This is a genomic window from Serratia sp. 4542, from assembly GCF_016805595.1.
Lineage (GTDB): Bacteria > Pseudomonadota > Gammaproteobacteria > Enterobacterales > Enterobacteriaceae > Serratia > Serratia nevei.
The window spans coordinates 1-57,070 of the sequence record NZ_RXKV01000003.1 but is presented as its reverse complement, the minus strand read 5'-3'; the positions used below and the strand labels follow the sequence as shown (position 1 = coordinate 57,070).

56 protein-coding genes and 3 pseudogenes (1 of these 59 cut by a window edge) are annotated in these 57,070 nt (G+C 58.6%); 26 read left to right on the top strand and 33 right to left on the bottom strand.

The window, feature by feature from the left end; translation table 11 throughout:
- Positions 1-1,130 carry the 5' portion of a macrolide ABC transporter ATP-binding protein/permease MacB gene (macB, locus tag EKL15_RS02695; RefSeq protein WP_047727959.1) on the bottom strand. It extends 817 nt beyond the left edge of the window, so only the first 1,130 of its 1,947 coding nucleotides appear in the window; its start codon is at positions 1,128-1,130; its stop codon lies off the left edge, out of view.
- Positions 1,130-2,245, bottom strand: a complete 1,116-nt coding sequence (gene macA / locus EKL15_RS02690; protein ID WP_060440293.1) for a macrolide transporter subunit MacA — start codon at positions 2,243-2,245, stop codon at positions 1,130-1,132. The genes macB and macA overlap by 1 nt, the downstream gene beginning before the upstream one ends.
- A 194-nt stretch (positions 2,246-2,439) precedes the next feature.
- On the opposite strand from macA, the gene EKL15_RS02685 reads away from it, so the two are divergent.
- Complete coding sequence (locus EKL15_RS02685) at positions 2,440-3,393, top strand: VirK/YbjX family protein (protein WP_060421702.1); 954 nt, start codon at positions 2,440-2,442, stop codon at positions 3,391-3,393.
- Positions 3,394-3,407: 14 nt separating this feature from the next.
- Here the strand turns inward: EKL15_RS02685 and EKL15_RS02680 are convergent, their stop codons facing one another.
- On the bottom strand, positions 3,408-5,066 hold the full coding sequence (locus EKL15_RS02680) for an ATP-dependent endonuclease (RefSeq protein ID WP_038880734.1): 1,659 nt from the start codon (positions 5,064-5,066) through the stop codon (positions 3,408-3,410).
- Positions 5,067-5,253: 187 nt separating this feature from the next.
- Between EKL15_RS02680 and EKL15_RS02675 the strand changes: the two genes are divergently transcribed.
- The 5 genes from EKL15_RS02675 (at position 5,254) to ltaE (ending at position 12,051) form a co-directional block, all read left to right on the top strand.
- On the top strand, positions 5,254-6,150 hold the full coding sequence (locus tag EKL15_RS02675) for a lysine exporter LysO family protein (protein WP_004928363.1): 897 nt from the start codon (positions 5,254-5,256) through the stop codon (positions 6,148-6,150).
- A gap of 180 nt (positions 6,151-6,330) precedes the next feature.
- The gene (gene hcp, locus EKL15_RS02670; protein WP_060421649.1) at positions 6,331-7,980 is read left to right on the top strand and encodes a hydroxylamine reductase; all 1,650 of its coding nucleotides are present in this window, start codon (positions 6,331-6,333) and stop codon (positions 7,978-7,980) included.
- Between the two features lie 56 nt (positions 7,981-8,036).
- Entirely contained in the window at positions 8,037-9,038 is a 1,002-nt protein-coding gene (gene hcr / locus EKL15_RS02665; protein ID WP_087762264.1) for an NADH oxidoreductase, read from the top strand.
- Between the two features lie 199 nt (positions 9,039-9,237).
- Positions 9,238-10,959: a ubiquinone-dependent pyruvate dehydrogenase gene (poxB, locus tag EKL15_RS02660; RefSeq protein ID WP_203088739.1), complete on the top strand. Its 1,722-nt coding sequence runs from the start codon at positions 9,238-9,240 to the stop codon at positions 10,957-10,959.
- Between the two features lie 75 nt (positions 10,960-11,034).
- Complete coding sequence (gene ltaE, locus EKL15_RS02655) at positions 11,035-12,051, top strand: low-specificity L-threonine aldolase (RefSeq protein ID WP_159317859.1); 1,017 nt, start codon at positions 11,035-11,037, stop codon at positions 12,049-12,051.
- A gap of 30 nt (positions 12,052-12,081) precedes the next feature.
- On the opposite strand, the gene EKL15_RS02650 is transcribed toward ltaE, so the two are convergent.
- Positions 12,082-12,777: an N-acetylmannosamine-6-phosphate 2-epimerase gene (locus EKL15_RS02650; protein WP_049202202.1), complete on the bottom strand. Its 696-nt coding sequence runs from the start codon at positions 12,775-12,777 to the stop codon at positions 12,082-12,084.
- A pseudogene (locus tag EKL15_RS02645) lies at positions 12,774-14,330 on the bottom strand (PTS transporter subunit EIIC). Before EKL15_RS02645 ends, EKL15_RS02650 begins: the two are co-directional and overlap by 4 nt.
- Positions 14,331-14,497: 167 nt before the next feature.
- Between EKL15_RS02645 and EKL15_RS02640 the strand changes: the two are divergent.
- Positions 14,498-15,325, top strand: coding sequence for a MurR/RpiR family transcriptional regulator (locus EKL15_RS02640; RefSeq protein ID WP_060421676.1), 828 nt, complete (start codon positions 14,498-14,500; stop codon positions 15,323-15,325).
- On the opposite strand, the gene EKL15_RS02635 is transcribed toward EKL15_RS02640, so the two are convergent.
- Positions 15,326-15,673, bottom strand: coding sequence for a DUF1294 domain-containing protein (locus tag EKL15_RS02635; protein ID WP_033654657.1), 348 nt, complete (start codon positions 15,671-15,673; stop codon positions 15,326-15,328).
- Positions 15,674-15,824: 151 nt separating this feature from the next.
- On the opposite strand from EKL15_RS02635, the gene EKL15_RS02630 reads away from it, so the two are divergent.
- Both EKL15_RS02630 and EKL15_RS02625 read left to right on the top strand, forming a co-directional pair.
- A complete protein-coding gene (locus EKL15_RS02630) occupies positions 15,825-17,264 on the top strand; it encodes a DUF2867 domain-containing protein (protein ID WP_060440300.1) in 1,440 nt (479 codons plus the stop codon).
- Between the two features lie 158 nt (positions 17,265-17,422).
- Entirely contained in the window at positions 17,423-18,433 is a 1,011-nt protein-coding gene (locus EKL15_RS02625; RefSeq protein ID WP_004928393.1) for an NAD(P)-dependent oxidoreductase, read from the top strand.
- On the opposite strand, the gene EKL15_RS02620 is transcribed toward EKL15_RS02625, so the two are convergent.
- Positions 18,434-19,270, bottom strand: coding sequence for an N-acetylmuramoyl-L-alanine amidase (locus tag EKL15_RS02620; protein WP_100396489.1), 837 nt, complete (start codon positions 19,268-19,270; stop codon positions 18,434-18,436).
- A gap of 187 nt (positions 19,271-19,457) precedes the next feature.
- Here EKL15_RS02620 and EKL15_RS02615 point away from each other — a divergent pair, with 187 nt between their 5' ends.
- Entirely contained in the window at positions 19,458-20,984 is a 1,527-nt protein-coding gene (locus EKL15_RS02615) for a DUF3300 domain-containing protein (RefSeq protein WP_203088731.1), read from the top strand.
- 48 nt (positions 20,985-21,032) lie between these two features.
- Here EKL15_RS02615 and EKL15_RS02610 read toward each other — a convergent pair whose 3' ends face one another.
- Positions 21,033-21,356: a heavy metal-binding domain-containing protein gene (locus tag EKL15_RS02610; protein WP_004928400.1), complete on the bottom strand. Its 324-nt coding sequence runs from the start codon at positions 21,354-21,356 to the stop codon at positions 21,033-21,035.
- Between the two features lie 159 nt (positions 21,357-21,515).
- Between EKL15_RS02610 and EKL15_RS02605 the strand changes: the two genes are divergently transcribed.
- The 6 genes from EKL15_RS02605 to artJ (EKL15_RS02580) all read left to right on the top strand — a co-directional run bounded on the left by EKL15_RS02605 (position 21,516) and on the right by artJ (EKL15_RS02580) (position 26,143).
- Positions 21,516-22,058 carry a lipoprotein gene (locus EKL15_RS02605; protein WP_049202208.1) on the top strand — a complete coding sequence of 181 codons (543 nt, stop codon included), beginning with the start codon at positions 21,516-21,518 and terminating at the stop codon, positions 22,056-22,058.
- 264 nt (positions 22,059-22,322) lie between these two features.
- Positions 22,323-23,051: an arginine ABC transporter ATP-binding protein ArtP gene (artP, locus tag EKL15_RS02600; protein ID WP_038884338.1), complete on the top strand. Its 729-nt coding sequence runs from the start codon at positions 22,323-22,325 to the stop codon at positions 23,049-23,051.
- Positions 23,052-23,083: 32 nt separating this feature from the next.
- Positions 23,084-23,815, top strand: coding sequence for an arginine ABC transporter substrate-binding protein (gene artJ / locus EKL15_RS02595; protein WP_203088729.1), 732 nt, complete (start codon positions 23,084-23,086; stop codon positions 23,813-23,815).
- A 9-nt stretch (positions 23,816-23,824) separates the two neighbouring features.
- Positions 23,825-24,541, top strand: coding sequence for an arginine ABC transporter permease ArtQ (artQ, locus tag EKL15_RS02590; RefSeq protein WP_025159684.1), 717 nt, complete (start codon positions 23,825-23,827; stop codon positions 24,539-24,541).
- Positions 24,541-25,209: an arginine ABC transporter permease ArtM gene (gene artM, locus EKL15_RS02585; RefSeq protein WP_033637817.1), complete on the top strand. Its 669-nt coding sequence runs from the start codon at positions 24,541-24,543 to the stop codon at positions 25,207-25,209. Before artQ ends, artM begins: the two co-directional genes overlap by 1 nt.
- Before the next feature lie 199 nt (positions 25,210-25,408).
- The gene (gene artJ / locus EKL15_RS02580; RefSeq protein ID WP_033637816.1) at positions 25,409-26,143 is read left to right on the top strand and encodes an arginine ABC transporter substrate-binding protein; all 735 of its coding nucleotides are present in this window, start codon (positions 25,409-25,411) and stop codon (positions 26,141-26,143) included.
- Between the two features lie 32 nt (positions 26,144-26,175).
- On the opposite strand, the gene rlmC is transcribed toward artJ (EKL15_RS02580), so the two are convergent.
- From rlmC to EKL15_RS02535, 9 genes are all read right to left on the bottom strand, one after another.
- Positions 26,176-27,306, bottom strand: coding sequence for a 23S rRNA (uracil(747)-C(5))-methyltransferase RlmC (rlmC, locus tag EKL15_RS02575; protein ID WP_141958672.1), 1,131 nt, complete (start codon positions 27,304-27,306; stop codon positions 26,176-26,178).
- Between the two features lie 69 nt (positions 27,307-27,375).
- A complete protein-coding gene (locus tag EKL15_RS02570; RefSeq protein WP_047727995.1) occupies positions 27,376-27,855 on the bottom strand; it encodes a YbjO family protein in 480 nt (159 codons plus the stop codon).
- Between the two features lie 104 nt (positions 27,856-27,959).
- A complete protein-coding gene (gene potI, locus EKL15_RS02565; RefSeq protein ID WP_203088727.1) occupies positions 27,960-28,805 on the bottom strand; it encodes a putrescine ABC transporter permease PotI in 846 nt (281 codons plus the stop codon).
- Positions 28,802-29,764 carry a putrescine ABC transporter permease PotH gene (potH, locus tag EKL15_RS02560; protein WP_203088725.1) on the bottom strand — a complete coding sequence of 321 codons (963 nt, stop codon included), beginning with the start codon at positions 29,762-29,764 and terminating at the stop codon, positions 28,802-28,804. Before potH ends, potI begins: the two co-directional genes overlap by 4 nt.
- Before the next feature lie 24 nt (positions 29,765-29,788).
- The gene (gene potG, locus EKL15_RS02555) at positions 29,789-30,922 is read right to left on the bottom strand and encodes a putrescine ABC transporter ATP-binding subunit PotG (RefSeq protein WP_049202214.1); all 1,134 of its coding nucleotides are present in this window, start codon (positions 30,920-30,922) and stop codon (positions 29,789-29,791) included.
- A gap of 122 nt (positions 30,923-31,044) precedes the next feature.
- Positions 31,045-32,154, bottom strand: a complete 1,110-nt coding sequence (gene potF, locus EKL15_RS02550; protein ID WP_048233230.1) for a spermidine/putrescine ABC transporter substrate-binding protein PotF — start codon at positions 32,152-32,154, stop codon at positions 31,045-31,047.
- 406 nt (positions 32,155-32,560) lie between these two features.
- On the bottom strand, positions 32,561-33,040 hold the full coding sequence (locus EKL15_RS02545) for a YbjN domain-containing protein (protein WP_060421651.1): 480 nt from the start codon (positions 33,038-33,040) through the stop codon (positions 32,561-32,563).
- A gap of 136 nt (positions 33,041-33,176) precedes the next feature.
- A complete protein-coding gene (gene rimK / locus EKL15_RS02540; RefSeq protein WP_038880682.1) occupies positions 33,177-34,079 on the bottom strand; it encodes a 30S ribosomal protein S6--L-glutamate ligase in 903 nt (300 codons plus the stop codon).
- 56 nt (positions 34,080-34,135) lie between these two features.
- Positions 34,136-34,438 carry a YbjC family protein gene (locus EKL15_RS02535; protein ID WP_033646672.1) on the bottom strand — a complete coding sequence of 101 codons (303 nt, stop codon included), beginning with the start codon at positions 34,436-34,438 and terminating at the stop codon, positions 34,136-34,138.
- 230 nt (positions 34,439-34,668) lie between these two features.
- Between EKL15_RS02535 and EKL15_RS02530 the strand changes: the two genes are divergently transcribed.
- Positions 34,669-34,932 (top strand): GrxA family glutaredoxin, encoded by a 264-nt coding sequence (locus EKL15_RS02530; protein WP_203088723.1) that lies wholly within the window; start codon positions 34,669-34,671, stop codon positions 34,930-34,932.
- 45 nt (positions 34,933-34,977) lie between these two features.
- Here the strand turns inward: EKL15_RS02530 and EKL15_RS02525 are convergent, their stop codons facing one another.
- The gene (locus EKL15_RS02525) at positions 34,978-35,367 is read right to left on the bottom strand and encodes an inner membrane protein YbjM (RefSeq protein ID WP_033637808.1); all 390 of its coding nucleotides are present in this window, start codon (positions 35,365-35,367) and stop codon (positions 34,978-34,980) included.
- 293 nt (positions 35,368-35,660) lie between these two features.
- On the opposite strand from EKL15_RS02525, the gene EKL15_RS02520 reads away from it, so the two are divergent.
- On the top strand, positions 35,661-37,349 hold the full coding sequence (locus EKL15_RS02520) for an aspartate:alanine antiporter (protein ID WP_047728000.1): 1,689 nt from the start codon (positions 35,661-35,663) through the stop codon (positions 37,347-37,349).
- 861 nt (positions 37,350-38,210) lie between these two features.
- Positions 38,211-39,002, top strand: a complete 792-nt coding sequence (locus tag EKL15_RS02515) for a hypothetical protein (protein ID WP_157800483.1) — start codon at positions 38,211-38,213, stop codon at positions 39,000-39,002.
- Between the two features lie 651 nt (positions 39,003-39,653).
- On the opposite strand, the pseudogene EKL15_RS02510 reads toward EKL15_RS02515, so the two are convergent.
- The 4 genes and pseudogenes from EKL15_RS02510 to EKL15_RS02495 form a co-directional block, all read right to left on the bottom strand.
- A pseudogene (locus tag EKL15_RS02510) lies at positions 39,654-39,869 on the bottom strand (hypothetical protein); the annotation flags it as partial.
- Positions 39,860-40,054, bottom strand: a complete 195-nt coding sequence (locus EKL15_RS02505) for a phage filamentation protein Fil family protein (protein ID WP_100396484.1) — start codon at positions 40,052-40,054, stop codon at positions 39,860-39,862. The pseudogene EKL15_RS02510 and the gene EKL15_RS02505, both read right to left, overlap by 10 nt.
- Before the next feature lie 9 nt (positions 40,055-40,063).
- Positions 40,064-40,573: a phage regulatory CII family protein gene (locus tag EKL15_RS02500; RefSeq protein WP_100396483.1), complete on the bottom strand. Its 510-nt coding sequence runs from the start codon at positions 40,571-40,573 to the stop codon at positions 40,064-40,066.
- Between the two features lie 32 nt (positions 40,574-40,605).
- A complete protein-coding gene (locus EKL15_RS02495) occupies positions 40,606-40,827 on the bottom strand; it encodes a regulator (RefSeq protein WP_100396482.1) in 222 nt (73 codons plus the stop codon).
- 126 nt (positions 40,828-40,953) lie between these two features.
- Between EKL15_RS02495 and EKL15_RS02490 the strand changes: the two genes are divergently transcribed.
- The 4 genes from EKL15_RS02490 (at position 40,954) to EKL15_RS02475 (ending at position 44,504) form a co-directional block, all read left to right on the top strand.
- Complete coding sequence (locus EKL15_RS02490) at positions 40,954-41,517, top strand: phage repressor protein CI (protein ID WP_100396559.1); 564 nt, start codon at positions 40,954-40,956, stop codon at positions 41,515-41,517.
- Between the two features lie 12 nt (positions 41,518-41,529).
- Entirely contained in the window at positions 41,530-42,684 is a 1,155-nt protein-coding gene (locus tag EKL15_RS02485; protein ID WP_100396481.1) for a DUF262 domain-containing protein, read from the top strand.
- A complete protein-coding gene (locus tag EKL15_RS02480; RefSeq protein ID WP_157800482.1) occupies positions 42,665-43,351 on the top strand; it encodes a HEPN domain-containing protein in 687 nt (228 codons plus the stop codon). The genes EKL15_RS02485 and EKL15_RS02480 overlap by 20 nt, the downstream gene beginning before the upstream one ends.
- A gap of 118 nt (positions 43,352-43,469) precedes the next feature.
- Entirely contained in the window at positions 43,470-44,504 is a 1,035-nt protein-coding gene (locus EKL15_RS02475; protein WP_100396480.1) for a tyrosine-type recombinase/integrase, read from the top strand.
- 395 nt (positions 44,505-44,899) lie between these two features.
- Here the strand turns inward: EKL15_RS02475 and EKL15_RS02470 are convergent, their stop codons facing one another.
- The 8 genes from EKL15_RS02470 to EKL15_RS02435 all read right to left on the bottom strand — a co-directional run bounded on the left by EKL15_RS02470 (position 44,900) and on the right by EKL15_RS02435 (position 52,542).
- Complete coding sequence (locus tag EKL15_RS02470; RefSeq protein WP_100396479.1) at positions 44,900-45,643, bottom strand: ankyrin repeat domain-containing protein; 744 nt, start codon at positions 45,641-45,643, stop codon at positions 44,900-44,902.
- Positions 45,640-47,115 carry a phospholipase gene (locus EKL15_RS02465; protein ID WP_100396478.1) on the bottom strand — a complete coding sequence of 492 codons (1,476 nt, stop codon included), beginning with the start codon at positions 47,113-47,115 and terminating at the stop codon, positions 45,640-45,642. The genes EKL15_RS02470 and EKL15_RS02465 overlap by 4 nt, the downstream gene beginning before the upstream one ends.
- 433 nt (positions 47,116-47,548) lie before the next feature.
- Complete coding sequence (locus EKL15_RS02460; protein ID WP_157800481.1) at positions 47,549-47,941, bottom strand: hypothetical protein; 393 nt, start codon at positions 47,939-47,941, stop codon at positions 47,549-47,551.
- Between the two features lie 14 nt (positions 47,942-47,955).
- The gene (locus EKL15_RS02455; RefSeq protein ID WP_100396476.1) at positions 47,956-48,972 is read right to left on the bottom strand and encodes a hypothetical protein; all 1,017 of its coding nucleotides are present in this window, start codon (positions 48,970-48,972) and stop codon (positions 47,956-47,958) included.
- Positions 48,973-49,115: 143 nt separating this feature from the next.
- Positions 49,116-49,466 (bottom strand): hypothetical protein, encoded by a 351-nt coding sequence (locus EKL15_RS02450; protein ID WP_148045834.1) that lies wholly within the window; start codon positions 49,464-49,466, stop codon positions 49,116-49,118.
- 183 nt (positions 49,467-49,649) lie between these two features.
- On the bottom strand, positions 49,650-50,342 hold the full coding sequence (locus tag EKL15_RS02445) for a 4-hydroxythreonine-4-phosphate dehydrogenase (RefSeq protein ID WP_049202222.1): 693 nt from the start codon (positions 50,340-50,342) through the stop codon (positions 49,650-49,652).
- A 32-nt stretch (positions 50,343-50,374) separates the two neighbouring features.
- Positions 50,375-51,376, bottom strand: coding sequence for a 4-hydroxythreonine-4-phosphate dehydrogenase PdxA (pdxA, locus tag EKL15_RS02440; RefSeq protein WP_193158913.1), 1,002 nt, complete (start codon positions 51,374-51,376; stop codon positions 50,375-50,377).
- The gene (locus tag EKL15_RS02435) at positions 51,373-52,542 is read right to left on the bottom strand and encodes a four-carbon acid sugar kinase family protein (protein ID WP_127554737.1); all 1,170 of its coding nucleotides are present in this window, start codon (positions 52,540-52,542) and stop codon (positions 51,373-51,375) included. Before EKL15_RS02435 ends, pdxA begins: the two co-directional genes overlap by 4 nt.
- A 58-nt stretch (positions 52,543-52,600) precedes the next feature.
- Here EKL15_RS02435 and EKL15_RS02430 point away from each other — a divergent pair, with 58 nt between their 5' ends.
- Positions 52,601-53,506: a LysR family transcriptional regulator gene (locus EKL15_RS02430; protein WP_203088722.1), complete on the top strand. Its 906-nt coding sequence runs from the start codon at positions 52,601-52,603 to the stop codon at positions 53,504-53,506.
- 55 nt (positions 53,507-53,561) lie between these two features.
- On the opposite strand, the gene eco is transcribed toward EKL15_RS02430, so the two are convergent.
- Together eco and EKL15_RS02420 are read right to left on the bottom strand one after the other, a co-directional pair.
- Positions 53,562-54,074 (bottom strand): serine protease inhibitor ecotin, encoded by a 513-nt coding sequence (gene eco / locus EKL15_RS02425; RefSeq protein ID WP_049202226.1) that lies wholly within the window; start codon positions 54,072-54,074, stop codon positions 53,562-53,564.
- Between the two features lie 140 nt (positions 54,075-54,214).
- Positions 54,215-55,060 carry a 5'-methylthioadenosine/S-adenosylhomocysteine nucleosidase gene (locus tag EKL15_RS02420; RefSeq protein WP_060429826.1) on the bottom strand — a complete coding sequence of 282 codons (846 nt, stop codon included), beginning with the start codon at positions 55,058-55,060 and terminating at the stop codon, positions 54,215-54,217.
- Between the two features lie 147 nt (positions 55,061-55,207).
- Here EKL15_RS02420 and EKL15_RS02415 point away from each other — a divergent pair, with 147 nt between their 5' ends.
- Entirely contained in the window at positions 55,208-55,942 is a 735-nt protein-coding gene (locus EKL15_RS02415; RefSeq protein WP_070913975.1) for a phosphatase PAP2 family protein, read from the top strand.
- Between the two features lie 5 nt (positions 55,943-55,947).
- On the top strand, positions 55,948-56,553 hold the full coding sequence (gene ybjG, locus EKL15_RS02410; protein ID WP_060440718.1) for an undecaprenyl-diphosphate phosphatase: 606 nt from the start codon (positions 55,948-55,950) through the stop codon (positions 56,551-56,553).
- Positions 56,554-56,590: 37 nt separating this feature from the next.
- Here the strand turns inward: ybjG and EKL15_RS02405 are convergent.
- Positions 56,591-57,070, bottom strand: a pseudogene (locus tag EKL15_RS02405) (hypothetical protein); the annotation flags it as partial.

Genomic DNA, 57,070 nt, shown 5'->3' with positions numbered 1-57,070 from the left:
AAGAACTGCTCGCTGACGCCGTTGACGTTGGCCGCCGCGTCGACGTTGCCCAAGCGCAGCCGCATGCTGCTGCTGATGCTCGGCGACAGCGCGCTGATGTAAGGCTGTTCGCGCAGCGCATCGAGATCGCCGTATTTCAACGATTGCCGGTAGGTCGGATCGTCATCGCCGAAGTCCTTGCCGGGGTATATGTCGACGGTGTTGGTGCCGATGGATTTGATGTCCGCCAGCACCATCTGCTTGGCGGCGTCGCCGATCACCAGGATCGACACCACCGAGGCAATGCCAATAATGATGCCAAGCATGGTCAGCGCGGTGCGCATCTTGTTGGCCGCCATCGCACGCCAGGCCATCACCAGCGCCTCGCGGAAACGGCCGCCCACCTGCCGCCAGGAAGCCGCCGCCGCGGCCAGCGCCAGCGGCTTGGCCTGCGCATTCTCCTGCGGTGCAGGACGTGAATCGGCGATAATCTCGCCGTCGCGGATCTCGATGATCCTCTCCGCCTGGCGCGCTACCGCCGGATCGTGGGTCACCAGGATCACGGTGTGGCCCTGGGCGCACAGCTGTTTGAGGATCGCCATCACCTCTTCGCCGGAGTGGCTGTCGAGCGCGCCGGTCGGTTCATCCGCCAGGATCACCTGCCCGCCGTTCATCAGCGCGCGAGCGATGCTGACGCGTTGCTGCTGACCACCGGAAAGCTGGCTCGGCCGGTAGTTGACGCGCTCCCCCAGCCCCAGACGCCGCAACAGCGCCACCGCCCGTTCGCGCCGCGCCGCTTTGCCCAGCCCCGCATACACCGCCGGCACTTCGACGTTGTGCGCCGCGCTCAGGTGCGGCAGCAGATGATAGCGCTGAAAGATAAAGCCGAAATGCTCGCGCCGCAGCTGCGCCAGCGCATCGTCGCTCAGGGTGGCCACATCCTGCCCGGCCACCCGATACACGCCGGCGCTCGGCTTGTCCAGACAGCCGAGAATGTTCATCAGCGTCGATTTGCCGGAGCCGGAGGCCCCCATGATCGCCACCATTTCACCGGCTTCAATGCTCAGGCTGATCCCCTTCAGCACCTCCACCGTCTGCTCGCCGGAACGGTAACTGCGGCGGATGCCGCTCAGCTGCAACAGCGCCGCCATCAGCCGGCCTCCACGCCGCCGCGGCTGACGATCACCTCATCGCCCGCCTCGAGGCCGCTGAGGATCTGCACGTCGATATTGTTGCGCAGGCCGATAGCCACCTCGCGCTTCTCTTCCTTGCCCTGTTTCAGCACCGAGACGTGGTAGCGATTGTCGGCGATCTGATCGCCCAGCGCCGCCAGCGGGATCACCAGCGCCTGCTCGACGCCGGCCAGCTGAATATGCACCTGCGCCGTCATTTGCAAGCGCAGCAACCTTTCCGGGTTGGGCACTTCGAAACGCGCATAATAGAAGATGGCGTTGTTGACCTTTTCCGGCGTCGGCTGAATGTCTTTCAGCACGCCGTCGAAGCGCCGGGTCGGATCGCCCAGCACCGTGAACCAGGCCTTCTGACCCGGCTTGAGATTAATGACGTCGGCCTCCGATACCTGCGCCTTCACCAGCATGGTGCCGAGATCCGCCAGCGTCAGAATGTTCGGTGCCTGCTGCGCCGCGATCACCGTCTGGCCCTGCAGCGTGGTGATCTGCACCACGTCGCCATCCATCGGCGCCTCGATGCGGGTATAGGCCAGGTTGATCTTGGCGGTATCCAGGCTGGCCTGGTTCCGCGCGATCTGCGCATTGATGGTGCCCACCTGCGCCTTCTTCACCGCCAGCTGCGTCGCCGCCTGATCCAGATCCTGGCGCGACACCGCCTGCAGCTTGGCCAGCGCCTGGTTGCGCTGCAGCGTGACCGCCGCCAGCTGCTGTTCGGCCTGCGCCTGCAGCAGTTGCGCATGCAGTTCACGCAGCGTCGCCTCGCCTTCGCGGATGCTGTTCTGCGCCTGTTGCGGATCGATAACCCCCAGCAACTGGCCTTTCTTCACCTTGTCGCCGATCTCGACATACAGTTTTTCCAGCTGCCCGCTGACCTGCGCGCCGACGTCGACCTTGCGCACCGCGTCCAGTTGGCCGGTCGCCAACACGTTCTGCTGCAGATCGCGCTGGGTGGCCTTTACCGTTTTGAAATCGGTTGGCGCCGGATGGCGAAAGTGCCAAACGGCCGCCGCGGCAAGCGCCGCAATGACCGCCAGAACGAGTATCCAGCGGCGTTTATGTCCTTTAAACCCTGTCAAAATTGACCTGCCTGTGCTTGTGAATATCAACCGCCCATTGCGGCGGCGGAGCTAAATTAGCATGCAACGTAGGGAATAACTAAACCTTAGCTCAACACAATGTGGAGACACGCCTGGTTACAGTTCAGCATTGAACTCCCGTTTAGTGAAGCCTTGATGAAATAGCGCCATTCAATACAGCCAAGGATTTCATCATGTCACAGCTCAGCTACCCACTCGCCTCCGCCCGGCCGCTTAACGGCTGGCAACTGATGACGGCGCTGATCAATGGCGAAAAGGCACCGAGCAACGCCTGGAAAAAAACCTCGTTTCGCCTGAAGTTTCTCGGCCGTTCGCTGCTCAACTGGCGCACTACCAGCGGCCTGCTCAGCACCCTGGCCAGCAACCCGCTGCTGGAAGAGATCCTGAGCGCGCAGCCGAACCTGCCGTGCAAACTGCATCGCCCGTACCTGGCGGCCAACATGAGCAAGATCGAATGCCTGTTCGCCCTGCGCGATCATTACGATCTCATCGCGCAGCGCATGCCGCTGAAGATGCGCCTCGGCCACCTCGGCCCGCAGTCTTTCGTGCTAGCCAGCGCGATGGGCAAAAACGAAGCGCCGATCGCGCTGGAACTGGCGGCGATCGACAAGCTGAATAAGGAAGGGGAAGCCACGCTGCTGCTGCGCAACGCCAACGGCGTGATGCTGGCGGAGATCACCTTTGCGCTGATGCATTATCAGCAGCAACCCACGCTGTTCATCGGCGGCCTGCAGGGCGCCAACCATGAGGTGCCGCACGCCGAGATCCAGCACACCACCAAAGAGTGTCACGGCCTGTTCCCCAAACGCCTGGTGCTGGAAGGCATCTGCACGCTGGCGCGGCACCTCGGTATCCGCCAGATCGTGGCGGTCGGCAACGCCACCCATATCTATCAAAACTGGCGTTACCAGAGTAAGAAGAAGGACAAACTGCACGCCGATTACGATCAGTTCTGGCTGTCGATGGGCGCCAAACCGCTCGACAGCGGCTATTTCCTGCTGCCCGAACGCATCGCTCGCAAGCCGATCGAAGAGATTGCCAGCAAGAAGCGCGCCGAGTATCGCCGCCGCTATCAGCTGCTGGACGAGCTGGAACAAGGATTGGCGGCGCATTTCTGCGCCCGATAACGCCCGGCTGGCCGTCAGTCCGCCCGGCCGCGCGCCAGCCAGATCACCCGTGAGAACATTTTCTTCAGCAGCGGCGGCACCGAGTCCGTGCCCCATTCGCCGGCCTGCATCGCGACCTCGATCGCCAGATCCGGCTTCGACGAGTGGTGGACCGCTTTCAGGATCACCTTGCGCACCGGCATCTGCGCGTTGAGCGGCACCGACGCCATCCGGTGATAAACCGGGCCGAACCCTTCGCGGAACATGAAGTGCTCCATGTCCGGCGCCGGCAGCGCGGTCAGCCGATCGCGCTCGTTGTCTTCATGATTGTCCAGCAGGCTGCGCACGGTATTGGCGTACTTTTTTCCCGCCTCGTCGCCGTCCACCAGCGCATGCCACTCGATGCCCATGCGGCGGGCAAAGCGCAGCAGCGGCTTCAGGCCGCACTGGGCGAATTCGATGACCCTCACCCCTTCCGCCTCGAAATGGTAGCCGCACTGGCGCGCCAGCTCGTTCAGCAGCCACACTTCGGTCTCGCCTTCCACCAGCAGCCAGCAGCGGGCGAACAGCGACGACGGCCGGTTGAAACGGATGTGAAACGCGATGCGCCGCCCGTCTTCGGCGCTCAGCCCGCGCGGCCCGAGACGGTAGGTCGCGACCCGCCCCGACTCGCGCACCAGCCGGCAGACGTGCTCCACCGGCACCAGCGACACCAGTTCGCTGGAGTTGGTGGTGGTGATGCGCTGCAGCGGCAGCTGATTGAGCAGCCCCCAGGCCACCGACAGCATGATCGGGTGCAGGCGAGTTTCCGGGTCTTCCACCAGCAGCAGCGGCCGGGCATGCGGATCCAGCTTGACGTCGCCCTTGGCCTGCAGCAGGGTGGAAAACATCCCGAGCAGGATCAGGCGCATGCTGCGGCTGTTCGGTTCGGCCACCATGCGGTTGATGCCATCCAGCGCACGCCAGGCATCCTGCTCCGGTTCGCCGCCGCGGCGGCGCGGCCGCGCCACCTGCGAACTCTGCTCGGCAAAATAGTGCTCCAGCAGCTGCTGCATGGCCGCCAGGCCCTGGCGCAGCTCGCCGTTGGTCAGCTTCTGCGGATTGCGCACCAGCTCGCGCGTCAGCTGATCCAGCTGCTGCGCCAGCGCCTGGGTATCGGGTTTGCGTTCATCGCCGAGGCTGCTGGGGCGCAGGCGGCGAATAAAGCGCGCGTCGCGCAGGCGCAATACCGGGTGGATGCGGATGATGGCGTGGGCCAGCTGTTCGATATGGTGCAGTTGAAAGGCGTTGCCGTCGGCGTCGAGAAAACCGCGCCAGGTGCACACCGTGCCGTCGTCGGCCAGCTCGCCCTCGCAGCGATAATGAATGCGGCTCAGGCCATCTTCCCCCTTGACCCACAGCGGCGTCAGGTGGCGATAGCGCGGCAGGTGCGCATGGCCGATGTCTTTTTCGCAGAAGGTGAACACCACCTGCAGGTGGCGCTCTTTAGCCGACTCTTCACCGGGGGGAAAATGAAAGTCGTGCGCTTCAAACCGATACAGCTTCTGCTCCGGCGCCAGCAGCAGCGTCAGCGCATCCAGCAGGCTGGATTTACCCCAGGCGTTTTCGCCGAGCAACAGCGTGTTGTCGTCCAGCATCAGGGACAGCCGATTAATGCCGCGAAAACCTACAATTTCGATACGCTCCAAGAACATCCGCCGCCTCCCGTGCGCGCCGTCGCCTCTTCAATGAGGTGACCTTCACAGAGCATGGTCAAAAAACCCCTTGCAGGTCAAGCGGCCAACGTCAAATCTGCCGCTTTACTCCGGCCGGGCTTTTGGTTAGCGTGTGCTCCTCGCCGCCGTTCGGCGCGCTTCAAAACTCAAGGACACAAGCTGCACCATGTACTCAGGACTGTTGATTATTCTGTTACCGCTGATTGTCGGTTACCTCATTCCCTTACGCCATCGCCCGCTGCTGGTGCTGATCAACCGGCTGCTGAGCTGGATGGTGTACGTGATCCTGTTTTTCATGGGTATCAGCCTGGCGTTCATGGAAGATCTCAGCAGTAACCTGGTGCTGATCTTCCAGTACAGCGCGGTGTTCTTCTTCTGCATTCTCTGCGCCAATCTGCTGTTGCTGGCGCTGCTGGAGCGGCGCATGCCGTGGCGCAGCAGCCATAAACAGGAAAAGCTGCCTTCGCGCGTGCACATGGCGCTGGAGTCGCTCAAGCTGTGCGGCGTGGTGCTCGGCGGCTTCCTGCTCGGCCTGACGCAGTGGCAATGGCTGCAGTTCGCCCATAAAGGCAGCGAATATGCGTTGATCTTCCTGCTGTTGCTGGTCGGTATTCAGTTGCGCAACAGCGGCATGACGCTGCGCCAGATCGTGCTCAACCGCCGCGGCACGCTGGTGGCGTTGGTGGTGACCGTCGCGTCGCTGGCCGGCGGCGCGCTGGCGGCGCAGCTGCTGGGGCTGCCGGTCAAGGCCGGGCTGGCGATGGCCTCCGGCTTCGGCTGGTATTCGCTGTCGGGCATTCTGATCACCGACGCCTACGGCCCGGTGATGGGCAGCGCCGCGTTCTTCAACGATCTGGCGCGCGAGCTGGTGGCGATCATGCTGATCCCGACGCTGGTGCGCCGCAGCCGCTCCACCGCCCTTGGCCTGTGCGGCGCCACCTCGATGGACTTCACCCTGCCGGTGCTGCAGCGCAGCGGCGGGCTGGACATGGTGCCCCCCGCCATCGTGCACGGCTTCCTGCTCAGCCTGCTGGCGCCGGTGCTGATCGCCCTGTTCTCCTGATCCTTTCCCCTGGGGGCCGCCCGGCCCCCAAAGCGTAATAATTCCCATCCGCACGGCAAAATTGCGCTAAATCAAACTTGCCCGCAGTAGTCGCACAAAAGCCTTTTGCAACCCCGATCGCCGATCTATGCTTTTAAACAAGCATTACAAATGCAACTTTAAAAATAAAAGGAAGCGACTATGTTCTGTGTGCAATGTGAACAAACCATCCGTACCCCGGCAGGCAACGGCTGCGCGTATGCTCAGGGCATGTGCGGCAAGACGGCGGAAACCTCCGATCTGCAGGATCTGCTGGTGGCGGCGCTGCAGGGGCTTTCCGCCTGGGCGCTGCAGGCGCGTTCGCTGGGCATCGTCGACCACGAGATCGACAGCTTCGCCCCGCGCGCCTTCTTCTCCACCCTGACCAACGTTAACTTCGACTCTCAGCGCATCATCGGCTACGCGCGCGAAACCCTGCTGCTGCGCGATTCGCTGGCCGCCCGTTGCCGGCTGCTGGACGCCGGCGTACGCGTCGATCACCCGATGGCGGCGCTGCAGCTGGCCGGTGACGATATGCCTGCGCTGCTGCAACAGGCGGCGCAGTTTGCCCTCAACAGTGACAAGGCCGAGGTAGGCGACGACGTCCACGGGTTGCGCATGCTGTGCCTGTACGGCCTGAAAGGCGCGGCGGCCTATATGGAACACGCGCACGTGCTCGGCCAGTTCGACGAGCAGCTCTATGCCGACTACCACGCCTTTATGGCCTGGCTCGGCACCCGGCCGCGCGACGTCGATACCCTTCTGAACAACGCCATGGGCATCGGCAAGATGAACTTCAACGTGATGGCGATCCTCGATCGCGGCGAAACCCAGGCCTACGGCGATCCGCAGCCCAGCGCGGTCAACGTGCGCCCGGTGGCCGGGAAAGCCATTCTGATCTCCGGCCACGATCTGAAAGATCTGCGCATGCTGCTCGAACAAACCGAAGGGCAAAACGTCAACGTCTACACCCACGGCGAAATGCTGCCGGCGCACGGCTATCCGGAACTGAAAAAATTCAAGCACCTGGTGGGCAACTACGGCAGCGGCTGGCAGAACCAGCAGACGGAATTCGCCAAATTCCCCGGCCCGATCGTGATGACCTCCAACTGCATCATCGATCCGAACGTCGGCAACTACGGCGATCGCATCTGGACCCGCAGCATCGTCGGCTGGCCGGGCGTCAACCATCTGGAAGGCGACGACTTCGGCGCCGTGATCCGCCAAGCGCAGGGCATGAACGGCTTCCCTTACACCGAAATTGAGCACCTGATCACCGTCGGCTTCGGCCGCCAGACGCTGCTGAACGCCGCCGACACGGTCATCGATCTGGTGTCGCAGAAAAAACTTCGCCACGTCTTCCTGGTCGGCGGCTGCGACGGCAGCCGCGACGAGCGCAGCTACTTCACCGACTTCGCCCGCAGCGTGCCGCAAGACTGCCTGATCATGACGCTGGCCTGCGGCAAGTACCGTTTCAACAAGCTGGACTTCGGCACCCTGGAAGGGCTGCCGCGCCTGCTGGACGTCGGCCAGTGCAACGACGCCTACTCCGCCATCATGCTGGCGGTCAAGCTGGCGGACACGCTCGGCTGCAGCGTCAACGAGCTGCCGCTCAGCCTGGTGCTGTCCTGGTTTGAACAGAAGGCGATCGTCATTCTGCTGACGCTGCTGTCGCTGGGGGTGAAAAACATCGTCACCGGCCCGACTGCGCCGGGCTTCCTGACCGACAACCTGATGGCGATCCTCAACGAGAAATTCGGCCTGCGTCCGATCACCACCGTCGAGCAGGATATCAACGCGCTGCTCGCCTGATGCCGTTACGTTATGGGGCCGCCTGCGCCGGCCCCTTTGCTTTTTGAGGTGCCCCGATGACTCAACCCACTCCGCTTTGCCCGAACCGCATGCAGGTGCATTCCATCCGGCGTGAAACCGCCGACGTCTGGACGCTGAACCTGATCTGCGACGTTTTCTACCCCTATCAGGCGGGCCAGTTTGCGCTGGTCAGCATCCGCAACAGCGAGGAGACGCTGCGCGCCTATACGCTCTCCTCCTCGCCCGGCCAGAGCCGCTTTCTCAGCATCAGCGTGCGCTGCCTGCCGGACGGCGTCGGGTCGCGCTGGCTGACACAAGAGGTCAAGCCCGGCAACACGCTGTGGCTGTCCGATGCCCAGGGCGAGTTCAGCTGCGAGCGCCACCCGGCCGATCGTTATCTGATGCTGGCCGCCGGCTGCGGCGTGACGCCGATCGTCTCGATGTGCCGCTGGCTGACCGCCAACCGTCCGGCCTGCGATATCGCCGTGATCTTTAACGTACGCACCCCCGCCGACACGATTTTCGCCGATCAATGGCGCGCGCTGTGCGCCGCTCATCCTCAGCTGCGCCTGACGCTGATGGCAGAGCGGGATCTGCAACCCGGCTACCTCAGCGGCCGCATCGATGAACAGACGCTGCGGCAGGCGGCGCCGGATATCGTCGAACGCACGGTGATGACCTGCGGCCCTGCGCCCTACATGGAACAGGTGGAGCAGCTTTGCCGCCGGCTCGGCGTGCCGGCCGAGCGTTTCCATAAAGAGCAGTTCCACACGCCGACAACGCAGGCCGATGCCACCGAAGGGCTGACGCTGCGCGCCGCCCGCCCGCTACGCGAATTCCGCGTGCCGGTCGGCAGCACGCTGCTGGCGGCGATGGAGGCCAATGCCCTGCCGGTCAACGCCGCCTGCCGCGCCGGGGTGTGCGGCTCGTGCAAAACCCGCATCCTCGAGGGCGACTACACCACCACCAGCACCATGACGCTGAGCGCGGAAGAGGTAGCTCAGGGCTATGTGCTGGCCTGCAGTTGCCAGCTGCAGGGCGACGTCACGCTGGCGTGATCCCCTGGCCCCATCGCCGCGATGGGGCATTTATCGGCAAGCTCCCTCATCCCCGCCCGGTTACACTTTCCTCCGTCCTACGCTCTTTACCCTTCCTGACCGCATCTCGTCCACAGCCGGTAAGCTATGCTTGCAGTTGTTCTGCTGCCACTCACCGGATCGAGTACACATCGTTTTTCAAACCATGTTTGGGGGAACCATGAAGCAAACCGTAGCCACACTGATCGCCAAAACGCTGGATCAAGTCGGCGTAAAACACATTTGGGGCGTGACCGGCGATTCGCTCAACGGCCTGAGCGACAGCCTGCACCGCATGGGCACCATCGAATGGCTGGGCACCCGCCATGAAGAGGTGGCCGCCTTCGCCGCCGGCGCCGAAGCCCAGCTCACCGGCCAGCTGGCGGTGTGCGCCGGTTCCTGCGGCCCCGGCAACCTGCACCTGATCAACGGGCTGTTCGACTGCCACCGCAACCATGTGCCGGTGCTGGCGATCGCCGCACACATTCCTTCCAGCGAAATCGGCAGCGGCTACTTCCAGGAAACGCATCCGCAGGAGCTGTTCCGCGAATGCAGCCACTATTGCGAGCTGGTTTCCAACCCGGAACAACTGCCGCGCGTGCTGGAGATCGCCATGCGCAAGGCGATCCTCAACCGCGGCGTCTCGGTGGTGGTCTTGCCGGGCGACGTGGCGCTGCGCATGGCGCCGGAAGACGCGACCCTGACCTGGCATACCCCGGCGCTGCCGCTGGTGCAGCCGCCGATGAGCGAGCTGAACAAGCTGGCGGAGACGCTGAATCAGGCGAAGAACATCACCCTGATGTGCGGCAGCGGCTGCGCAGGCGCGCACGATGAGGTGGTCAAGCTGGCCGAGCTGCTGCAGGCGCCGGTGGTACACGCGCTGCGCGGCAAGGAGCATATCGAATGGGATAATCCCTACAGCGTCGGCATGACCGGGCTGATCGGTTTCTCCTCCGGCTATCACGCGATGATGAACGCCGACACGCTGGTGCTGCTCGGCACCCAGTTCCCCTACCGCGCGTTCTACCCCACCAACGCCAACATCATTCAAATCGACATCAACCCCGGCAGCATCGGCGCGCACTGCCCGGTCAACATGGCGCTGGTGGGCGATATCCACACCACCCTCACCGCCCTGCTGCCGCAGCTGGAGCCCAAGCGCGACCGGGCGTTCCTCGACAAGGCGCTGGAGCATTACCGCAACGCGCGCAAGGATCTCGACGGGCTGGCGACCGCCAACGACGACCAGCCGATCCACCCACAGTATCTGGCGCAGCAACTCAGCCAGTTCGCCAGCGACGACGCCATCTTTACCTGCGACGTCGGCACGCCGACGGTGTGGGCCGCCCGCTACGTGAAAATGAACGGCAAGCGCCGCCTGCTCGGTTCGTTCAACCACGGTTCGATGGCCAACGCCATGCCGCAGGCGATCGGCGCCCAGGCCACCGCGCCGGATAAACAGGTGATCGCCATGTGCGGCGACGGCGGCTTCACCATGCTGATGGGGGATTTCCTGTCGCTGGCGCAGCTCAAACTGCCGGTGAAAATCGTGGTGTTCAACAACAGCGTGCTGGGGTTCGTGGCGATGGAGATGAAGGCCGGCGGCTATCTGACCGACGGCACCGACCTACATAACCCGGACTTCGCGGCGATCGCCAACGCCGCCGGCATCAAGGGCATCCGCGTGGAAAAAGCCTCGGATCTGGACGGCGCGCTGCAGGAGATGTTGGCGCACCCCGGCCCGGCGTTGCTGGACGTGGTCACCGCCAAGCAAGAGCTGGCGATGCCGCCGCAGATCAAGTTCGAACAGGCGAAAGGCTTCAGCCTGTACATGCTGCGCGCCATCATCAACGGCCGCGGCGACGAAGTGGTCGAGCTGGCGAAGACCAACTGGCTGCGCTAAGCAAGCTGCCCCGGTGAAATAAAGGGTATATGATGCCATGTACCCTTTTCCTCTCCCTTACATTCCAGGAACCCTATGCTTATCGATCTACGCAGCGACACCGTCACCCGCCCCAGCGCCACCATGCGCCAGGCGATGGCTCAGGCAGAGGTCGGCGACGACGTCTACGGCGATGACCCGACGGTCAACGCGCTGGAGGCCGAGGCGGTACGCCTGTCGGGCAAAGAAGCGGCGCTGTTTTTGCCCAGCGGCACCCAGGCCAACCTGGTGGCACTTCTGAGCCACTGCCAGCGCGGCGACGAATATCTGGTCGGCCAACAGGCGCACAACTATAAATACGAGGCCGGCGGCGCGGCGGTGCTGGGCAGCATCCAGCCGCAGCCGATCGAGGCCGACGCGGACGGCACGCTGCCGCTGGACAAGCTCGCCGCCGCCATCAAACCCGACGATATCCACTTCGCCCGCACCCGGCTGCTGAGCCTGGAAAACACCATCAGCGGCCGAGTTCTGCCGCAGGCCTACCTGCAGCAGGCGTGGCAGTTTACCCGCGAGCGGCAGCTGGCGCTGCATATCGACGGCGCGCGCATCTTCAACGCCGCCGTGGCGCTGAACCTGCCGTTGAAAGAGATCGTGCAATACTGCGACACCTTCACCATTTGCCTGTCAAAAGGATTGGGCGCACCGGTCGGATCGCTGCTGTGCGGCAGCGAGGCCTTCATTCAGCGCGCGCTGCGCTGGCGCAAGATGACCGGCGGCGGGCTGCGTCAGGCCGGCATCCTGGCGGCGGCCGGTCTTTACGCTTTGGAGCATAACGTCGCGCGGCTGCGCGAAGACCATGACAACGCGGTCTGGCTGGAGCAACAGCTGCGGCAGATCGGCGTGGAGGTTGCCGAACCCGGCGCACAGACCAACGTGCTGTACCTGCGCCAATCACCGGCGCTGGCGGCCAAATTCGGCCCGTGGATGCGCGAACGCGGCGTGCTGATCAGCAGCGGCCCGCTGACGCGCATTCTGACCCACCTCGACGTCAGCCGTCAGGATCTGCAGCGGGTGGTCGAGCTGTGGCGGGAGTTCCTCCAGCAGCACGCCTGATCCCTCCTCCCCGGCGCGCCGGGGAGCCCTTCACCGCCCGCCGATGGCCTCGACAAAACGGCGGGTGATCTGCTGCGGGCGCGTAATGGCGCCGCCCACCACGACCGCATGCGCCCCCAACGTCAGGCAGCGTGCGGCCATCGCCGGCGTTTCGACATTGCCCTCGGCGATGACCGGCACCGGCACCGCCGCCAACACCGCGCGCAGAAAACCGAAATCGTCCTCCGCCAGTCGGGCGCCCCGGCTTTCGGCGGTATAGCCGTGCAGCGTGGTGCCCACGCAGTCGAACCCCAACCTGGCAGCCTCTTGCGCCTCTTCCACGGTGGCGATGTCCGCCATCAGCAGCAGCCGGGGATACCTGGCGCGGATCGCGGCAACCAACGCCGCCAGCTGCAGCTCCCCTGGCCGAGGGTGGCCGGTCGCGTCCAGCGCAATCATCTGTGGCGCCGCAGCCATCAGCTCATCGATTTCACGCAGGGTCGGCGTGATATAGACATCGCTACCGGCATAATCGCGCTTGATAATGCCGATCACCGGCAGCGCCACCGTGCGCATGATGGCTTTAACGTCTTCGACGCCGTTGGCGCGGATCGCTGCCGCACCGCCTTGCTCGGCCGCCAGCGCCATGCGTGCCATGATAAAATCGCTGTGCAGCGGCTCGTCGTCCAGCGCCTGGCAAGACACCACCAGCCGACCCTTAATCTGCTGCAAAATGGAAAGCGTCATAAATCCAACAACTCCTCGACTTCGTTTTTAATAATGGTCACGTGCGGGCCATAGATCACCTGAACGCCGTTGCCGCGAACGATCACCGCCCGCGCGCCGCTGGCCTTCAGCCCGCCCTCGTCCAGCAACCGGCTCTGTTTTACCGTCACGCGCAGCCGCGTGGCGCAACAATCCAGTTCGACGATATTCTCTTTGCCACCCAGCGCCGCCAGCACCTGCTGCGAGCGTTCGGTGCCGCTCATCACCGCTTCCGGCACGGTTTCCACCTCGCGCCCCGGCGTTTTGAAATTGAAGCGCAGGATCAGGAAACGGAACGTGAAGTAGTACAGGAAGAACCAGGGCACCCCGACCAGCGGCACATACATCCAATGGGTTTTCGCTTCGCCCTGCAGCACGCCGAACAGCATGAAATCGATAAAACCGCCGGAGAACGTCTGGCCGATGGTGATATGCAGAATGTGTGCGATCGCGAACGCCAGGCCGTCGAACAGCGCGTGCACCACGTACAGCGCCGGCGCGATGAACAGGAACGAGAATTCGATAGGCTCAGTGATGCCGGTCAGGAAAGAGGTCAGCGCCGCCGACAGCAGCAGCCCGCCGACGCGCTTGCGGTTCTCCGGGCGCGCGCTTTGATACATCGCCAGGCAGGCGCCGACCAGGCCAAACATCATGGTGATAAAGCGGCCGGACATGAAACGCGCCGTGCCGATGTAGAACTGCTGCGTATTCGGGTCGGCCAACTGGGCGAAGAAAATGCGCTGCGTGCCTTCCACCAGCTGTCCGTTGATCACTTCGCTGCCGCCGAGCGCGGTGGTCCAGAACGGCAGGTAGAAGATGTGATGCAGGCCGAACGGCCCAAGCATGCGCAGCACGAAGCCGTAGATAAAGGTGCCGAGATAGCCGCTGGCGTCCACCAGGCCGCCCATGCCGAAGATCAGCCGTTGGAAAGGCGGCCACACCACGGTCATCAGGGCGCCGACCGCCATCGCCGCCAGTGAACTGACAATCGGCACAAAGCGCGAGCCGCCGAAAAAGCCCAGGAACGGCGGCAGCGCTATTTTGTTGTAGCGGCCGTGCAGATATCAGGTCACCAGACCGATGACTACCCCGCCGAACACTCCGGTCTCCAGCGTCTGGATCCCGAGAATCGTTCCCTGCCCCACCGCGCCGGCGTTCTGCGTGGCCAGCGTGCCGTTGATTTTCAACAGCGCATTGATGGTGGCGTTCATCACCAAGTAGGCGATCAGCGAGGCCAGCCCCGCCGTGCCCTTGTCGCTTTTGGCCAACCCCACCGCCACGCCGACCGCGAACAGGACCGCCAGGTTGGCGAACACGATGGCGCCGGCGCTGGCCATCACCGTAAATACGCTTTGCAACCAGCCGACGTTGAGGAAGGGATACGCCTCGACGGTATTGGGATTGGACAGCGCACCGCCGATCCCCAGCAGCAGGCCGGCCGCCGGCAGCACGGCGATCGGCAGCATGAACGATTTGCCGAACAGCTGGGCTTTTTCGAACCAGCCGCCGGAGCGCGACAATTCTGGTGTTGACATAAATTTTTCCCCGCTATCATTTTTATGATGAAAATTTTTACCACACTAAAATTAATTTAATGAAAATTTTATTCACAACGATGATCGGCTTCACAATCCGTCGATTTCGCTGGCGAGCGGCGGCGTCTTTCCGCCACAATAGAAACGGGCATACTCAGAAAGGTAACGTGATGAATACAGGCAACTTGTTATTGCGGCTGCGGCAGGATTTGGCGGGGTACAGCCCCACGCTGCAAAAGCTCGGCAACTATCTTCTTGCGGAGCCCTCCCGCGCCGTTTACCTGACCATCACCGAACTGGCGCGTGAAAGCGCCACCAGCGAAGCCAGCGTCACGCGGCTGTGCCGCCATCTGGGCTGTAAAGGCTATACCGAATTTAAAATGGCGCTGGCCCTCAGCCTGCAACAAAACCAGCCGGAGGCGACGACGCGGCAAAGCGCAACGGAAAATTTGGTGGAAGAGAGCGTGCAGGCGCTGCGGGATACCGGCGCGCTGTTGGATCCTCAGGCGCTGCAACAGGCGGCGGACAGCCTGCAGCGTTGCGCTTCGGTACAGATTTACGGCGTCGCCGCCAGCGCCATCATCGGCGATTTTCTGCACTACAAACTGTTGCGCCTCGGCAAACCGGCGCAGCTGTTCAGCGACATGCACCGGGCGGCGATGAACGCCGCCTCGCTGAGTGAGCGGGATCTGCTGATCGTCATCTCCAGCTCCGGCTCCACCAAGGACGTGCTGCATGCGGTGGCGTTGGCCAAAGGGCGCGGCGCACGCGTGATCGCAATCAGCAACACCCAACGCAGCCCGCTGGCTAAAATGGCGGATACGCTGCTGGTGGCAGCCAAACCGGAAGGGCCGCTGACCGCCGGCGCCCTGCCGGCCAAGGTCGGCGCCATGCTGCTGGTGGAGTTGATGATCGCCGAACTGGCTCAGCGCGATCCCGCCTACGCTCAGGCGATGCAGGCCACCGCCAGCGCTACCCTGCCGCTGCTGTTGTAATCAGAAGATCCAGCGGCCATAAACCCAGTACCACAGCCCCAGCACCGCCACCAGGTTGAGCGCCACGCTGAGGATGAACCAGGTTTTAAACGGCTGCTTCTGGGTTTTGTGGCGAAACAGCTGCTGTGCCGCCAGTGCGCCCAACCACCCGCCCAGCGCACCGAACAGCAACAGCGTCGCCTCCGGTACCCGCCGCCACCCTTTGCGCGCCGCCAGCTTATCGCCGCCGTAGATCAGAAACGTCAACAGGTTGGCCAACAGCAACCACATCCACACCGGATGCAGCGAGAACAGGCTGGCGACCAGCGCCAGGCCCAGCAGGGCGTAACAAATCACATTGAGCTTCATGACATCCGGTTTTTCGTTCGGTAAGGGGGCGCGTAGTGTGAACCTGCGCCAGGATGGATGCAACCGGCTTATACCCATACAAAAAGTGCATTTAAACCCTGAATTTGGCATCCTGTCGTTCTGCCAATCCTCTACCGCACAAGGCGGCCCGATGACACCCCAACGCGTACTGGTTCTTGGAGCCAGCGGCTATATAGGCCAGAACCTGATCCCGCACCTGATCGAACAGGGGCACCAGATTACCGCCGCCGCGCGGCGCATCGAGTGGCTGCAGGAGCGGAACTGGCCGCAGGTCAACTGCCTGTATGCCGATCTGTATCGCCCGGAGACCCTGAGCGCGGCGCTGTGGGAGATCGATACGCTTTACTATCTGGTGCATGCGATGGGCGACGGCGACGATTTTATCGAGAAGGAGCGCCAGGCGGCGGAAAACCTGCGCGACGCGCTGCGCAATGCCGGCGTCAAACAGGTGATCTTTCTCGGCGCGCTGCAGCCAAACGACGACAGCTCACCGCACCTGGCGGCCCGCCGCCTGACCGGCGAGATCTTGCGCCAGAGCGGCGTGCCGGTGACCGAGCTGCGCGCCGGCATCATCGTCGGCCCCGGCTCGGCGGCGTTCGAAGTGATGCGCGACATGGTCTATAACCTGCCGGTGCTGACGCCGCCGCGCTGGGTGCGTTCGAAGTCGTCGCCGGTGGCGCTGGAGAACCTGCTGGTTTATCTGGCCGATCTGCTGGCGCACCCGGCGCAGGAACACCGCATCTTCGACGTTGCCGGGCCGGAGTACCTCAGCTATCAGGATATGTTCAAACGCTTTATCGCCCTCAGCGGCAAGCGGCGCTGGCTGATCCCGATCCCCTTGCCGACGCGGCTGATTTCGGTGTGGTTCATCAGCCTGATCACCTCGGTGCCGACGCCGATCGCCCGCGCGCTGATCCAGGGGCTGAAGCACGATCTGCCCGCCGACGGCCGGCCGCTGCAGGCCCTGATCCCGCAGCGGCTGCACACCTTTGATCAGGCGGTCGCCACCACGCTGCAGCGCGAACAGGAGGTGGTCGATTCCGCCGACTGGGGCTACGATCCGGCGGCGCGGGCCCGCTGGCGCCCCGGCTACGGTTACTATCCAAAACAGGCCGGTTGTTCGCTGGACACCACCGCCACCCGCGAGGCCCTGTGGCAAACGGTGCAGCAGCTGGGGGGCGAAGAAGGCTATTTCTACGCCAATATTCTGTGGCGGATCCGCGCTCGCATGGACGACATGATCGGCAACGGGGTGGTCTACGGCCGCCCGGCGCGCGCGACCCTGGCGCTGGGCGACGAGATCGACGGCTGGAAAGTCATCACGCTGAAGCCGCTGCGGCAACTGGCGCTGCTGTTCGGCATGAAGGCACCGGGGCTGGGGCGGCTGAGCTTCAGCATCACCGATCACGGCGATCGCCGCACGCTGGACGTGCGCGCCTGGTGGCATCCGGCCGGCTTCAGCGGGCTGCTGTATTGGTTCGCCATGATGCCCGCACACCTGTTCATTTTTCGCGGCATGGCGAAGCGCATCGCCGAGCTTGCTGAGAGCCGGGATCGCCAACAGCGCTGAACGCCGTTCATTTGTCGATCAACCGCACAGTTTGCCGCTGTGCTTCGGGGCTTTCCGATTGCATAGCGCACGAAATCACGGAAGAATGGCATCTTATTTGCTGGAAGCGCCGCAAGCGCCCGCCGGTATTCCGATTTTGGGTGAGAATAGAGTCCGTTATGAAGGTATTGGTCACCGGTGCCACCAGTGGGTTAGGCCGTAACGCCGTTGAATATCTGCGCCGCCAGGGCATCAAAGTGCGCGCCACCGGCCGCAACCAGGCGATGGGCGGCCTGCTGGAAAAAATGGGCGCGGAGTTTATTCATGCCGATCTCACCAATCTGATCTCTTCGCAGGCCAAGGCGATGCTGGCGGACGTCGACGTGCTGTGGCACTGCTCCAGCTTTACCTCGCCCTGGGGCACCGAAGAGGCCTTCGAACTGGCCAACGTCCGCGCCACCCGCCGCCTCGGCGAATGGGCGGCGGCCTACGGCGTAGCGCAGTTCATTCACATCTCCTCCCCGGCGATCTATTTCGATTACCACCATCACCGCAACGTGACCGAAGACTTCCGCCCGCAGCGCTACGCCAACGAATTCGCGCGCAGCAAGGCCGCCGGCGAGCAGGTGATCCAGCAGTTGGCGCTGTCCAATCCGCAGACCCATTTCACCATTCTGCGCCCGCAGGGATTGTTCGGGCCGCACGACAAGGTGATGCTGCCGCGGCTGCTACAGATGATCAAACGCTACGGCAACCTGCTGCTGCCGCGCGGCGGCGCGGCGATGGTGGACATGACCTACCTGGAGAATGCGGTGCACGCCATGTGGCTGGCGACGCTAAAAGAAGATACCCCGTCCGGCCGCGCCTACAACATCACCAACCAGCAGCCGCGCCCGCTTCGCACCGTGGTACAGCAGCTGATCGACGATCTGGGCATGAAATGCCGCATCCGCTCCGTCCCCTATCCGATGCTCGACATGATGGCGCGCGGCATGGAACGCCTCGGCAGCAAAAGCGAGAAGGAGCCGGTGCTGACCCACTACGGCGTCGCCAAACTCAACTTCGACCTCACGCTCGATACCACCCGCGCGCAGCAAGAGCTGGGCTATCAGCCGATCGTCTCGCTGGAAGAAGGCATCGCGCGCACCGCCCGCTGGCTGAAAGATCACGGTAAGCTGCACGGCCTGTAATCAACGCGCCGCGCCGTACTTCACCAGCAGCGCATCGACAATCGCTTCACTCTCTGCATCCGGCTCGCCGCGCACATCGTCGGGCCGGAAGTGCATCTGAAACGCCGCTACCACGTTGCGCTGCTGCCGCGCATCCCATGACGGCTCGATCGCATAGCCGTAACGCGCCAGCTTTTCGAGCAGCGGCGTCATCGGTACCGGCGCATGACGATCGCGCCCCGCCAGCAAACGCTGCACGTCTCGTTCGTCCGGCCAGGCGCCGATGCCGGCCTGGGCCAGCTGCCGCCAGGGGAACAGCGGGCCGGGATCCTGTTTGCGCTGCGGCGCGATATCGCTGTGCCCCACCACGTCCTGCGGCTGGATGCCATAGCGTTGGATAATGTCGCGGCTCAGCGGGATCAGCACGGCGATCTGCTCCGCCGTATAGGGTTGCCAGTGGGTGAACAGCATGCTGCGGGTGAAGCCCTTGTTGACGATTTCGATGCCGATCGAGGTGTCGTTGAGGTTGCTGCGGCCGCGCCAGGCGCTGGCGCCGGCATGCCAGGCGCGCATCGCTTCCGGCACCAGCCGATACACCGTCGGTTTGCCGTGCTCGCGCTGCGGGTGCGCCGGCAGCAGATAATGGGCGCTGACGTGCTCGTCGGTCAGCGTTTTCAGCGATGAATGGAAGTCTTCCGCCGTGTAGTGCATCACCAAAAACCGGATGCGCTGATCGGCGCCCTGTGCCTGATGCAGGGTTTCGAGCTGGTAAGCGCCGCGATCGACGAGCGTATCCTGCTGTGGATTTTGGCACCCCGCCAACAGCGCGGCGGCGATAATCCCTGGCCAAATTTTCACTTATCCTCCTGATTATCGTCCGTGAAAGATGTAACGTAACGCGATTAACCTGTATCCAATCATCACGCTCATCGAGAAATGATGACAGATAGCGCCGATGTGCAAGCGAGTGTTGCTCCCGGCTGGCGGCCTCTCCCGCCCATGATAGTCTCAAAGTATCATCTGCGCTGAAAGAGCGGAGTCGAACATGTTCACGCCACGCTATCTGTCCTGGTTGCTCTGTGCCGCCATGCTGCCGCTCAGCGGCTGCGATCAGCAAAAAGTCGCCAGTGCGATGGGCGGGAGCACGCCGCCCCCGGCCGCTCCCGCCGCCACTGCAAGTGCGCCGGCCTACACGCCGCTGACCGCCGATCAGCTGTACCAGTTGGTCAGCCCGGTGGCGCTGTTCCCCGATAAGTTGCTGGCGCAGGTCTTGGCCGGCGCGGGTTACCCCGACCAAATCAGCGCCGCGGATGCCTGGCTGGCGCAAAACCGCGGATTGCAACCGGCGGCGCTCAGCTCGGCGGCCGACGCTCAGCCCTGGGATCCCAGCGTGCGCGGCCTGGTACAATTCCCCGACGTGCTCGATCAGATGGCGAAGAACATCCCCTGGACCACCGCCCTGGGCAGCGCCTACCTCAACGATCCCACCGACATGATGAACGCCATTCAGGTGATGCGTCAGCGGGCGGCCAGCCAGGGTACGCTGAAAAACACCCCGCAGCAGCGCATCGTCGTAGCGCCTACGACCCGTTACGTTGAGCAGCAATCCTATCGCCAGAGCGTGGTGGCGGCGCCGGGCGAAACCATCGTCATCGAGCCCAGCCAGCCGGATACGGTTTACGTTCCGCATTACGATCCCTGGGAGGCCTACGGCACGCCGATCCAGGCTTATCCAAGCTATCAGTATCAGCCTTCGGGCTATAGCGGCGGCGACATGCTGGCCGCCGGCGTGATCAGCTTCGGCGTCGGCATCGCGGTCGCCTCTTTGCTCAACCAACACAACAGCGGCTGGCACAACTGGGATATGCGCTGGGACGACCGACGCCAACCGGTGGTCTACCGCAATGCGCCTTACGTATCGCACTCCACCACCGTGGTAAATCGCGTCACCAACATCAACCAATATAACAACGTCAACAATGTGAATCGCAGCAGCACCAGCACGGTGAACAACTACAATACACCCCCCGCCGCGCCGACGCCGCGCTTCAACGCATCGACGCCGAACGCGGCGCCGCAACAGCCGCGCGTCGCGCCTGCAGCCCATGCGCCGATGACCATGCCGAACTTTGCGCATTCCCAGCCGGTAGCGGCCGCGCCGCACGTGCAACAATCGGTCAACGCGTCCCATGTGCAGCAACCGATGAGCATGCCGACGTTCACGCATACCAAGCCTGCGGCGCCCCACGCGCAGCAGCCGATGGCCGTGCATTCAGCGCCGGTACAGACGCATCCGATGCCAGCCGTCGCGCCGGTGCATCAATCCGCCGTGCGGCCACCGGTTCAGGTCGCACCTCACGTCGCTCAGCCGGCGGTACACGAACCGGCCGTAGCGCCGCACCCGGCGGTAGTGCGCCCGACGCCGATGCCGCAAGAACGCGTCATGCCGCATCCGGCCCCGGCGCCGCAGATCCGCCCGTCGTTCGTTCAGCCGATACAGCATCGCCAGGAGCCGGCGCCGGTAAAACCGCAGGAGCACCGCCCGATCGTCGAGCAGCACAAGGTGGGGTAAAGCAAGAGAACGTCGCCCCGGCAGAATGGCCGGGGCGCGAGAATGGCGTTAGCGGCTGACTTTCACCGCGGTGCCGCTGACGGTCACCATCAGCATGCTGCCGTCTTTACCAACGGTTTCATAATCGATATCAATGCCGACCACCGCGTTGGCGCCCAGCTCTTTCGCCTGATCTTCCAGCTCTTCGAACGCGATCAAGCGCGCCTTGCGCAGCTCTTTCTCATAAGCGCCCGAGCGGCCGCCGACGATATCGCGCACGCCGGCGAAGAAATCACGAAAAATGTTGGCGCCGAGGATCGCTTCGCCGGTCACGACGCCGCAGTATTCGGTGATGGTGAACCCTTCCAGGGTCGGGGTAGTTGAAAGCTGCATCAGAATTCCTTGTTTGATTAATTCAACGTATCTATGACCAGAGGATTGGCATTGTGTTCGCTTAATCAATGGCACGCAGTACGAATGCAAGGCCAAAAAACGCATTTATACTGTAAGCTATCGGTCTTCATGGTAGAGACTTTCACATAAGGTAATAAGATGAAAACAAAAACGATTGCGGCTGTTTTACCCTTAGCGCTGTTGCTGAGTGCCTGTACCACGGTGGAACCGGCATACAAGGATATCGGCACCCGCAGCGGCAGCTGTGTGGAAGGCGGCCCGGATACGGTCGCGCAAAAGTTCTATGACCTGCGCATCCAGCAGGGCGCCGGCCTGCCGGACAGCAACCGCCTGGCGCAGCTGCAGCCTTACCTGAGCAAAGTGCTGTATCAGGATCTGGTCAGCGCCGGCCAGAACCCGGGCAAGCACCGGATAACCGGCGATCTGTTCTCCGGCAATGCGCAGGGGCCAAGCAGCGCGTCCGTCGCCAGCGCCTCGACCATTCCTAACACCGATGCGAAAAACATCCCGCTGCGCGTTGACTTGAGCTACCAAAAAGACGCCAACAGCACCGTGAACTGGCAGGACGAAGTGCTGATGGTGCGCGAAGGCACCTGCTGGGTGGTTGATGATATTCGCTACCTGAATGTTCCAGCGCACGCCACCAACGGCAGCGTGCGCCAGGTGCTGGAAAACCAGTAACCCGCAATACCCCGGCCGACGCGGGCTTGCCGCGTCGGTCATCCCCGCCGTCCGCCCACCGCTCGAATTTCGTCCAATAGAAAAAATTTCGCTACCGATCTCACAGCCTGCGCCACAAATCCCCTCCCTCGGCTTGAGTCGCGGTATCTTGTGCTAATCTTTTACTGTCCCGCCGCACACTCATAAATTTTAACGCACAAAGATTGCATAAGTATTCTGTGGAAGTTAACATTTGCGGTATCAATGTCTATTCAATTCTGGCGCATGAGTATTCAACTTAACGGTATCAATTGCTATTACGGCGCTCACCAGGCGCTGTTTGACATCACGCTGGATTGTCCAGCCGGGGAAACCCTGGTGCTGCTTGGCCCAAGCGGCGCCGGGAAAAGTTCATTGCTGCGGGTGCTGAACCTGCTGGAAATGCCGCGTTCGGGCCAACTGCAGATCGCCGGCAACCAATTCGACTTTAAGCAGGCGCCGGGCGAGAAAGCCATTCGCGAACTGCGCCAAAATGTCGGCATGGTCTTCCAGCAATACAACCTGTGGCCTCACCTCACCGTGGTTCAGAACCTGATCGAAGCGCCTTGCCGCGTGCTGGGTCTGACCAAGGCTCAGGCGATGGAGCGTGCCGACAAGCTGCTCAAGCGTCTGCGCCTGACCGACTTCGCCGATCGCTTCCCGCTGCACCTTTCCGGCGGCCAGCAGCAGCGCGTGGCGATCGCCCGTGCCCTGATGATGGAACCGCAGGTGCTGCTGTTCGATGAACCGACCGCGGCGCTGGATCCGGAAATCACCGCTCAGATCGTCAGCATCATTCGCGAACTGGCCGGCACCGGCATCACGCAGGTGATCGTCACCCACGAAGTGGAAGTGGCGCGCAAGACCGCCAGCCGCGTGGTGTACATGGAAAACGGCCACGTGGTGGAGCAAGGCGACAGCAGCCACTTCACGCAGCCGCGGACCACCGAGTTTGCCAACTACTTATCACACTAACAATTAACTTGCTGTAATTTGGGGAGTTTGCGATGAAAAAACTAATAATCGCCGCCGTTCTGGCCGGCATCAGCGTTTCCGCCTCCGCAGCCGAAACGATCCGTTTCGCTACCGAAGCCTCCTATCCTCCATTTGAATTTATTGACGCCGGCAACAAGATTCAGGGTTTTGATGTCGATCTGGCCAAGGCCCTGTGCAAAGAGATGCAGGCCGAGTGCACCTTCACCAACCAGGCGTTCGACAGCCTGATCCCGAGCCTGAAGTTCAAGCGTTTCGATGCGGTCATGGCCGGTATGGACATCACGCCGGAGCGTGAAAAGCAGGTGCTGTTCACCAAGCCGTACTACGATAACTCGGCGCTGTTCATCGCGCAGAAAGGCAAAATCGCCGACGTGGCGGCGCTGAAAGGCAAGAAAGTGGGCGTGCAAAACGGCACCACCCACCAGAAATACCTGACCGACAAGCACCCGGAAATCACCACCGTGCCTTACGACAGCTACCAGAACGCCATTTTGGATCTGAAGAACGGCCGCGTTGATGCGGTGTTCGGCGATACCGCGGTGGTCAACGAGTGGCTGAAGCAGAATGACGCGCTGGCGGCAGTGGGCGCCAAAGTGACGGATAAAGACTACTTCGGCACCGGCCTCGGCATCGCGGTACGCCAGAAGAACACCGATCTGCAGGGCAAGTTCAACGCCGCTCTGGACAAGATCAAGCAGGATGGGACCTATGAAACCATCTACAAAAAATGGTTCCAGCAGTAATACGCCCCGATGAATGAATTACAACCTTTAGCAAGCGCCGCCGGCATGACCGTCGGCCTTGCCGTTTGCGCCCTGATCCTCGGGCTGATTCTGGCGATGCTGTTCGCCGTATGGGAATCGTCCCGCTGGAAAGCGGTCAGCTGGCTCGGCACCGCCTGGGTGACCGTGCTGCGCGGCCTGCCGGAAATCCTGGTGGTGCTGTTTATCTATTTCGGCTCGTCGCAGCTGCTGTTGATGCTCTCCGACGGCTTTACCCTCAACCTCGGTCTGTTCCAGCTGCCGATTCAGCTGGCGATCGACAATTTCGAAGTCAGCCCGTTCCTGTGCGGGGTGATCGCTCTGGCCCTGCTCTATTCCGCCTACGCTTCGCAGACGCTGCGCGGCGCGCTCAAAGCGGTGCCTCAGGGGCAGTGGGAATCCGGCCAGGCGCTGGGGCTCGGCAAGGCGGCGATCTTCTTTCGCCTGATCATGCCGCAGATGTGGCGCCACGCCCTGCCCGGCCTCGGCAACCAGTGGCTGGTGTTGCTGAAAGACACCGCGCTGGTGTCGCTGATCAGCGTGAACGATCTGATGCTGCAAACCAAGAGCATCGCCACCCGCACCCAGGAACCTTTTACCTGGTATGTGATCGCCGCGGCCATCTACCTGCTGGTGACGCTGTTCAGCCAATACGTCATCAAACGCATTGAGCTGCGCGCCACGCGCTTTGAGCGGGGGCCAGTCTGATGATTGAGTATTTACCGGAGATCCTCAAAGGGTTACACACCAGCCTGACGCTGACCGTCGCCGCGCTGATCGTCGCGCTGGTGCTGTCGCTGCTGCTGACGGTGATACTGACGCTGAAAACGCCAATCCTGACGCCGCTGGTCAAGATCTACGTGACGCTGTTCACCGGCACACCGCTGCTGGTGCAGATCTTCCTGATCTACTACGGCCCCGGTCAGTTCCCGGCCATCCGCGACTACCCGTGGCTGTGGAACCTGCTGTCGCAGCCCTGGCTGTGCGCGATGATAGCACTGGCGCTGAACAGCGCGGCCTACACCACGCAGTTGTTCTACGGCGCGGTGCGCGCCATTCCCGCCGGGCAGTGGCAGTCGTGCGAAGCGCTGGGCATGTCGCGCCGGCAGACGCTGCGCATCCTGCTGCCGTTCGCCTTCAAGCGCGCGCTGTCGTCTTACTCCAACGAAGTGGTGCTGGTGTTCAAAAGCACCTCGCTGGCTTACACCATCACGCTGATGGAGGTGATGGGCTACAGCCAGCTGATGTACGGCCGCACCTACGACGTCATGGTATTCGGTGCCGCAGGCCTGGTGTACCTGTGTGTCAACGGCCTGCTGACGCTGCTGATGCGCTTGGTGGAGCGCCGCGCGCTGGCGTTTGAACGCCGCAACTGAGGCCGCCTCCCCCCATGAGCCCCGCCATTGCGCGGGGCTTTTTTTATCCCCACAGCAATACTTAATCATTTATATTGCATTTTAATTCACCCAGTGGCAGGGTTATCAGCAGGCGCACACGTAAAAACCTCTGGCGATTACCAGTAAAAACAAACGATAGCGAATAATCACTTTCAGGATTCAGACAGGAGCTCTACGCATGAAAAAACTGCTGCTTGCCGCGACGATGTTGGCCGGGATCACCTTTAACGCTACCGCGGCCGAGACCATCCGCTTCGCCGCTTCCGCCACCTACCCGCCGTTCGAATCGCTGGACGCCAACAACCAGATCGTCGGCTTCGATATCGATCTGGCCAACGCGCTGTGCAAGCAGATGCAGGCGCAGTGCACCTTCACCAACCAGGCGTTCGACAGCCTGATCGCCGCGCTGAAATTCAAGAAATACGATGCGGTGATTTCCGGTATGGACATCACGCCGGAGCGCAGCAAACAGGTCGCTTTCACCCAGCCTTACTACGCCAACTCGGCGATCGTGATCGCGCAAAAAGGCAAGTTCAGCTCGCTGGCGGATCTGAAAGGCAAAAAGCTCGGCATGGAAAATGGCACCACCCACCAGAAATACATGCAGGACAAGCATCCGGAGATTAACACCGTCTCTTACGACAGCTACCAGAACGCCATTCTGGAGCTGAAAAACGGCCGTATCGACGGCGTGTTCGGCGACACCGCCGTGGTGAACGAGTGGCTGAAAACCAACCCGCAGCTGGCGCCGGTGGGTGAGCACATCACCGATGCGCAATACTTCGGCACCGGCCTCGGCATCGCGGTACGCCCCGATAACCAGGCGCTGCTGGCCAAGCTGAACGCCGCGCTGGACGCCATCAAGGCCGACGGCACCTACAAGGCCATCAACGATAAGTGGTTCCCGCAGTAAGCAATAAGGCCCGGTTATCCGGGCCTTATGTTTTATAAAATCCGCACCAACAGCGTCAGCACTTCGTAGTGCGCGGTATGCGGGAACATGTCGAACAGCTGCACCCGTTCGATGCGGTACCCCGGCAACATCTCGATATCTTTCGCCATGCTCTCGGCGTTGCAGCTGGAATAGAGAATATAGTCCGGCGCCATCCGGCTCAGGTAGTCGCACAGCGCCTGGCCGATGCCGCGCCGCGGCGGATTGACCAGCACCAGCTGCGGCACCTGACCTTCGGCGGTGGCGAAGCGGGTGGAATCGAGCGCCTGAAAATCGACGTGCAGCAGCCCTAACCGCTGCGCCGACTGGCGGGCGCAGGCGATCGCTTCCGCGCTGATTTCGATGCCGGTCAGCCGCGTTTGCGGTTGCGCGCAGTGCAAGCCGAAACCGCCGACGCCGCAGAACAGATCCCACATGCTGTCGATACCCAGTGCGCGCACCCAGTCGCGGGCGGTGGCATACAGATCGGCGGCCACCTGCGGGTTGGTCTGGAAGAAGCTTTGCGGGCGGATAAACAGCGGCACCTGATTGAACCGCTCCTCCAGCGCCTGCTGTTCGGTCAGCGCAATCTCGCGCTCCCCTTCCATGATCGCCATGTGCACCGGCTGAATATTGGCGGAGATCACCTTGAGCTGCGGCAGCTGCTGCTGCAGCCACGGCAGCGCGGCGCGCAGCTGCGCCAGCTTGGTTTCCGAACGCAGCACGAAGCGCAGCATCACGCCGCCGTCGAGCGTGCTTTCGGTCAGCAGCAGGTACTTCAGCTCGCCGCGTTTGCGCGCCACGTTATACGGCGTCAGGCCCGCGCGGGCGATAAAGCTTTTCAGCACCGCAAACATCGGCGCAAAACCGGCGGGATACAGCGGGCAGTCGCTCAGATCGACCGGCGTGCCGTCGCGGTGCAGCATGCCGAGCAGCGGGCGCTCTACGCTGCCGCTGACCACCATCTTGGCTTTATTGCGAAATGCGCTCAGCTCTCCCGCCACCGGCTGCAGCCACTGCGCGACGTCGCGCCCGGCCAGCAACGATTGCAGGTGATGCTGTTTGTCGGCCAGTTGCTGCGGATAGGGCTTTTCCAGCCACTGACAGGAACGGCAGGTGCCCGCCGTATACAAAGCGCAATGCATGAAGATTACCGTGAAGTTCAGGATGACGAATTAAGGGCGCAGAGTTTACCACTCCGCGCGCCTAAAATCTCACTTGCGCGCGGCGAAGAAGCGGCGGCTGGCGGTAGGGACGAACAGCAGCGCCAGGATCACCACGTCGGGGATCTTTTGCAGGATCAGAACGTGCAGGATTTGGCCGCTGGTTTCCCCTTCCACGGTAAACACCTCGGGGAAAACGCTGCCGATGGTGGCCAACAGCAGGTAAAGCACCACGATGCACTGGCAGACCACATAGCCCCAGCGCCCCCAGTTGCGGCCGCGCATCACCGCAAAGCCGCAGCTGATTTGCAGGCACAGCAGCATCAGGCCGGCCAGAAAAATAAGGGTAGAATCCCACGCCTGCGCGCTGGTGTTGACGAACTCCTGCGCACCGTCGACGCCCAGTTCGCCCAACAGCAGCACCACGCTGATACACTTGATCGCGACCATGGCGGTACCCGCCACCATCACCGGCACCGGCGCATCCGAAGTCGATCCCATTCCCTGCCCGCTTTTCAGCATGTCTGACATATCCGTGTTCCACTACGACGCGCCACCAATACAGATGGCGCATGTAAAGTCAGGTAGTTAGTTGCAATACTTATTGATTGCAAAAATAGCAGGTTTGTTACGATTCAGCTACGGGCCGCCCGCTGTAATTCACGCGATCGTTGTTTTTCCGAGCGCGCCATAAACCACCAGGCGATCAGGCCGAGAATGCCCACCACCAGCAGGATCAGGCTGGCCAACGCGTTAATTTCCGGATTCACCCCCATGCGCACGCTGGAGAATACCAGCATCGGCAGCGTGGTGGCGCCCGGGCCGGAGACGAAGCTGGCGATCACCAGATCGTCCAACGACAGGGTGAACGCCAGCATCCAGCCGGAGATCAGCGCCGGCGCGATCATCGGCAAGGTGATGACGAAGAACACCTTCAGCGGCGGCGCCCCCAAATCCATCGCCGCTTCCTCGATCGAGCGATCCACCTCGCGCAAGCGCGAGCTGATCACCACCGCCACGTAAGCGGTACAGAAGGTGACATGCGCCAGCCAGATGGTGAACATGCCGCGCTCCGACGGCCAGCCGAAGGCGTGCCCCATCGCCACGAACAGCAGCAGCAGCGACAGGCCGGTGATCACGTCCGGCATCACCAGCGGTGCGGTAAGCATAAACGCAAAACCGGTCGAACCGCGAAAACGGCCGAAGCGCATCATCACCACGGCGGCGATGGCGCCCAGTACCACCGCAGCGGTGGCGGAGGCGGCGGCGATGGTCAGGCTGAGCCCCACCGCGCTGATCATCGCCGAGTCGTGAAACAGTTCGGTATACCAGCGCGTGGACCAACCGGCCCACACCGTCACCAGTTTGGAGCTGTTGAAGGAGTAGATCACCAGCATCAGCATCGGCGCATACAGGAAGGTAAAGCCGACCGTCAGGATGGCGATGCGCCACGGTGAACGCACTACCGGCAAGTTGTTCATTCCTGCCCCCCCATTTCCTTGTTCTGGTGTTTGTGGAACCACAAAATTGGCACGATCAACAGCAGCAGCATGATGGTAGCGACCGCCGAGGCCACCGGCCAGTCGCGGTTATTGAAGAACTCCTGCCACAGCACGCGGCCGATCATGATGCTGTCCGGCCCACCGAGCAGTTCCGGGATCACGAACTCGCCCACCGCTGGAATGAACACCAGCATCGAACCGGCGATGATGCCGCCGCGCGTCAGCGGCACGATCACGCTGAAGAAGGTTTTCAGCGGCCGGGCCCCCAGATCCAGCGACGCCTCCACCAGCGAGTAATCCAGCCGGATCAGCGCCGTGTAAATTGGCAGCACCATAAACGGCAGATAGGAATAAACGATGCCGATATACACCGCCAGGTTGGTGTGCAGGATCACCAGCGGCTGGTCGATCACCCCTAGCCACATCAGAAAGTTATTCAGAATGCCGTTGTTTTTCAGAATGCCCATCCAGGCATAGACGCGGATCAGGAACGAGGTCCAGGAAGGCAGGATCACCAGCAGCAGCAGAATGTTGCGGGTTGACGCTTTGCTGTGGGCCACCGCCCAGGCCAGCGGATAGCCGATGATCAGGCAGCACAGCGTCGAGACCGCCGCCACGCGCAGCGACTGCAGATAGGCGTCGATATACAGCGGATCGTCGGTCAGCTGCAGGTAGTTGGCGAAGTTGAGCGCGATGTTCAGCTTGCTGTCCGCCCAGCTCAGCAGCTCGGTGTAGGGCGGCACCGCCAGCGCCAGCTCCGCCAGGCTGATCTTGAACACGATCAGGAACGGCAGCATGAACAGCAGCGTCAGCCATAAATACGGCAGCGCGATCACCAGCTTGCGGCCGTGAGCCATCAGCAGGCGGTGGAACAGCGCCTTGAAGGTGCCGGGCGTTTTAGCCGGCGGTTCCGGCGTGCGTTCAGAAAGCAGGGTCATACGGGTTACTCCTCACCGGCTCCACTACACTGTCAACACTACGCAGCTGTCGGTTTCCCAGCACAGACGCACTTCATCGCCCCAGGTCGGCATCCCCTTGCGGAAACGGTGGCCGTTTTGCAGCTGGGCGCTGATAATCTGCCCGCTGTGCAGCTTCACGTGATAGATGGACAGATCGCCCAGGTAGGCAATGTGCGCCACTTCCCCCACCGCGAAGTTGCAGCCGTCTGCCGGCACCTGTTCGCACAGCAGGATCTTCTCCGGCCGCAGCGCCACCTGGATCGGCACGCCGTCCACCACCGAGGCGTCCGGATCCACCTTGATCGCATGGCGCAATCCGGGGCTTTGCAAGATCAGCGCGTCGTCGTGCCGCTCCTGCAATACGCAGTCGAAGACGTTGACCGAGCCGATAAATTCGGCGCTGAAGCGGCTGTTCGGATGCTCGTAGATCTCTTCCGGCTCGCCGATCTGCACGAACTTGCCGCGGTTCATGATGGCGATGCGCCCCGCCATGGTCATCGCCTCCTCCTGATCGTGCGTCACCATCACGCAGGTCACGCCGACGCGCTCGAGAATGTCGGTCACTTCCAGCTGCATGCGATCGCGCAGCTTCTTGTCCAGCGCGCCCATCGGCTCATCCAACAGCAGCAGCTTCGGCCGCTTGGCCAGGCTGCGCGCCAGCGCCACCCGCTGCCGCTGGCCGCCGGAAAGCTGGTGCGGCTTGCGCCTGGCGAACTCCTGCATGTGCACCAGCGCCAGCATTTCCGCCACCCGTTCGGCGATTTCTGCCCGCGGCATTTTGTCCTGCTTCAGGCCGAAGGCGATGTTCTGCTCTACCGTCATATGCGGGAACAGCGCGTAAGACTGAAACATCATGTTGATCGGCCGCTGGTACGGCGGCACGTGCGACATATCCTGCCCATCGAGCACGATCTGCCCTTCCGAGGGCTGTTCGAAGCCGGCCAGCATGCGCAGCAAGGTGGACTTGCCGCAGCCGGACGGGCCGAGCAGCGCAAAGATTTCGCCCTTGTAGATGGTAAGGCTGACGTCTTCGACCGCGTTCTGCCCGTCGAAGGTTTTGGTGAGGTTACGGATTTCCAGCAGAGGGGTGAAAACCTTCTGCGACTTGGCTTGAGGACGAGGGATGGCGTCGTTCAATCGGGGTGCTCTCCGGCGTAAAGCGGCACAAAACCACGGCGAGCGCCGTGGCCCAAAACGGCAATGCAGGCGGGGGCACCCGCCTGCCGGTTTACCGACGATAGGGGGCTATCCCCCTATCATCACTTCCCGCTTTTAACTTTAGTCCATGCGCGGGTAATGACACGGTCCAGCTTCGGCGACTGCACGTTGAGCGTGAACAGCTTGGCGCGAACATCGGCCGGCGGATAGACGTTCGGGTTATCGCGCACTTCGGCATTCACCAGCGGCGTGGAATCCTTCACCGCATTGGCGTAGTAAACGTGATTACTGATGTCCGCCATCACGTCCGGCTTCAGCAAGAAGTTCAGGAACTGGTAGGCGGCATCCTTGTTCTTGGCGTCCGCCGGCATGGCGAACATGTCGAAGTAGGTCAGCGCCCCCTCTTTCGGGATCGCATAGGCCACGTTGACGCCGTTCTTCGCCTCTTTGGCGCGGTTGGCCGCCTGCATCACGTCGCCGGACCAGCCGATCGCCACGCAGATATCGCCGTTCGCCAGATCGTTGATGTACTGGGAAGAGTGGAAATAGCGGATATTCGGCCGCAGCTTCAGCAGCAGATCGTTGGCCGCGCCGGTGTAGTCCGCCGCGTTGGTGCTGTTGGGATCTTTACCCAGGTAGTGCAGCACGGTGGCGTAGACTTCGCTCGGCGCATCGAGGAAGGAAACGCCGCAGCTTTTCAGCTTCTCGAGGTTTTCCGGCTTGAAGATCAGATCCCAGCTGTTGACCGGCGCGTCTTTCCCCAGCACCGCCTTCACCTTGTCGACGTTATAGCCGATGCCGGTGGTCACCATCATGTAAGGGATGCCGTATTTGTTGTCCTTGTCGTTGTGCGCCACCAGCTTCAGCATCTCGGGATCGAGATTTTTGTAGTTGGGGATCTTGCTCTTGTCGAGCGGCTCGAAGATGCCGGCCTGCGACTGACGCTCGAGGAAGTTGGACGAAGGAACCACCAAATCGTAGCCGGTGCTGCCCGCCATCAATTTGCCTTCCAACACTTCGTTGGAGTCAAAGACGTCGTACACCACCTTGATACCGGTTTCTTTCTGGAATTTGGCCAGGGTATCCGGCGCGATATAGTCGGACCAGTTATACACGTGCAGCGTTTTCTCTTCGGCTGACGCCGTGACGGACGCGGCCATCAACAGACCGGCAACCACACCCGATAACCACTTTTTACGTTGGGTGACCATCCGTAACTTCCTCCAAAACAGGGTGAATCATAGAATTGAACTTGTATCTGCAGCGATACAAAACCTTTCCTGATTGAGCGCAATCGTTGCAACCGCGAACTGAATGGCTATGCATATGATTGCATGCGCCTTTTTTCACTGCCCTGCTCGCGTGGTCACAAGGGAAATCGCAAGCCCTTTGCAGAATCAGCAGCATAGCCGCTGCTACCGCAACCCGCCAGCCCCCGGGGTAAAAAACGCCTTTTATCGATTTTTTATGCAGTTTTTCTCTATGTGATACGCCATTAACGGCACAAAAGGCGAGAAAGATCGGGCGGCAAAGGCCAAAGTGCAGAATATTTTATTGCGGAGGGGAATAACGGCAGCATGCCGCCGGAACGACGGCATGCTTAAGGTACGGCGAGGATCAGTGCAGCATCGGCTGACGCGCGGCGCCAGCGGGGATCTCTTCTTCATCCCCCATAAACAGCAGATCGTTCGCCCGCGCTTCGAGGATCACCATCGAGACCTGCTCTTCACCCTGCTGCATAAAGTGGGTGAACTGCTCATAGGTGATGCCGACCGCCACGCTCAGTGACTGGCAGACGATCAGCTTCGGCAGGTTGTCGTCCTGAATGTCGACAAAGGCTTTGATGGTCAGCGAACTGGCATTGATTTGGCTCAGATCCGCCACCAGCGGGATCAGCGCGGTCGGCTTCACCTCGGCCAGCGCGGAGAACAGAATGACGTTGTCCACCAGATCTATCTTGGCGTCGAACACGCCGTCGAAGTTCTGCATGTGCGGCAGGTGCAGCGCCTGGCAGGAATCGCACTCAAAGAAAGAAATGCCCGACTGATCCAGCCAGCGCCGCAACAGCGCCAAATCGGGGACAATGAGTGAATCCATAATAACCAGCCTCACAATATTCAATACGCGAAAAGGCGCATAGCTTACGGAATATTCACCCGATACGCCACGATCAATGCGGCTTAATTCACTAATTAAGATATTGCTCGGCGAGAAAAGCGCGCCGCCCGCCCCGTCACCCGCCGGATTTCAGGCGAAAGCCAGGCCGGCCGCGCTGCTCGATGTATTCGATCATCATGCCAGCGATGTCCAGCCCGGTGGTGGTTTCCACGCCTTCGAGCCCCGGCGACGCGTTGACCTCCATCACCAGCGGGCCGCGCTCGGCGCGCAGGATATCCACCCCGGCGACGTCCAGCCCCAGCGTGCTCGCCGCTTTCACCGCGATCGCCCGTTCTCTGGCGGTGATGGTCACCTTGCGGGCGGTGCCGCCGCGGTGCAGGTTGGAGCGAAATTCGCCGGGCTTGGCCTGCCGCTCGATGGCGGCCACCACCCGGCCGCCCACCACCAGGCAGCGTACATCGCTGCCCTGCGCTTCGCGCACGTATTCTTGCACCAGGATATGCGCGTTCAGGCCACGAAAGGCGTCGATCACGCTTTCCGCCGCCTGGCGGGTTTCCGCCAGCACCACGCCGATGCCCTGCGTACCTTCCACCAGCTTGACCACCAGCGGCGCGCCGCCGACCAGCTCGATCAGATCGCCGGTGTCGTCGGGCGAATGGGCGAAGCCGGTGATCGGCAGATCGATGCCCTGCCGCGCCAACAGCTGCAACGAACGCAGCTTGTCGCGGGCGCGGGTAATGGCCACGGATTCGTTTAGCGGGTAGCTGCCGAGCAGCTCGAACTGGCGCAGCACCGCCGTGCCGTAAAAGGTGATGGCGGAGCCGATGCGCGGGATCACCGCATCGTAACGCTCCAGTTGGCGGCCGCGATAATGAATGGTCGGCGCCGCCGGATTGATGTTCATATAGCAGGAGAGCGGATCGATAATATCGATGCTGTGCCCGCGATCTTCCGCCGCTTCACGCAGCCGCTTGCATGAATAGAGCGTTCCGTCGCGAGAAAGAATGGCAATTTTCACTCGTCACCCCAAAAAGACCAACGCCTGCCCGGCAGGCGGGTTAGCGGCCGCGGCGCTCAGGCGCGCGGATCGCTGTCCTGATTATCTTTCGATTGCGGCTTGCGGCGATCGTTTTCCGGCGGCAGACCGCCGCGCATCAGCGGCCCGAAGCCCTGCACCACGCGCCACACCAGAAACGCCGCCGCCGGCACCATCAGCGCCACGCCGAGGAAAATCATGCCGACCGCCGCCTGCTGCGACGCCAGCCAGCCCGGCAGCTGCAGGTGGCCGTGAATGCTGAGGTAGGCCAACACCAACATCACGATGCCCAGCCCTTCCAACACCAGCACCGGGCGCGGTAAGTCACCGAATGAACGCATATTTTTCTTCTCCAGAAGGTCTGCCCCCAGTGTAGTGAATTCCCGTCGGCGGCAACAGCCCCGGCCGACTAATTGGTTACATGAATCAGATTAACAGGTAATTCCTGCTTTTTTTTCACCGCCTCAACGGGCATAGTAAGCGCCATCTGACGCAGGTAATGACTTTTTCGGTGACGGGATGTCGTTGCGGTAGCGAACAATTTATTGAAAATCCAATTAAGGAGCGTTGCATGTTTGCAGTAATCTTCGGGCGTCCTGGCTGTCCTTATTGTGTCCGCGCTAAAGAACTGGCGGAAAAATTGACTGAAGAACGCGACGATTTCAACTTCCGTTACGTTGACATCCACGCGGAAGGCATCACCAAGGCCGATCTGGAAAAAACCGTCGGCAAACCGGTTGAAACCGTGCCGCAGATCTTCCTGGATGAGAAGCACATCGGCGGTTGCACCGATTTCGAAGCTTACGCCAAAAAACACCTGAACCTGTTCCAGTAAGTTTTTGAACGACAAAGACAAAAAAGGCGCTTAACGCGCCTTTTTTTATTGCCGCTGCCGCCGATGCAGTTGCTGCAGCGTCTGCAACAGGCCGAGGGCGAACAGCATCAGCATCGCACCGAACACGCACCAGAACACCGCGCTGGTGGCGTACGCCAGCTCCTGCCAGAACGAAGAGGACGGCGTCAGCCAGAAGTGGCGGATCAACAGGCACAGCGGCAGCGCATACAGCGCGCCGAGCAGCGGGCAAAGCAGCCGCTTGCGGCTCGACAGATAGCTGGCGATCGCACCGGGGATCACAAACAGCAGCAGGCCGGTTTCGCCGTGGTGCTCATGATCCGTGCTGCCGAACAGGCCGGTTTGCTGGCCGAGAAACACCAGGCTGAACAACAGAAAACAGCTGAGAATGCCCAGCCAATATCTATAACTCGTCATGCGAATTCTCCCCCGCCCAATTACTGCATCAATAGAAATCGGCCTGGCCCCCGCGCGGAGACGCTGAACCGAATTTTTTCCTTGGTCAAAAGAGAGTTAAATGCGCACGGCGGCGCAGGAAATCAGCTTTCTGTGCTGGCTGTCATCGGTCATAGCGTCTAGAATGAACGCCGCCGAACGATGGTTCGCTTCGCCTTACGCTGGTGGTGATTTATGACGTCGTTTTAAGGCTGAATTTATCTCTTATAGTTATCTATATCAAGCACTTACTGGTAAACAATAAGTTATCCTCCGTGAACATAAACGTCGCTAGTTTGTTAAACGGTAACTACATTCTGTTACTGTTCGTGGTACTCGCACTGGGGCTGTGCCTCGGTAAACTCCGTCTGGGCTCCGTCCAACTCGGTAATTCCATTGGCGTTTTGGTGGTTTCGCTGCTGCTCGGCCAGCAACACTTCGCCATTAACACCGAGGCGCTGAATCTCGGCTTTATGCTGTTTATTTTCTGCGTCGGCGTGGAAGCCGGGCCCAACTTTTTCTCGATTTTCTTCCGCGACGGCAAAAACTACCTGATGCTGGCGCTGGTGATGGTCGGCTCGGCGATGGTGCTCGCCATCGGTCTCGGCAAGCTGTTCCACTGGGACATCGGCCTGACCGCCGGCATGCTGGCCGGCTCGATGACTTCGACGCCGGTGCTGGTGGGCGCCGGCGACACGCTGCGCAACACCATCGTCAACGGCCCGGCGCTGCTGGCGGCGCAGGATCATCTGAGCCTCGGCTACGCCCTCACCTACCTGATCGGTCTGGTCAGCCTGATCTTCGGCGCGCGCTACCTGCCGAAGCTGCAGCACCAGGACCTGTCCACCTCTGCCCAGCAGATCGCCCGCGAACGTGGCCTGGACACCGACAGCCAGCGCAAGGTCTACCTGCCGGTGATCCGCGCCTACCGCGTCGGCCCCGAGCTGGTGGCCTGGGCCGACGGCAAGAACCTGCGCGAACTGGGCATCTACCGCCAGACCGGCTGTTACATCGAACGCATCCGCCGCAACGGCATTCTGGCCAACCCGGACGGTGATGCGGTGCTGCAGGTGGGCGACGAGATCTCGCTGGTCGGCTACCCGGACGCCCACGCGCGGCTGGATCCGAGCTTCCGCAACGGCAAGGAAGTATTCGATCGAGATCTGCTCGACATGCGCATCGTGACCGAAGAGATCGTGGTGAAGAACAGCAACGCGGTGAACAAGCGCCTGAGCCAGCTGAAGCTGACCGATCACGGCTGCTTCCTCAACCGCGTGATCCGCAGCCAGATCGAAATGCCGATCGACGACAGCATCGTGCTCAACAAGGGCGACGTGCTGCAGGTGAGCGGCGACGCGCGCCGGGTGAAGAGCGTGGCGGAGAAGATTGGCTTTATCTCCATCCACAGCCAGGTGACCGACCTGCTGGCGTTCTGCGCCTTCTTCATCATCGGCCTGCTGATCGGCCAGATCACCATTCAGTTCAGTAACTTCTCGTTCGGCATCGGCAACGCCGCCGGCCTGCTGATGTCCGGCATCATGCTCGGCTTCCTGCGCGCCAACCACCCGACCTTCGGCTACATTCCGCAGGGCGCGCTGAACATGGTGAAAGAATTCGGCCTGATGGTGTTTATGGCGGGCGTGGGCCTGAGCGCCGGCGCCGGCATCGGCCACAGCCTGGGCGCGGTCGGCGGCCAGATGCTGATTGCCGGGCTGATCGTCAGCCTGGTGCCGGTGGTTATCTGCTTCCTATTCGGCGCCTACGTGCTACGCATGAACCGCGCCCTGCTGTTCGGTGCCATTATGGGCGCCCGCACCTGCGCGCCGGCGATGGAGATCATCAGCGATACCGCACGCAGCAATATCCCGGCACTGGGCTATGCCGGCACCTACGCCATCGCTAACGTGCTGTTAACGCTGGCGGGTTCACTCATCGTGGTGCTATGGCCAGGGATACTCGGCTGATCGATTAGCGGGAGAGATGGATCGGCGATAAAAATATTTTGATTTTTTTGTCGCCGGCCAGAACTTTCGTTGGGGGCCGCAGTCTGAATTAGTGCCACTGCTTTTCTTTGATGTCCCCATTTTGTGGAGCCCGATAATCCCGCCTTTTAGGTTCAAGATTATCGGGTTTTTTGTTGCCTTTAAAAAATATCATTACTAAACAAGTAGCTACAAGAGGGGCTGTTATCCTATGGCGATAAAGTGGCGACACAACTTCAACAACCTGCTTTATGATCAATCTGTTGCCTCCCCCCTTACCTCTCTAGTAACATGTACTCGTCCTTAACAAAAATGCAAAAGGAGGATTTCTTGACCCAATTTTTGCACACTGCTTTAGATTTTTAGTTCGGCCTAAAATTATACGGTAGTTGGCTTTTAGCTGTAAAAAGCGGTAATGGACAGATGCATGAGTGAGGAAAATTGAACCGGGCGCTAGATCAGTGACAATACTTTAGTCCTACTGACGAATGAAGGCTGCCGACTTTGTGTTCCCGCTAACCCCAAGTAGAGAGAGTCATCTACCACTGATATTCTATGACTCGCACCGAACTTTTGCATCACCCCAAATTATTTGTATGAGGCATTCCGAACTTGTAGTAATTTCGGACGGGGGTTACCCCCCCAACTCAACCAAATAAAACAAGGGGTTACGTGAAAGCGTAACCCTTTTTTCTTGGAAATGGCGGCAAAATGGCGACACACAGGGAACATAAGACACAATGTCATTTCAAAAGCTTCCCTGCCCGCAAGCTTAAGTCGCCACGTCACATCGAATAGCTTGCGGCAGCAAGCCGGGCCAATACTTCATTAGAGGATCATTTCATGGATTTTTCGCCATTTCTGGAGAAATGCAGGGAACTATTAAATGAGTGGAAATCTTCATTATTAATTGGCTTAGCAAGTGCGATATTTATAGTTATTTTACCTCGGTCACCTCAAAGTGAGTGGGTCACACTCGCATTCATAATTGCTTATGCAATGGCTTCTCTATCCATTGCTAGCTTTATCGTTAAAATAATAAATCTCATGCACACAAAACGTAATCAAAAGAAAGAAAATAGAGCGAAAGAAGAGAGTTTGGCGCTTTTAAAGTCCCAACAGATAAATACCGCGAAACTGATATTAAATGAAATGAGCTCTTCACAGAAAAGGATTTTAAGGAAACTTCTTTCTGGCCCGTCAATGTTTGATAGCTATAGTCTTACACGAACTAGTATGAGGGAGGATTTGCGCTTCTTGCAAGAGCGTGATTTTATAATCCTGATAGATCAACTCAGTTCCAGCAAGGCAATATTTCAATTAAATGAACTATTTACTGACATCATCTTTTCCGAACAACAAAAAGAAATCGCTTTCTACACAGATGAGTTCCTTTTATCTTATAAAGATGAAATACCAAACCTGCTAAATAATTTTGTCTCTACAAACCCCAAAATTAAGCTACCTAAAAGTATAATAGCTGACAGATTTAAATACGGACCTGCTTTAAATTTTTATTGGGATAAACATGAGCTAACGGTAAGATTCAACCCACACTACAAAGAAATGTTCGAAAGTCGTTTGAATACTGAGCTAAATGAATCTGCAACCTATGAGTTAATAGAAGCAGAGTAATCATTCAAACTAAAATTTCATCTATTCAAATATTTCAGTTCTTTACTGGGGGAGGAAAGTTGCAGCTCCCTTGTAACGCCTAGGTTTCCGAGTTCTGGTGACTTTTCCGCGCGATCCTTCCTAGCAAGCACAAAACTCACGTAAAACATAATTTTTCTTTTATTTTCATATGGTTGATATAACCACAAGATCCTTCTGAGATCGTTAAAACTGAAAAACACTGAAATTCTTTTCAATCTTTTCAGTTTGGGTTTGCTCGCAAAGCCCCAGGCGTGGCGCGGCCCGGCGGGATGTTTTGTAGAAAATCAGAACTGAAAAAATTTACTGATCCAAATTGCGCAGGCGGGTGCGGTGTAGTGCCGTTTTCGTGGGCAAGATGTTTATTTCTTGGGGTTTCTGCCGCGCTGGCGGCACGCTGCTGCGGTGATCGGATTTATTCGCGTGGGATTGTCGCCGGGCTGGAAAGCGGCTCAGAATGGCGCACAGGCGGCCAGATTGCGGGCATGAAAAAGCCCGCGCGGGGCGGGCTGGTGTTTCCTGGTGCTGGCTTTCTTGTTTGTTCAATTTCTACACGGTTACGCGCTCAAATGATAATTGGTTGTGTAGATCAATTACTCATTATTGATCGGTGCGAGCGATCAATATTTAGCCCTACCCAATCACTGGCGCGTATTTGCTTTTCAGCTGGCTGGACTTCGTGCCGGCGGCGCTGATTGCCTGCGCGTTCTGCGGTGCGCCGGTGTTGCTGTGGGTGTGGGCGGCAGTCTGCTGCGCCAGCTCCTGCACCACCTCCAGCGTTTCCAGCATCAAGACCATCACGTTGATTTGCTCGCTCCCCACCCATACCACCGGGGCGATCACTTCCTGAAGCGGAACCACCAGGGGCAGCGCTTGGCCTGCTTGCCTGGTGCAACGGAATACCCTGAAAACACCACTCGGCTGGCACATGGCTGCCAGCGCTGGCCGTTCGGCAACTCAATCCAACCATGGCCAAAGCTGGCCATCTGCGGGGCCGGTGATTGTCGTTTCAGGTATTGCGCAAAAGCTTTCATTTAGTTACCTCAACTCATGCCGAACGCCGGCGCGCAGGTGTTGAACACATCAACAGCGGCGGCCAGCACTGGCGTAGATTGGAAACGCGCTTCTACCGACACGACGATCAGCGACAGATCACGAATTGCCTGGTTGGCACGGTCGAGAATGGCGTTTTTACGGGATTGCGTCATAGGCGCATTGGATGCGGTTTCGCCGGCGCTAGCGCCGATCGCCGCAGTGGCGCTTAACGTGTGAGTAGGCAAGCTGTTGGGCTTTGCCTCGTTGGTAGGCACCGCCGGCAAGCAATTAAGTTGCGCCAACAGGCCATCAAGGATTGCCGCATCGTCAGTAATCGCGGTGAGCATCACTAGTTGGGAAAGCGTCAACTCATGCGGCTGCTCAGGGTTCAGCTTATTGCGTAGCACCTGCGGCGAGACATTCAGTGCCGGAGCCAGCTCTGCCAAGTTGTGGGCCTGAGCGAATCGGCGGCAAGCGCTGCTTAAGTGTGAGTGTTTAGACGTTTGGTAATCAAACATAGCGGTTTCCCTCCCCCTATCGCAAAATCGAACTATGCAGTAGCAATGTCACAATTTGAGAGAGCATCAACGGTCAACTGCGCAATGTTGATCATGACTTTTTCGCGTTTTTTATCTTTACGCAGGCGATGACGAGGCAAACGTCCATCGGCCAACATGTCATTGATAGTATCCTCAGCTAAACCAGTAAGTTCGCTGTAACGCTCTATCGTGACGTGAGGTGTGATCAGAGTGATTGAAATGTTAGGTCGCATGGTGCAACATCCCTCGTTTAGCAGTGTTTATCAGTGACGAATAGTGACAGTTCACATTTTGAAATCATATGAACTATAGGATCACTTAATGAAATCGTCAACAATAAAGTTCACATGGTGAAATCTATGGATTTGGTAAAAGGTGGGCGCGGTGCCATCGAACGCATGATGGAAGCCTATGGATTTGGGTCTCGACAAGCTCTTTGCGAGCAGTTGGGGGTATCCAAAAGCACTTTAGCAACTCGCTATATGCGAGATTCGTTCCCTTCAGATTGGGTTATCCAGTGCGCCATTGAAACCGGATATTCTTTGCAATGGCTTGTGACAGGTATGGGAAGAACCAGCAATGATATAGAATCTGATATCATTGAGTTACCCAGAAAAAAAATAATATCCGGGAAACTATTTGAGTCTAATAAATATTTTTTCGACAAAGCAATACTACCGACTGTATACAAAAAACCATTCTGCCTAGACGAGGGAAATACTAGCTACATATTAGATGAAGTTGAAGGAACAATCACCGATGGAAAATGGATTGTCAATATTGATGGCTCTTTTTACCTAAAAGATATAACTAGAGTACCTGGAAACAAAATTTTAGTTTCATCAAAAGAAAGTAATTTCGAATGCTATTTGGATGAATTAAAATTCTTAGCTAAAGTTGTAGTAATAATAACCAAAAAATAAAATGGAGATAATATGCTAGATAATACCGCTGTCAATGATGACATCATTGAAAACTTAAGTGATGAGCAAGATGATACTTACTCAAATGACGACCTGTACAATATTAACTCGTGGGGGGCAGACTTATCTTTTCGTGAATTAATAACGATGTATGATGAGAACGAGCTTTTAAAACCAGAACTTCAAAGAAATTATGTATGGGACAAAGTCGAAGCCAGTCGATTTATCGACTCACTATTACTTGGCCTTCCGGTTCCAAGTGTGTTTTTAGCAAACACTACAGACAGCAACAAATTAATCATTGATGGTTACCAAAGAATAATGACTGTATATGACTTTGTAAAAGGTATATGGTCAAAAGACAACAAAGTATTCCGTCTATCTAATAGCACAAAAATCAACAGCCAATGGAGAAATAAAGCCTTTAGTGAGCTAACTCCAACTGAACAAAAGAAAATAAGAAGCACAACCATTCATGCTATAATTTTTGAACAAAACGCCCCTTCTGACGACGATACAAGCCTGTATCAAATATTCGAAAGGATCAATACAGGCGGGCGTTCGCTTATGGCTCAGGAAATTAGAAACTGTGTTTATCAAGGAAAATTCAATTCATGCTTGATCGAACTGAATAATTATCAAAACTGGCGTAATCTTTTTGGCACGACAGCTCCAGACCCTAGAATGAGAGATATGGAGTTCATCCTTAGAGGACTTGCATTAGATACAGAAAAAGTTCGCGGGCATGATAGTGGCAACATCTCTTTAAAAAAACTGCTAAATGAATTCATGGGGCATAAGGAGAATAGCACCACTAAAAAAATTGAACTTTTCCAAAACCAATTTACTAAGACTATTGACTTCATCTATACAAACATTGGCGAAGATGCTTTTTTCAACGTGGTTCAAAGCTCTCCACCTAAAATCCGCCGTAGATTTTACCCAACAGTGTTCGATGCAGTATATGTTGCAACAGCAATAGCTTTGCGGCATGACGGCAAGAACGGATACACAATACCAACTGCCAATCTTGAGCAAAAGCGATTTAATTTATTAACTAATAGTAAATTCAAAAATCACGTTACTGCAGGAACAATGCAAATAGACAATATCCATGGAAGAATCTCTATGATTTTGGAGGAGTTGTATGGACTGCAATATCAGTAATGTGAATGCTAAAGAAAGCATAAATAATTGCTGGGCTGAGTTAATAAAAATAGAGCACCTAATTGAAGGAATGGGCAGCACGGCTAACCCTGTCCCATATTTAGTAAGATACTCAATAATTAAATCCTGCGGAACTGTTGAGTATTCATTTAAAACAATAATTTGCGACCATAAATTTGAGTCACACAGCCCTCAAGTTCAAAATTTCATTGACGATAAATTTAGGAAAAGCTCAATGAATCCTAGTTATGAAAATATTATGAATGGGCTAAAATCCTTCGACGTAAGATGGAGAGACAAGTTTAAAAACAAAATAAATGCCCACCATGATAAAAACAGGTTAATTGACTCACTTAAGTCTTTAAATACAGCTAGAAACACATTTGCACATGGTAGTAATCCAATTGCCTCATTTTCAAATGTTAAGGAATACTTTCGCCATTCAGTCGAAATATTGCAAGTTATGGAATCGTCTATTCTTGAAGCGGAAGAGGAGGCTCAAGCAGCAACAGAAGAAATGGTAGATACTGATACAATTACAACAGCTGAGGTAATGTTAGCAGCAGCTTCTACTTCTGAAATGATGCCAGAAACTGAGGCAACAACACCCTCTATGACTGAAGTGATACCAAATATCACAATGCCTGGGAGGGAAGCACCCTACTAGAGCAAAGTAATCACTTTTTACTATCCTTGCCTCAATGTTTGTTCTTTATTAACCAAACATTGACCACTGTGATTATATACAGTTAACTATAGTCCAAAGCAAACCTTGGTGAACTATAGTGACAGTTCGGAAACAATCATCCGGTAAGTGGTTATGTGAGTGCTACCCTGCAGGCCGTGAAGGCCGCAGGGTACGTAAGCAGTTCGCAACCAAGGGAGAAGCCTTGGCGTTTGAGCGCTTCACTATGGAACAGGTGGACAATAAGCCGTGGTTAGGTGAGGCAATTGACCGCCGTAAGCTGAGTGAGGTTGCCAAACTTTGGTACAACCTGCACGGCCAATCCCTCACCGCTGGCGAACGCACCTACAAAAAACTATGCCTTGTGATTGAAGCCCTAGGCGATCCCCCTGCTACCACCTTCACCGCAAAAGACTTCGCACATTATCGTGATAAGCGTTTGTCCGGTGAAATCTACTTTTCCGAGAAGTGGAAGAACGGTGCAGAACCAGTCACCGTTAATCTTGAACAAAGTTACCTAAGCGGCATGTTCAGCGAGCTAGCTCGGCTAGGCGAATGGAACCAGCCCAATCCGCTAGAGAACATGCGTAAGTTTACTGTCGCAGAAAAGGAAATGGCGTGGCTTACCCACGCACAAATCACGGAGCTATTAGCAGCCTGCAGCAAAGGCGATACTGATTTGCCGCTTGTGGTCGAGGTATGTCTCAGCACCGGCGCACGCTGGCGAGAAGCGGAAAATCTTACCCGGTCACAGATAACACCGCATAAGATCACCTTCATCCGTACCAAAGGCAAAAAGAACCGCAGCGTGCCGATCAGCAAAACACTGTATAAGAAGCTGGTAGCACGGGGTGAGGACAGACTTTTCAGCGAATGCTATTTCCGATTCATGGCCGCACTCGAAAACACCAGCATTCAATTGCCCAAAGGCCAGCTAACCCATGTGCTACGCCATACTTTTGCCGCGCACTTTATGATGTCGGGCGGCAACATTCTGGTGTTGCAACGTATCCTTGGCCATCATGATATTAAGATGACGATGCGCTATGCCCACCTTGCGCCGGAACACCTCGAAACCGCCCTGCAATTCAATCCGCTGGCGACGATGCCAAGTGGCGACAAAGTGGCGGCATAGGTTGGCAATGCCCGCATTTCCTCACCCTTAACCGGTATAGAAACTCCTTACAAAACAATTAACTTATTGATTTTATTATTGTAGTGAGGAAATCGGGTTTTTTGTTGCCTGAAACAGCCCGCAATACCTGCTGTCGCTGCCTCGTCGTCAGACATAAAGCATCCTGCCTCTGGGTGTCGCTTACGCCAGCATCCCCATCAATGTGCAGGTTTCAAAATAGAAACGCTGCTTGTGGGTTCGCCACTGTTCGGTGGCGCCAAAAACGGCTCTTAACAGCACCACTCTCGTCACCATCAGCTGGGTGCTCTTTGGTGGCTCATTCCCTGTATGTCATCACGTCATGGAAGTGCACTGGGGGAAGTGCCAGCATTGTCCGCCATGAGACTCGAGGCAAACTAATTCACCTGTTTTATTTTTTCTTTAATTTTAATTAGCTTTTTTATGTACGCATTACTCTTATCCCCTTTGGCTATTTCCGCAGAAATCAGAGAGAGGAAGCTGTCATTAAAATCATCTTTGGCTAAGGGGTTAGCGCCATGAGCCAAAAGAACCTCAATGTGCTCAGGGCAACTGTTATACAGCGCATTAATTAATGGAGTTCTGTTCATAGCCCCTTTGATATTAACATCAGCTTTGTTCGCAATCAGCACCTTTAATGTTTCGGTATTCTTCGCTTCAAAACTTTCAAAAATAATAGGTTGATTATGAACCTTATCTCTGGCGTTTGGAGAAAGGCCACCTTCCAGCATGGCCTGTATCCAGACACCTTTGTCCGCCTTCATAACAAACTCAGCGGGGCTACCTGGCGTGTTAGGTTGAGGTTGTAATGGATCTGCCCCCGCCTTGACCAGATCCGTAATGATCTTGAGCCGCTCTGGCGTGTTCTTGTCAAAGATAGCGTTATTTATCGCCCAGAACAATAAGGTCATTTCTTCCTTAGCTGGACGATTTAAGAGCTCTTTGTTTACTGATGACAACAGTTTATCCAACTGCGGCCTATCACCATCATAAATGGCTTTGGCAATGTCCAATTGCTGACCGTCAAAATAATCCTGCGGTTGTAAATCCATACCTTGTTCGCACCCCTGTATGATGAGCATAGACACTACCATCGTGATAATGAGAATAAGCTTTTTCATATTCTTCCCTTGATTGTGGCAATGTCATCGTCTTTTTCATTTTCAATGCATTGTATCGCCTGGTCTATACCGTGCTTATCCAGCAGTGAGCCTGTTCCACCGGGAAGCGTGTGTTTAACCCCTACGGCATCAGGAGCCAACATGGACAACCGCTCTTTCGCCATCACCGCGGGCGGATAAAAATTGAGGTCTTTGGCATCCTCCCACAAATCAACCTCCTGCAGCTTGGTCAACAGCTCCCCTTTTACGCGATACGCCTGAATATTATCGACACTGCCTATTATAGAGCCGCCGTATTTTTCTACGGTTCCCGCATGCAATCCAGCGGCATTAAACGTCCAAGCTGGCTTGCCGCTGGCCATGGAGGCAGCAGACGCCATGCCACCGCCCAGCGAATGGCCAGATATCCCAACATCGCCTTTGATTGCTTTGCCGATATTAACCGCTTTTTTGTAGTATTCAGAATTAAGCCCTATTCCCTGAGCACCATTGTTTGTCCAGTCGCTCAGGTTTTTAACGCCTGACAGGTCGCCTTTTAATAAAGCTTTTTGAACTGCAGTGCTTATTCCTTCCGGGAGCTCAGGCGCACGCGATCCTCGAAACACCACCGTCGGACTCATCGCTTTACCAAAGATACTCTCGTCTGGTTGATAAACTCGGGCTAAAAAATCAGGATTTATCGGCTTGTCATAAAGCATTTTACTGTCCAGACCAAGCCTATTTAAAGCTCGCTCGTCATTACTGATATCTTTCCAGCCCTCCGGTACTCCAGGTAGTTCGCCTAGTGAATCGGTGGTCTTGTAAACATTCTCAGCCAACTTCGCCTTTTCGACCGCGACGTTGTTCTCCGCCAATCGCTGTGCCGCCATGCGCGCATCCGGGTAAATGCTGCGGTTGCCTCGCCCTATCAGGTACTGGCGTTCTTGCCAGCGTTCTGCCTTGGTCATCGGACGGATGGGCTGTACCGTGGCGGCAACGGTTGCCACTGCGGTAGCGATAGCTTGCTGCAGAGGGGGATTCCGGGTCGTATTCTGCCTCGCCGGCAGCACCGTCGGTTTTGCCCGCCGGCCATAGCGGCTGACCATTTCCTCATAGCGGGCGATCACGCGCCCAGTTGGATAAAAGGCAGGAAGAGAGCTGCCGGGATAGCGCTGTAATCGGCCTTCCGCGTCGACGTAAAACGCGTATTTGGTCGGCGTCCAGGCGCCTATTTCCTCATCAATCGCCAGCAAACCGCCCCGGTTGAGGTCATCGAATACGCTGCGCTTCACAGCCGCGTCCTCACGATAACCGGTGACGCCAATACCGGATTGAGTATTACGGGTTATGGAATACCGGCTGCTTATCGATATGCCGGCTGCGCCGCCGAACAGATAATGCCGTTCCAGCTCATGGCGCGTTTGTGTCGGGGTGAGTATCCGGGAGAAACTTTCCGGCGCCGTGTGTTCAGAAAAGAGAGAGAGCAGCTTCATACGGCACCAGCCCGTACGTCGGTCCCTTGAGGCGGCGTTCCGGCCCCTTTCCTTGTCACCTCGCCGAGATTTAGCGAACGATAACGCATTGGATATCCTTATCTTGCAGGTCACTGCATGTCCGTGAATGTTCGAAAAACTAGCACAATTCAGCAAAGATTGCTTTGTTGTCTTGCTGTTCACACCGTAACACCCGGTGGAGGAAATCCATGCAGTGGCGTTTTTCGGCAGCGGCGTCTGGCATACGCCATAGGAAAATAAATCTCAGATAAAAGTCTGGCGGAAAATCAGAAGAGATATAGAGAAAAGGAAAAATGGCACACCCCATTTGCTTAGGGGCTTTTGCTACCAAAACGTGTGCAGCCCTAGCCCTCCAGGCTGAGTGATTTTCCTGGTCAGTGAGGATTTTGCAGAGTTCATTGCTATTGCCGGTTCATATCCAAAAAGACAACACAACCAGCACGATGAAAATGGGAAACAAACTGAAGTACAAGGCCGTATACTTTCTAACCCAACCGACCCTTTCAGTGGGTTGCTGTCGGAGGAAAGCATAAGAAGCTTCCGGCAAATACTCTCCAGCAGCGATTTTAATTTTCTTACGCTCAAGAATTTTTCTAAAGAACCACGCGACAGGAAAACTCCCCAAGAACCCCATCCGGGCCAAGAACTTATCATAGCCTGGCATGAGCAACCCCGCATCGAGATAGTTCTCGACTAGCTGAGCGTAGTTAGACTTATTCTTAACAAACAACACTAAACTTACTAAAAATAGCAAGATAAAAACAAACCCAAGCGCCACAAAAACTTTTGTTAAAAACAGCTCCACTGCCGACATCCTCTTCAGTCAAAAAATAGCGTGTTTACGCTGTCACCAAACTTGCTTCCAACTTTATCACCAGCGGCTCCGCCTAGCAGCCCTCCCCCCAGCGATCCTACCAATCCACAGGCAAACGCAGCGGCACCACCTGTAGCAACGCCGGCAGCCACACAAATTCCGCCAACCAGCATAGCTCCGCCGCTTCCCCCCAAAATGGCGCCTCCAGTGCTGAAACCAAACTGACTGTACTCTTTGACTGCGACCTTCGGACAGTCCCCCTCACGCCCAGCGGTGCATGCATACATCACTTCATTGGTTGCATTCAAACCTGAGAACGCAATAGCAATATACCCACCACTTTTCATGAAAGTGGCAGCCCGTGAGGCGCCCTCCAGGTAAGTGGCATAACCTCTAATTGCACCAACCCCCGCTGTAGACCATTCGTGAACAATAGACTTACTGGAAAGATTAAGTGCATGCCGCATATCTTCATAGGGTTTAAACTTCACCGCCTTTTGCACCAGTCGCGACAAAACAGGCTTATTTACCATAACCTTAAGCTCTGCGAATAATGCAGCGCGTTCAGCATAAAATTGTTGGCTAATCAGGCTACCTTGAGAGCGAAATTGACTCTGATAACTCCGTTCAATTTTCTGTAACGTAGACTCAATCTGTCGGAAATACTTCTCACCGACATCGCTCGCAGTACCGAATAACTTGTCTCCTGCCGACGTGAGTGCCGCAATGGCGCCATAGTTTCGTTGCAAAAATCCCGCATCATCTGTGGTCATCGGCGCAATGGTACGATTCACATTTTGCTTCGTCAGCCTTAAAAGGCGCATGGTATCAGGCGTGAGGGGGTTTTCTGGATCCATGAGCAGCACAATTTGCCCCGGCTTTAACCACGAACTATCGGCATTGACCGCCATAAATTGTCTGCTGGCATCGTTGGTGCGGCCACCAAAAAGCTGTTGTGCCTGAAAGGCAAGTGGCCCAGGCTGCTCAACAATGCAATAACCGGGAGGAAGAGGTTTGGCCATTAAGATATCCTTTCTCAAATGAAGCACATATTTCAAATCACGGCAAAGCAGTGTGCATGCAAATAGGCAACGGTTGCAACCACAGGAAAGGATTGTTGTGATGTTTAATGGCGCCGGCCCCAGGCCGGCGCAGCAACGCCCGTTTAGAACCGCTGTTTGATAGGTTCATCACTGTTCAGATTGCCGTTGGCCTGCGCTTCCCCGCAGGTGGTAGGGCCAAAGGCCACCACTTTGTCGTCGCTGTTTCTGAAGCCGACGTAGAACGGCGTCACGGTGCCGTTCGGCAAGCGGTGGTTATAGTCGTGGCACACGCCCTGGCCGTTCAGCGTCGGCCGGGTGGCGATCGGCACGCCGAAATCCCGGCTGACCGAGCGCTTGTCGGCGCCGACGTGAAAGGCCTCGGCGATCTTTTGATCGCGCAGCAGGCTGAAGGTATCGCAGCCGGTTAACAACAGGCTCACCGCCACAACGGCACTCCCTAACCCTTTATTCATTTTTCACTCCCTCTATATATATTGAACCTGGCGGCAATTACGCTGTTTTGCCGGGTAAACGTCGGCGAGCGCCCAAGGGCGTGCCTGCTCGCTAGAGCATTAAAAAGAGAAGCCATACAAATTAATGATTCAACGAATGAGATAACCGCCCCATCGCCGTGGAAAGAACCGAATGGAGACGCGTTACAGTTTGCGGATCACATTGCCAATCAGGCATTTCACGGCGTTGACTTGCGCCGTCAGCCCCGGCTTGTCGGCGGGAAACACGCCGTCCAGCGCCGCGGTACCGACGGTGAAGCCAACCGCATTGCCCGTCACCACGGCGGCGATGCGATCTTCGCGGTCGATAGACCCGGCGATATAAACCGGTTTGTCGACCGCATCGCACACCCGCCGAATCAACGTCGGCACGTCGCCGGCAAAGCGGTAGGCCAGCAGATCCAGCCCTGTCACGCCCGGTAAAGCGGCGCGCTGGCGGGCGCTGGCGACAATATCGTCAATGTCACCTTCCAGCACGCTGGGGTGGCCGCTGATGCGGCCGGCAAACGGATAGTAGCGTAGGCCAGACTGACGAATGATCGGCAGCACGCTTTCCGGCCGCGTTCCCCCCATCAATACATCAACGCCCAACGCCAGCGCCGCGCGCGCCGAATTCATCTCGCTTTCCTCATCCAGGCTAACCACTTCCAGATAAGCGGTGGCGCCACCGGCGTGGATCGCCTGCGCCAACTGTTTGAGTTGATCCAGCGGCAGGCCGATATCCTTAAAGCCGATATGCTTCACGCCGGCAGCCAGCACCTCTGGTAGCCGCGCTTGCGCATCGGGCACCGTGCTGTCGTTGCGCGTCAGCATGAAAATAAACTCGGGTGTGTGCATGGTGTTTCCTTATTGTCTTCAGGTGATATGAGTTATTGGGCGTGCAACATTTTTTCCGCCTGCCGGAAGGCGTACAGCAGGCTGGCGTGTTCCGCCCGTCCGCTGCCCGCGATATCGAACGCCGTACCGTGGTCGACCGAGGTGCGGATAAACGGCAGGCCGACGGTGACGTTAACGCCATGATCCACCCCGAGATATTTCACCGGGATCAGGCCCTGGTCGTGATATTGGGCGACCACGATGTCGAACTCCCCGCGCCGGGCTCGCATGAAAACGGTATCGCCGGGCCAGGGGCCGCTGACGTCCAACCCCTGTTCCCGCGCCAGGGCGATGGCGGGCACGATGACGTCAAGATCTTCGCGGCCGAACAGGCCATTCTCCCCGGCATGCGGATTCAGGCCGGCCACCGCAATGCGCGGTTTCGCTATGCCCAGCGCCCGACAGGCCGTTTGCGCCAGATGAAACGCGCGCAGTTCGTTTTCCACGGTCGCCGCGTCGATGGCGTCCCGCAGCGAAACGTGAATGGAAACCAGGATCACCCGCAGCTCGTCGTTGGCCAGCATCATGGCGAAGTCCTGGGTGCCCGAGCGCGCCGCCAGGATCTCGGTGTGCCCCGGATAATCGATCCCCGCCAGGCGCATCGCCTCCTTGTTCAACGGTGCGGTGACGATGCCGGCGATACGCCCCGCCAACGCCAGATCGATGGCGGCAACCACCCAGGCATAAGACGCCGCGCCCGCGCGCTTATCGAGCCTGCCGAGGGGCAAGTCTGCCGGCAGCGCAACGCCGGCGGAATAGACGGCGGTTTCTCCCCGCATCCAGGCTTCGTCCCATCCCGCCAGCGAGGCGGGCAGCTCGCGGATGTGCAGCGTCAGCCCCAGACTGGCCGCCGCGCGCGCCAGGGCACCGGCATCGCCAATCACCACATAAGGCGTGCTCAACCGCTCTTTGGCCGCCAGTTTGGCGATGATCTCCGGCCCGATGCCGGCGGGATCGCCCATCGTTATCGCCAGCGGCAAGGTGGAAAGGGTCATCGTTCTTCTCCTTCTCGGTCAGCGCGCAACCGGGTTACGCAGTTCAACAACGTGGCAGCCCGGCCGAAACCGCCCGCCTTGGTGGCGAATGGCAGCCTACGGCCCGGCAGATTTAACAACCCGAAAGGCACGCCGGGTTCCACCTCACCGAACAGCGTCAATGAGCCGGCCGCCATGGCGTCGACGATGCGCCGCGCGGTATCGCCGCCGGTCGCCACCAGCCCGTCGAAGGCGGGCGTGCAACGGCTGACGACCGCGCCCAGCGCAGCGGCATGATCCGCCGTGGCCGCTCGCGACCGGGGCGACATCAGGCAAACCACATCGGCACGCGCAAACGCCGCTCGCACCTCTTGCGCTACCGCCTCGGGATCGGCCGCTTCCGGCAGCGTGACCAGCACCGCGCCCGCCTGCCGCAGGCTTGCCAGCTGGGCGTCATTCGCCGGATGCAGGCTACCAATCGCCACCAGCACCTTGCGGGCTCGCAGCGGCGGTTGAGCGGGCGGCGCGTTCTCCTCCGAGGACAACGCACGCGACAGCGCCGCCGCCAGGCCCGGCGATCCCACCCACACCACCGGTTCGGCAATGCCGATCCGCCTCACGACCTCATCCAGCTCGCCGTTGTCTGCGGCGTCGAATACCTGAAAGCGCGTCGGTTCCAGCCCCGCCATGCGCTCCATGACGTAGCCGGTGACGATCGGGTTCTTCGGATCGCGCGCAAAGGCGGTCTGCTCCAGCGCGACGCCGTCGACGTATTGCCGGCCGCCCACCGTGGTGCGGCCGGCATCCGGGAAGGCCGGCGCGACGATGGCGAGACGGCGCCCGCTGCCCGTCAGTGCCCCGCGCGTTTCCGGCCCCAGATTGCCGCGCAGCGTGGAATCCACCGTTTTGTAGATGAGGCGCGCCGGTTTCACGCAGGCGGCGGCATGGCGAAAACGCCGCTCCGCCTGCTCCGGCGAAACGAAGCGGGAATCTAAATCGAAGGCGACGATCTCCGCGTCCTGCAACGCGGCATCGGGCAGGCGCAGCATGACGCAGGCATTCAGTCCGCGTGCGGCGAACGGGGCCGCGCCGTCGAGCGCGCTGGTAAGATCATCGGCGAGAATGGCAATCATCGCAGTTACCCGTAAGTGGAAAGTGATGCACACTTTGGCGGATTTGGCTGGCAATAAAAAACGATTTGCGTAGTATCGATGATTGACAAAAACTCAATCAAAAGGGGGCGCAGTGCGTCAACGAAGATTGCCTAACCTGGCAGTATTGCGGGCTTTCGAAGCTACGGTGCGGTACGGCAGCGTGTCGAAAGCCGCCAAATCTCTCAACGTCACCGACGGCGCCGTCAGCCGCGCGGTGCGCGAATTCGAGCAGACCCTGGGATTCGCGCTGTTTCAACGCACCAGCCGCATGGTGCATCCGACGCCGCAGGCGCAAGAGCTGGCGAGCGAGATCGGCCGAGGGCTGGACAACCTGCAGTCGGCGATCGACCGCGCCTGTCGGCATCATCAGAATCGCCCGTTGGTGATCTCCTGCGAGCCGACCTTTCTGATCCGCTGGCTGATCCCGCGTCTGGCCGGTTTGCAGCAGGCGGTGGGGAAAGAACGCGATCTGCAGCTGGTCTCCGCCGGCGGCGCCGTCGCCTTCTCGCGTGAAGGCATCGATCTGGCGATCCGCCGCAACGATTTCCCGATCGCCGACGACGTGGTCGCCCGCCCGTTCCTCAAAGAACGGGTCGGCCCGGTATGCCGCCGGGAGCATGCCGCGGCGGGGCGTGAACTGCGCGGTACCCTGCTCCACACCGAGACGCGCCCGTACGCCTGGCGCGACTGGTGTGCCTACAGCGGCATCGAGATCCGGCCGGGCAACGAGCTGCGTTTCGAACATTTCTATCTCAGCCTACAGGCAGCGGTCGCCGGTGCCGGTATCGGCATCGGCCCGTTGGCGCTGGTGGCGGATGATATCGTCAACGGCGCACTGGTGGCGCCATATGGCTTTGCGCCTGACGGGACGGATTACGTGCTGATGACCCAGGCCGACGCCCAGGAGGATGCGATCTTCTCAACGGTGTTGGATTGGCTAATCGCCATGGGGGAAGAAACCGAACGGGCGGTGTTGGTGGGCGAAAAAAAAGCGTAACGGGGGAAAGTCTCCGCCTGCCGCGCAGGGCAAGCGGAGTGGCGTCAGACGGCGATTACTTCTGTTCGGCCTGGCTTACGGTGTCTTCGGCTTTCCAGATGCGGTATTTCACTTCCGCGTCTTTCGGCGCGTATACCACGATCGGCAGGCGGCTGTTGTAGCGCTGCATCGCGGCATCACCCAGGTTGGCGGCGATGAATTGCTTGGTCTTGGTGTTGTCCGGGCAGCCCATCAGCGTGGAGGCCGGATCGGACAGCTTCTCCAGTACCAGGTAGTCATAGCCCCAGCCGGAGAGGGTTTTGGTCTCCAGCGTGCCGCCAATCATGTGGCGGTTGCAGTCCACTTCCAGCGTCTTGCCAATCAGCAGCTCCACCTTGTAGTTCTCTTCGTGCTCTTGCTTCGGCAGGTAGATCACCTGGCGGTTCATGCCCTTCTCGGCTTTCGGGTAAGGCGCGATTTTTTCCAGCGGCTGTTTGCTGATATCCGCATCATCACCAGAGGTCGCCGCCATGGCGCCGGCGGAAACGGCCATCAGCAGGCCAGAAAATACAACGGATGCCTTGTTCATGTTTTATCCCTACACCTTGTCAAATAATCCGCCTATAAACTAATACACTACAGCCAAGCCCGCCACAGGTTTAATCTTCTTTACAATAGGCGATAAATAGTGACAATCGCCTGATATCGCCGATTAACCGGAGTAATGACTCAGCGTTTCTTCAGGTTGGCAACATAGGCCTTCACCACCTGATAGACATAATCCTGGCATGCCAGCCCGGTTTGCGGATCGTATTTGCCCTGATTGGTGATGTTGTTGGACAACACGCGAATGCCGACGAACGGCACCTTGAACTCAGCGGCGATCTGCGCGGCGGAGGCGGTCTCCATCTCTTCGACCGACGTCCGGTAGCGGTCGTGGAAATAGCGAATGCGATCCAGCTCGCTGTTCCATACGTCGGCCGAGCCGATCACCCCTTCCACGACCTTGCCCTGTCGGTAATCGCTCTTAACGCTTTGCGCAATCGCCAGCAGGTTGGGGTCGGCGGGAAACTGACGCAGGCTGTGCGCCTTTTTGTCCTCGCCGGCGCTGCCTTTGGAAGCCAACAGATCCATCGGCTGCCACTGCCGCGAGTCGCTGCCTTCCCCCAACGCCTTGGCCGGCGTTTTGAACGCCCCGAGATTGACCGAATATTTGCCCAGCACGATGTCATATACTTTCAGTGCCGGATCATGGCCGCCGGCGGTACCCTGGTTGATGATCGCCACCGGGTGAAACTGCGTGGCGGCGATCGCCGTGGCCGCCGCGGCGTTGGACATGCCCTTCAGCGTCTCCGACACCACCACCGGGTAGCCGTCTACGGTGCCGTGCCAAAAGCGCCAGCCGCCGATCTGCTCCTCGCGCGGGTTTTCCAACCGCTGGGCAAAACGTTCCGCCTCCACCGGCATGGCGCCCTGCACCACGATCGGCCCGGCGGCCGCAGGTTGGCCAAAGCTCAGCGGAGAAAAGGCCGCACCGGCAGCCGCCAACAGTAAGACACGCGCTTTATTCTGCATCACCACACTCTCATCCCGAAAAAAAGCAAACGATTACCTTAGCCGAAGGCGGTGGTCTCGGATAGGGTTTTCTTACCGGTGGACTAAGGTTTTCTTAAGACAGAATTATTACAGTGGCGTTATTCAATCCTGCCACCGAGCCTGCGCGTGAATCCAGAATCGTCATTAAATCAATCCTCAACGGCACCGCAAATTAAGACAACCGCCCTTTACTCCCTGCCGGCATCCTTTTACCGTTGGCAGGTTTTTGGCCTGCTGATCAGCGGCCTGCTGTTCCTGTGGCTCTCCCGCAACGAACAGCTGGACTGGGCGATCAGCAACTTTTGGTACGATCCCGCCAGCCGGCATTTCCCGTGGCAAAACAATTATTGGCTGGATCTGATCAACCACCGCCTGCTGAAGCAAATAGTGATCGTCGGGGCGGTACTGACGCTGTTTTGGGGCATCTATCGCCGCAGTGCGCGCCTGATCGTGACCATGCTGTTGATCGGGATCGGCCCGTTGGTGGTAGGCATTCTCAAGGCCACCAGCGCGCACTCCTGCCCGTGGGATCTGATCGAGTACGGCGGCAAAGCGATGTCCTTCCCGCTGTTCGGCGCGGTACCGGCGCTGCCGGGCCCCGGCCGCTGCTTCCCCGGCGGGCACGCCTCGAGCGGTTTCGCGGTCATGGCGTTGTTTTTCCTGTTTTATCCGCAGCGTCCGCGCCTGGCCTGGTGGTGCTGGTGCGGCGGCATTGCGCTCGGCATGCTGATGGGCTTTGGCCAGATCATGCGCGGCGCCCATTTTCTTACCCATAACCTGTGGGCGGGTTGGTGGGTTTGGTTAAGCCAGTTGGCTATTTATTGGACGGTTAGCGGCTATTGGCGCCGCAAGACGAGGTAACGGTTATGGAACAGTTGAACCATTTTCTTTTCGCCTGGATCAATGCGACCCCGGCGTCTCCCGAGTGGACGATCGATTTCGCCACCTTTTTGGCGCGCGATCTGATCATCATCGTGCCGCTGCTGATCGTCGGCCTGTGGCTGTGGGGGCCGCAAAGCCAGCTGGTTTCGCAGCGCCAGGTGGTGGCGAAAACCACTATCGCGCTGCTGTTCGCCATGCTCGCCGCCGCCACCATCGGCGCGCTGCTGCCGCATGAGCGCCCGTTCGTCGCCGGCGTTGGCTATACCTTCCTGGCACATGCGCCGGACAGCTCGTTCCCGAGCGATCACGGCACCGCCATCTTTACCTTTGCGCTGGCGTTTCTGTTTTGGCACCGGGTCTGGTCCGGCGTGCTGCTGATGATCGTCGCCGTCGGCATCGCCTGGTCACGCGTTTACCTCGGCGTGCACTGGCCGCTGGATATGGTCGGCGGTTTCCTGCTCGGCCTGGTCGGCTGCCTGTTCGCCCAACTGGTGTGGAATCTGTTCGGCGATGTCATCGCCGACAAGCTGTCGCGCCTGTATCGTTTCCTGTTCGCCTTCGCCATTCGCCGTGGCTGGGTGAAAGAGTAACTGCACAACATGACCGGGGCGTTACCGCCCCGTTATTTCACACCACGCCGGTGGTCACGCAAAACGCCCGCGTTTTTCCCGCCCCCAGCATCATTCCCGCCTCTTCCTCCAGCGCATTCGGGCGACAGTTCGCCGGCTGGATAAAAGCCAGCAGCCGCCGGTTGCCCTGAACGGCGATGCGCCGCAGGCCATAGTTGAATTGCCCGGTAGCGAAGCGCGTCACATAGCGCCGGCCTTGCGACGCCAGCATAAAGAACTCGGCCTGATCCACATAGCGCGACAGATCGTCGGAGCACAGCAGTTCCTGCCCGAGCGCATCCCCCAACAGCGCCGGCGCCGGCAGGTTCTGACGGAATACCGCGTCGGGAATGCAGCCGTAGTTGAGGCGACACACATAGCGCAGCGGCTGCGGCCGCTCGGCCAGGTTGGTGACCGTCATCTCAATGGCGAACTGTGCGCTCTGCGCCGCCAGACGCAGCGCCGGGCCGATGCGCCAACGCCCACCCGCCCGCTCCCC

Bases quoted from the DNA above. Each gene is read 5' to 3' on its own strand.
- EKL15_RS02685 (WP_060421702.1), top strand. From the start codon at position 2,440: ATGTCACAGCTCAGCTACCCACTCGCCTCCGCCCGGCCGCTTAACGGC.
- EKL15_RS02680 (WP_038880734.1), bottom strand. From the start codon at position 5,066: ATGTTCTTGGAGCGTATCGAAATTGTAGGTTTTCGCGGCATTAATCGG.
- EKL15_RS02675 (WP_004928363.1), top strand. From the start codon at position 5,254: ATGTACTCAGGACTGTTGATTATTCTGTTACCGCTGATTGTCGGTTAC.
- hcp (WP_060421649.1), top strand. From the start codon at position 6,331: ATGTTCTGTGTGCAATGTGAACAAACCATCCGTACCCCGGCAGGCAAC.
- hcr (WP_087762264.1), top strand. From the start codon at position 8,037: ATGACTCAACCCACTCCGCTTTGCCCGAACCGCATGCAGGTGCATTCC.
- poxB (WP_203088739.1), top strand. From the start codon at position 9,238: ATGAAGCAAACCGTAGCCACACTGATCGCCAAAACGCTGGATCAAGTC.
- ltaE (WP_159317859.1), top strand. From the start codon at position 11,035: ATGCTTATCGATCTACGCAGCGACACCGTCACCCGCCCCAGCGCCACC.
- EKL15_RS02650 (WP_049202202.1), bottom strand. From the start codon at position 12,777: ATGACGCTTTCCATTTTGCAGCAGATTAAGGGTCGGCTGGTGGTGTCT.
- EKL15_RS02635 (WP_033654657.1), bottom strand. From the start codon at position 15,673: ATGAAGCTCAATGTGATTTGTTACGCCCTGCTGGGCCTGGCGCTGGTC.
- EKL15_RS02630 (WP_060440300.1), top strand. From the start codon at position 15,825: ATGACACCCCAACGCGTACTGGTTCTTGGAGCCAGCGGCTATATAGGC.
- EKL15_RS02625 (WP_004928393.1), top strand. From the start codon at position 17,423: ATGAAGGTATTGGTCACCGGTGCCACCAGTGGGTTAGGCCGTAACGCC.
- EKL15_RS02615 (WP_203088731.1), top strand. From the start codon at position 19,458: ATGTTCACGCCACGCTATCTGTCCTGGTTGCTCTGTGCCGCCATGCTG.
- EKL15_RS02610 (WP_004928400.1), bottom strand. From the start codon at position 21,356: ATGCAGCTTTCAACTACCCCGACCCTGGAAGGGTTCACCATCACCGAA.
- EKL15_RS02605 (WP_049202208.1), top strand. From the start codon at position 21,516: ATGAAAACAAAAACGATTGCGGCTGTTTTACCCTTAGCGCTGTTGCTG.
- artP (WP_038884338.1), top strand. From the start codon at position 22,323: ATGAGTATTCAACTTAACGGTATCAATTGCTATTACGGCGCTCACCAG.
- artJ (WP_203088729.1), top strand. From the start codon at position 23,084: ATGAAAAAACTAATAATCGCCGCCGTTCTGGCCGGCATCAGCGTTTCC.
- artQ (WP_025159684.1), top strand. From the start codon at position 23,825: ATGAATGAATTACAACCTTTAGCAAGCGCCGCCGGCATGACCGTCGGC.
- artM (WP_033637817.1), top strand. From the start codon at position 24,541: ATGATTGAGTATTTACCGGAGATCCTCAAAGGGTTACACACCAGCCTG.
- artJ (WP_033637816.1), top strand. From the start codon at position 25,409: ATGAAAAAACTGCTGCTTGCCGCGACGATGTTGGCCGGGATCACCTTT.
- rlmC (WP_141958672.1), bottom strand. From the start codon at position 27,306: ATGCATTGCGCTTTGTATACGGCGGGCACCTGCCGTTCCTGTCAGTGG.
- EKL15_RS02570 (WP_047727995.1), bottom strand. From the start codon at position 27,855: ATGTCAGACATGCTGAAAAGCGGGCAGGGAATGGGATCGACTTCGGAT.
- potI (WP_203088727.1), bottom strand. From the start codon at position 28,805: ATGAACAACTTGCCGGTAGTGCGTTCACCGTGGCGCATCGCCATCCTG.
- potH (WP_203088725.1), bottom strand. From the start codon at position 29,764: ATGACCCTGCTTTCTGAACGCACGCCGGAACCGCCGGCTAAAACGCCC.
- potF (WP_048233230.1), bottom strand. From the start codon at position 32,154: ATGGTCACCCAACGTAAAAAGTGGTTATCGGGTGTGGTTGCCGGTCTG.
- EKL15_RS02545 (WP_060421651.1), bottom strand. From the start codon at position 33,040: ATGGATTCACTCATTGTCCCCGATTTGGCGCTGTTGCGGCGCTGGCTG.
- EKL15_RS02535 (WP_033646672.1), bottom strand. From the start codon at position 34,438: ATGCGTTCATTCGGTGACTTACCGCGCCCGGTGCTGGTGTTGGAAGGG.
- EKL15_RS02530 (WP_203088723.1), top strand. From the start codon at position 34,669: ATGTTTGCAGTAATCTTCGGGCGTCCTGGCTGTCCTTATTGTGTCCGC.
- EKL15_RS02525 (WP_033637808.1), bottom strand. From the start codon at position 35,367: ATGACGAGTTATAGATATTGGCTGGGCATTCTCAGCTGTTTTCTGTTG.
- EKL15_RS02515 (WP_157800483.1), top strand. From the start codon at position 38,211: ATGGATTTTTCGCCATTTCTGGAGAAATGCAGGGAACTATTAAATGAG.
- EKL15_RS02505 (WP_100396484.1), bottom strand. From the start codon at position 40,054: ATGAAAGCTTTTGCGCAATACCTGAAACGACAATCACCGGCCCCGCAG.
- EKL15_RS02500 (WP_100396483.1), bottom strand. From the start codon at position 40,573: ATGTTTGATTACCAAACGTCTAAACACTCACACTTAAGCAGCGCTTGC.
- EKL15_RS02495 (WP_100396482.1), bottom strand. From the start codon at position 40,827: ATGCGACCTAACATTTCAATCACTCTGATCACACCTCACGTCACGATA.
- EKL15_RS02490 (WP_100396559.1), top strand. From the start codon at position 40,954: ATGGATTTGGTAAAAGGTGGGCGCGGTGCCATCGAACGCATGATGGAA.
- EKL15_RS02485 (WP_100396481.1), top strand. From the start codon at position 41,530: ATGCTAGATAATACCGCTGTCAATGATGACATCATTGAAAACTTAAGT.
- EKL15_RS02480 (WP_157800482.1), top strand. From the start codon at position 42,665: ATGGACTGCAATATCAGTAATGTGAATGCTAAAGAAAGCATAAATAAT.
- EKL15_RS02470 (WP_100396479.1), bottom strand. From the start codon at position 45,643: ATGAAAAAGCTTATTCTCATTATCACGATGGTAGTGTCTATGCTCATC.
- EKL15_RS02465 (WP_100396478.1), bottom strand. From the start codon at position 47,115: ATGAAGCTGCTCTCTCTCTTTTCTGAACACACGGCGCCGGAAAGTTTC.
- EKL15_RS02455 (WP_100396476.1), bottom strand. From the start codon at position 48,972: ATGGCCAAACCTCTTCCTCCCGGTTATTGCATTGTTGAGCAGCCTGGG.
- EKL15_RS02450 (WP_148045834.1), bottom strand. From the start codon at position 49,466: ATGAATAAAGGGTTAGGGAGTGCCGTTGTGGCGGTGAGCCTGTTGTTA.
- EKL15_RS02445 (WP_049202222.1), bottom strand. From the start codon at position 50,342: ATGCACACACCCGAGTTTATTTTCATGCTGACGCGCAACGACAGCACG.
- pdxA (WP_193158913.1), bottom strand. From the start codon at position 51,376: ATGACCCTTTCCACCTTGCCGCTGGCGATAACGATGGGCGATCCCGCC.
- eco (WP_049202226.1), bottom strand. From the start codon at position 54,074: ATGAACAAGGCATCCGTTGTATTTTCTGGCCTGCTGATGGCCGTTTCC.
- EKL15_RS02420 (WP_060429826.1), bottom strand. From the start codon at position 55,060: ATGCAGAATAAAGCGCGTGTCTTACTGTTGGCGGCTGCCGGTGCGGCC.
- ybjG (WP_060440718.1), top strand. From the start codon at position 55,948: ATGGAACAGTTGAACCATTTTCTTTTCGCCTGGATCAATGCGACCCCG.